The sequence below is a fragment of the Chitinophaga niabensis genome (genome assembly GCF_900129465.1).
GTDB lineage: Bacteria > Bacteroidota > Bacteroidia > Chitinophagales > Chitinophagaceae > Chitinophaga > Chitinophaga niabensis.
On the sequence record NZ_FSRA01000001.1, the window covers coordinates 1,499,460 to 1,557,130 of the forward strand.

The 57,671-nt window shown below is 47.2% G+C and carries 40 protein-coding genes and 1 riboswitch (2 of these 41 cut by a window edge); of the genes, 29 read left to right on the forward strand and 11 right to left on the reverse strand.

The window, feature by feature from the left end; all coding sequences use genetic code 11:
• Positions 1–648, forward strand: the 3' portion of a protein-coding gene (locus tag BUR42_RS05595) for a family 16 glycosylhydrolase (protein WP_074238284.1). 564 nt of this gene lie to the left of the window's left edge; the window shows 648 of its 1,212 coding nt (coding positions 565–1,212); its start codon lies beyond the left edge, outside the window; it ends in the stop codon at positions 646–648.
• A gap of 38 nt (positions 649–686) precedes the next feature.
• Positions 687–1,550 carry a polysaccharide lyase gene (locus BUR42_RS05600; RefSeq protein ID WP_074238285.1) on the forward strand — a complete coding sequence of 288 codons (864 nt, stop codon included), beginning with the start codon at positions 687–689 and terminating at the stop codon, positions 1,548–1,550.
• Positions 1,551–1,913: 363 nt separating this feature from the next.
• On the opposite strand, the gene BUR42_RS05605 is transcribed toward BUR42_RS05600, so the two are convergent.
• Positions 1,914–3,161 (reverse strand): glutamate-5-semialdehyde dehydrogenase, encoded by a 1,248-nt coding sequence (locus BUR42_RS05605; RefSeq protein ID WP_074238286.1) that lies wholly within the window; start codon positions 3,159–3,161, stop codon positions 1,914–1,916.
• A 14-nt stretch (positions 3,162–3,175) separates the two neighbouring features.
• The gene (gene proB / locus BUR42_RS05610) at positions 3,176–4,213 is read right to left on the reverse strand and encodes a glutamate 5-kinase (protein WP_074238287.1); all 1,038 of its coding nucleotides are present in this window, start codon (positions 4,211–4,213) and stop codon (positions 3,176–3,178) included.
• 184 nt (positions 4,214–4,397) lie between these two features.
• On the opposite strand from proB, the gene BUR42_RS05615 reads away from it, so the two are divergent.
• Both BUR42_RS05615 and BUR42_RS05620 read left to right on the forward strand, forming a co-directional pair.
• Complete coding sequence (locus BUR42_RS05615) at positions 4,398–6,329, forward strand: sensor histidine kinase (RefSeq protein ID WP_143197347.1); 1,932 nt, start codon at positions 4,398–4,400, stop codon at positions 6,327–6,329.
• A 13-nt stretch (positions 6,330–6,342) separates the two neighbouring features.
• Positions 6,343–6,576 carry a VF530 family protein gene (locus tag BUR42_RS05620; RefSeq protein WP_074238289.1) on the forward strand — a complete coding sequence of 78 codons (234 nt, stop codon included), beginning with the start codon at positions 6,343–6,345 and terminating at the stop codon, positions 6,574–6,576.
• Here BUR42_RS05620 and BUR42_RS05625 read toward each other — a convergent pair.
• The gene (locus BUR42_RS05625; protein WP_143197348.1) at positions 6,573–7,397 is read right to left on the reverse strand and encodes an AraC family transcriptional regulator; all 825 of its coding nucleotides are present in this window, start codon (positions 7,395–7,397) and stop codon (positions 6,573–6,575) included. The genes BUR42_RS05620 and BUR42_RS05625 overlap by 4 nt on opposite strands.
• Before the next feature lie 184 nt (positions 7,398–7,581).
• Here BUR42_RS05625 and BUR42_RS05630 point away from each other — a divergent pair, with 184 nt between their 5' ends.
• Positions 7,582–8,070: a DinB family protein gene (locus tag BUR42_RS05630; protein ID WP_084185418.1), complete on the forward strand. Its 489-nt coding sequence runs from the start codon at positions 7,582–7,584 to the stop codon at positions 8,068–8,070.
• A 31-nt stretch (positions 8,071–8,101) separates the two neighbouring features.
• Here BUR42_RS05630 and BUR42_RS29350 read toward each other — a convergent pair whose 3' ends face one another.
• Positions 8,102–8,860, reverse strand: coding sequence for a response regulator transcription factor (locus BUR42_RS29350; protein WP_084185419.1), 759 nt, complete (start codon positions 8,858–8,860; stop codon positions 8,102–8,104).
• A gap of 9 nt (positions 8,861–8,869) precedes the next feature.
• Complete coding sequence (locus tag BUR42_RS05635; RefSeq protein ID WP_143197349.1) at positions 8,870–11,986, reverse strand: ligand-binding sensor domain-containing protein; 3,117 nt, start codon at positions 11,984–11,986, stop codon at positions 8,870–8,872.
• A 339-nt stretch (positions 11,987–12,325) separates the two neighbouring features.
• Between BUR42_RS05635 and BUR42_RS05640 the strand changes: the two genes are divergently transcribed.
• From BUR42_RS05640 to BUR42_RS05680, 9 genes are all read left to right on the forward strand, one after another.
• Positions 12,326–15,493, forward strand: a complete 3,168-nt coding sequence (locus BUR42_RS05640) for a SusC/RagA family TonB-linked outer membrane protein (protein WP_074238291.1) — start codon at positions 12,326–12,328, stop codon at positions 15,491–15,493.
• A 21-nt stretch (positions 15,494–15,514) separates the two neighbouring features.
• Positions 15,515–17,413, forward strand: coding sequence for a RagB/SusD family nutrient uptake outer membrane protein (locus tag BUR42_RS05645; RefSeq protein WP_074238292.1), 1,899 nt, complete (start codon positions 15,515–15,517; stop codon positions 17,411–17,413).
• An 18-nt stretch (positions 17,414–17,431) separates the two neighbouring features.
• Positions 17,432–18,133, forward strand: a complete 702-nt coding sequence (locus BUR42_RS05650; RefSeq protein ID WP_074238293.1) for a DUF3823 domain-containing protein — start codon at positions 17,432–17,434, stop codon at positions 18,131–18,133.
• 72 nt (positions 18,134–18,205) lie between these two features.
• Complete coding sequence (locus BUR42_RS05655; protein WP_074238294.1) at positions 18,206–19,243, forward strand: glycoside hydrolase 5 family protein; 1,038 nt, start codon at positions 18,206–18,208, stop codon at positions 19,241–19,243.
• Positions 19,240–20,742: an MFS transporter gene (locus BUR42_RS05660; protein ID WP_074238295.1), complete on the forward strand. Its 1,503-nt coding sequence runs from the start codon at positions 19,240–19,242 to the stop codon at positions 20,740–20,742. Before BUR42_RS05655 ends, BUR42_RS05660 begins: the two co-directional genes overlap by 4 nt.
• A gap of 10 nt (positions 20,743–20,752) precedes the next feature.
• Positions 20,753–23,902, forward strand: coding sequence for a PVC-type heme-binding CxxCH protein (locus BUR42_RS05665; RefSeq protein ID WP_074238296.1), 3,150 nt, complete (start codon positions 20,753–20,755; stop codon positions 23,900–23,902).
• Between the two features lie 13 nt (positions 23,903–23,915).
• Positions 23,916–24,611 (forward strand): ThuA domain-containing protein, encoded by a 696-nt coding sequence (locus BUR42_RS05670; protein WP_074238297.1) that lies wholly within the window; start codon positions 23,916–23,918, stop codon positions 24,609–24,611.
• 25 nt (positions 24,612–24,636) lie between these two features.
• Positions 24,637–25,749 (forward strand): Gfo/Idh/MocA family protein, encoded by a 1,113-nt coding sequence (locus tag BUR42_RS05675; RefSeq protein ID WP_074238298.1) that lies wholly within the window; start codon positions 24,637–24,639, stop codon positions 25,747–25,749.
• Complete coding sequence (locus BUR42_RS05680) at positions 25,739–26,602, forward strand: sugar phosphate isomerase/epimerase family protein (protein ID WP_200798221.1); 864 nt, start codon at positions 25,739–25,741, stop codon at positions 26,600–26,602. Before BUR42_RS05675 ends, BUR42_RS05680 begins: the two co-directional genes overlap by 11 nt.
• Positions 26,603–26,677: 75 nt before the next feature.
• Here the strand turns inward: BUR42_RS05680 and BUR42_RS05685 are convergent, their stop codons facing one another.
• Together BUR42_RS05685 and BUR42_RS05690 are read right to left on the reverse strand one after the other, a co-directional pair.
• Positions 26,678–28,570 (reverse strand): DUF2207 domain-containing protein, encoded by a 1,893-nt coding sequence (locus BUR42_RS05685; RefSeq protein WP_074238300.1) that lies wholly within the window; start codon positions 28,568–28,570, stop codon positions 26,678–26,680.
• Between the two features lie 7 nt (positions 28,571–28,577).
• The gene (locus BUR42_RS05690; RefSeq protein ID WP_074238301.1) at positions 28,578–29,138 is read right to left on the reverse strand and encodes a LemA family protein; all 561 of its coding nucleotides are present in this window, start codon (positions 29,136–29,138) and stop codon (positions 28,578–28,580) included.
• 78 nt (positions 29,139–29,216) lie between these two features.
• On the opposite strand from BUR42_RS05690, the gene BUR42_RS05695 reads away from it, so the two are divergent.
• Both BUR42_RS05695 and BUR42_RS05700 read left to right on the forward strand, forming a co-directional pair.
• Entirely contained in the window at positions 29,217–30,137 is a 921-nt protein-coding gene (locus BUR42_RS05695; protein ID WP_084185422.1) for an MBL fold metallo-hydrolase, read from the forward strand.
• A gap of 7 nt (positions 30,138–30,144) precedes the next feature.
• Positions 30,145–30,211, forward strand: a riboswitch (Fluoride riboswitch).
• Between the two features lie 37 nt (positions 30,212–30,248).
• Positions 30,249–31,514: a voltage-gated chloride channel family protein gene (locus tag BUR42_RS05700; protein WP_074238302.1), complete on the forward strand. Its 1,266-nt coding sequence runs from the start codon at positions 30,249–30,251 to the stop codon at positions 31,512–31,514.
• On the opposite strand, the gene BUR42_RS05705 is transcribed toward BUR42_RS05700, so the two are convergent.
• The gene (locus BUR42_RS05705) at positions 31,508–32,053 is read right to left on the reverse strand and encodes a hypothetical protein (RefSeq protein WP_074238303.1); all 546 of its coding nucleotides are present in this window, start codon (positions 32,051–32,053) and stop codon (positions 31,508–31,510) included. The genes BUR42_RS05700 and BUR42_RS05705 overlap by 7 nt on opposite strands.
• Before the next feature lie 61 nt (positions 32,054–32,114).
• Between BUR42_RS05705 and BUR42_RS05710 the strand changes: the two genes are divergently transcribed.
• The 4 genes from BUR42_RS05710 (at position 32,115) to BUR42_RS05725 (ending at position 37,336) form a co-directional block, all read left to right on the forward strand.
• The gene (locus BUR42_RS05710) at positions 32,115–34,664 is read left to right on the forward strand and encodes a glycoside hydrolase family 2 TIM barrel-domain containing protein (protein ID WP_234979615.1); all 2,550 of its coding nucleotides are present in this window, start codon (positions 32,115–32,117) and stop codon (positions 34,662–34,664) included.
• 77 nt (positions 34,665–34,741) lie between these two features.
• Positions 34,742–35,206, forward strand: coding sequence for a LexA family protein (locus tag BUR42_RS05715; protein WP_074238305.1), 465 nt, complete (start codon positions 34,742–34,744; stop codon positions 35,204–35,206).
• A gap of 43 nt (positions 35,207–35,249) precedes the next feature.
• On the forward strand, positions 35,250–36,260 hold the full coding sequence (locus BUR42_RS05720) for a DNA/RNA non-specific endonuclease (protein ID WP_074238306.1): 1,011 nt from the start codon (positions 35,250–35,252) through the stop codon (positions 36,258–36,260).
• An 89-nt stretch (positions 36,261–36,349) separates the two neighbouring features.
• A complete protein-coding gene (locus BUR42_RS05725) occupies positions 36,350–37,336 on the forward strand; it encodes an outer membrane beta-barrel protein (protein ID WP_159442220.1) in 987 nt (328 codons plus the stop codon).
• A 5-nt stretch (positions 37,337–37,341) separates the two neighbouring features.
• Here the strand turns inward: BUR42_RS05725 and BUR42_RS05730 are convergent, their stop codons facing one another.
• The gene (locus BUR42_RS05730; protein ID WP_074238308.1) at positions 37,342–38,226 is read right to left on the reverse strand and encodes an AraC family transcriptional regulator; all 885 of its coding nucleotides are present in this window, start codon (positions 38,224–38,226) and stop codon (positions 37,342–37,344) included.
• 191 nt (positions 38,227–38,417) lie between these two features.
• Here BUR42_RS05730 and BUR42_RS05735 point away from each other — a divergent pair, with 191 nt between their 5' ends.
• From BUR42_RS05735 to BUR42_RS05770, 8 genes are all read left to right on the forward strand, one after another.
• The gene (locus BUR42_RS05735; RefSeq protein WP_074238309.1) at positions 38,418–41,537 is read left to right on the forward strand and encodes a SusC/RagA family TonB-linked outer membrane protein; all 3,120 of its coding nucleotides are present in this window, start codon (positions 38,418–38,420) and stop codon (positions 41,535–41,537) included.
• Positions 41,538–41,559: 22 nt separating this feature from the next.
• Positions 41,560–43,134: a RagB/SusD family nutrient uptake outer membrane protein gene (locus BUR42_RS05740; RefSeq protein ID WP_074240465.1), complete on the forward strand. Its 1,575-nt coding sequence runs from the start codon at positions 41,560–41,562 to the stop codon at positions 43,132–43,134.
• Between the two features lie 11 nt (positions 43,135–43,145).
• Entirely contained in the window at positions 43,146–44,756 is a 1,611-nt protein-coding gene (locus tag BUR42_RS05745) for a glycoside hydrolase (protein ID WP_200798222.1), read from the forward strand.
• Positions 44,756–46,066: a sugar porter family MFS transporter gene (locus BUR42_RS05750; RefSeq protein WP_084185426.1), complete on the forward strand. Its 1,311-nt coding sequence runs from the start codon at positions 44,756–44,758 to the stop codon at positions 46,064–46,066. Before BUR42_RS05745 ends, BUR42_RS05750 begins: the two co-directional genes overlap by 1 nt.
• A gap of 9 nt (positions 46,067–46,075) precedes the next feature.
• Entirely contained in the window at positions 46,076–49,339 is a 3,264-nt protein-coding gene (locus tag BUR42_RS05755) for a DUF5107 domain-containing protein (RefSeq protein WP_074238311.1), read from the forward strand.
• Positions 49,329–52,034 carry a glycoside hydrolase family 2 gene (locus BUR42_RS05760; RefSeq protein WP_074238312.1) on the forward strand — a complete coding sequence of 902 codons (2,706 nt, stop codon included), beginning with the start codon at positions 49,329–49,331 and terminating at the stop codon, positions 52,032–52,034. The genes BUR42_RS05755 and BUR42_RS05760 overlap by 11 nt, the downstream gene beginning before the upstream one ends.
• 138 nt (positions 52,035–52,172) lie before the next feature.
• On the forward strand, positions 52,173–52,850 hold the full coding sequence (locus BUR42_RS05765) for a hypothetical protein (protein ID WP_074238313.1): 678 nt from the start codon (positions 52,173–52,175) through the stop codon (positions 52,848–52,850).
• A 31-nt stretch (positions 52,851–52,881) separates the two neighbouring features.
• A complete protein-coding gene (locus BUR42_RS05770) occupies positions 52,882–54,180 on the forward strand; it encodes a T9SS type A sorting domain-containing protein (protein WP_159442221.1) in 1,299 nt (432 codons plus the stop codon).
• Positions 54,181–54,264: 84 nt separating this feature from the next.
• Here BUR42_RS05770 and BUR42_RS05775 read toward each other — a convergent pair whose 3' ends face one another.
• Positions 54,265–55,521, reverse strand: coding sequence for a serine hydrolase domain-containing protein (locus BUR42_RS05775; protein WP_074238315.1), 1,257 nt, complete (start codon positions 55,519–55,521; stop codon positions 54,265–54,267).
• A gap of 123 nt (positions 55,522–55,644) precedes the next feature.
• Between BUR42_RS05775 and BUR42_RS05780 the strand changes: the two genes are divergently transcribed.
• Positions 55,645–55,956, forward strand: a complete 312-nt coding sequence (locus BUR42_RS05780) for a winged helix-turn-helix transcriptional regulator (protein ID WP_074240467.1) — start codon at positions 55,645–55,647, stop codon at positions 55,954–55,956.
• Positions 55,957–56,295: 339 nt separating this feature from the next.
• On the opposite strand, the gene BUR42_RS05785 is transcribed toward BUR42_RS05780, so the two are convergent.
• Positions 56,296–57,671: the 3' portion of a T9SS type B sorting domain-containing protein gene (locus tag BUR42_RS05785; RefSeq protein WP_074238316.1), read on the reverse strand. 913 nt of this gene lie beyond the right edge of the window; the window shows 1,376 of its 2,289 coding nt (coding positions 914–2,289); its start codon lies beyond the right edge, outside the window; its stop codon occupies positions 56,296–56,298.

A 57,671-nucleotide genomic window follows, 5' to 3' on the forward strand; every position in this document is an offset into this window, starting at 1 on the left:
AATACCACTACTTCTCCCACTAATTATCATTTGTATGCGGTAGAATGGGACGCCAGTTCTATCCGATGGTATGTGGATGGTGTGCAATTTCACACGGCGAACATCCTGAATAACATCAACGGCACAGATGAATTTCACAAGAACTTCTTCATTATCCTGAACGTAGCGGTAGGTGGTAACCTGCCAGGGCAGAATATTAACGACAATGCATTGCCTGCTTCCATGCTGGTGGATTATGTGCGGGTGTACAACATCACCAGTACACCTAACACTGCACCTATTGGAGCTACCATTGCTATCAGGGGAAATAATAACCTTTTTGCCAGCGGAGAGAACGGTACACAGGCCATGCGATGTACCCGCGCTACAGCACAGGCCTGGGAACAGTTTACAGTAGTGGATGCCGGCGGTGGCAAGGTGGCTTTAAGGAGCATGAACAAATATGTATCCTCAGAGAACGGTGTAAGTGCTATAACCTGTAGCAGGGCTACTATTGGCGACTGGGAGAAATTCGACTGGATATCCAACACGGATGGTACCTTTTCTTTAAGAGGAAATAACGGACTTTATATATCCAGCGAAAACGGCGCGCAGGCTATGACCTGTACCCGCCCCACCATTGGCGGCTGGGAGAAATTTACTTATTGATCGCTTTTCTTTTTTAATCACGTTAATGAAAACAAACTATGAAAAAAATGCGCATTACGGGTACATGCATCGTATCCATCTGTCTTTTGATGACAGCCTGTTCCAAACCAGCAGCGGAAGAAGGAACCACTCCTGTACAACTGGATGATAAGGTTTCTGCCGCGGCAGGTATCGCCGCTATCAACAGTTCTTTCTCTGAGAACTGGAACAGTTACACACACGGTAACCAATACACGCAGGCACAGGCGGCTGCGGATTTTGGCAACGTAAGCGGGTGGAATGCTTCCCGCACCATGATCTCTAACGGTAATCTTCGTGTAACGCTGTTGCCTAATGCGCTTTCCGGTGCTGGTGGCCTGATCAGCAACACGGATATTTCCGATGGATCTGAATACCAGTTATCTTTCACCATCCGTTTCCACAGTGCGTTCGACTGGAGCCGGGGCGGTAAGGTAGGTTTCGGTTTCCTGATAGGAGAAGGTAATACCGGTGGTGATCCCGGAACGGATGGCAATGGTGGCAGCTTAAGGTTGATGTGGTATAACAACAACGGCCGGATCTACTTCCACCCTTATGTGTACCACCGCGATCAGGCTGGCCAGTATGGCGATAATTTCGGGGTATCTTATCCTTCTTCCGGCAGCCTGAGCAAAGGCACTACCTACAGCGTAACCATGTATGCCAAGAGTAATACCGGCTCCAGCACCAATGGCCGCGCAAGGATCATCATCAACGGCACTACTGTGCTTGACAGGGCAATGCGCTGGACCACGAACGATGCGCAACGGCTGATCAGGAACATGTCTTTCCATACTTTCCGCGGTGGCAGCCAGAGTTACTGGATGTCTCCCACGGAAGGTTATATTTATTATGATGATCTGGTAGTAACGAAACTGCAATAAAAAAGGGGCCGATAGAAAACGGCCCCCGATTGTTAACCTACAACTGTCACTAAATATCTTTTGATTGGAGAATGATGTAAAAGTAGTGCAGTAACAATCGGTGAGCAATGGACAATTACAGGAATAAGTTGTACTTTTTGATCTTGCATAACGCAAATCAATCATATATAGTTTAACAAAGCTTTTGAATTAATTCCCGTAAATTTAATGTTCATCAAATAAAAAGGAGGTATTCATGCAATCTACAGGATATTCGTGGAAACCTTCGGTTGGTATCGCCTAACCGGGTTGCTCCACAAAAGAAAACTGTGACGCGAGGCGTCGAATAAAACCTCCCTGGTAAACCCGGGGAGGTTTTTGTTTTTATCTTACCTGGCCATCACCATAAACTACCCATTTCTCTGTTACAAGTTTCTCTAAGGCAAAAGGCCCGCGTGCATGTAATTTTTGTGTGGAAATACCGATCTCTGCACCCAGCCCGAATACACCACCATCTGTGAACCGCGTAGAGGCGTTCACGTATACTGCAGCTGCATCCACTTCCCGCAGGAACCTGTCGCTCAAAGCGGTATTGTTGGAGATGATCGCTTCGGAGTGTTTGGAGGAATACCGGCGGATATGTTCTAAAGCTTCTTCTGCGTCTTTTACCACTTTCACCGAACATTTAAAGTCCAGGAACTCGCGCCCGAAATCTTCCGGCTGCGCAGCCACCAGTTGGGGATATCCACCGGCTTTTAAAATGCCGTAAGCGGTTTCATCCGCAAAGATCTCTACATGATAGGCTTCCAGGGAAGGGGCCAGTAAGGAGAGGAAAGGTGCCGCTACAGCTGCATCTACCAATACTGTATCCAATGCGTTACATACAGAAGGCCGGGATACTTTGGCATTGGTAACGATCCTGCTGGCTTTATCCAGGTCTGCCGTGCTTTCCACATAAGTATGGCAAACCCCGGCGCCGGTTTCTATTACGGGAACACGGGAGTTCTCCCTTACAAAGTCTATCAGTTGCTGGGAACCGCGGGGGATCAGGATGTCTATATATTTCACAGCCGTTAGCATCTCATTGATGAGGTCACGGTCCGTTGGCATCAATTGTACTGCGTTTGGATCTGTGCCGGATTCCTGCAGGGTTTCCTTAATAAGGGCAACCAGGCATTGGTTGGTATGAAAAGCATCGGTACCACCTCTTAACACACAGGCATTTCCGGAGCGGAGGCATAAAGCAGCCACGTCTACCGTTACATTGGGGCGGGATTCATAGATAACACCCACCACACCCAGGGGAACTGTGAGTTTGCGCACCAGTAATCCATTCTCCAGTTTCTTTTCGGAAAGCACCTGGTTGGCAGGGTCGGGCAGGAGGGCAATATCCTCCAGGCTCGCGGCGAGGCTTGCAATACGTTCTTTATTGAGTAATAAACGGTCCTTCTTGGGGTCTGCGTCCGGCATCTTATCCAGGTCTTTCCTGTTTTCGCGGATGATGTCGTCTGCATGTAACAATAACCTGGCCGCCAGGTTACGCAGCAATTGCTGTTTTCCTTCGTCCGCCAGGGCTTTGATGGAACGGGTGGCATTCTGTGCCTGTTCCAGTAATGGTAAGATCGATCCCATGTCTTTCAATTCTTTTATAACAAAACGATGTCGTCTGCATGCGCCACTTCTATATTCTGCGCTTTATTCCCGGAGGCCAGTACCTCTGAGGATACCTTGGCCCTGGCTACGGCTATTACCTGCTCATTTTCATCCACAATTTCAAACACTTCACCGCATTCAAACTTCTCCAATACGCCGATCACGCCAACAGCCAACAGGCTGCGCCGTTTCTTCAGCGCCTGTTCTGCCCCGGCATCCACCTGCAGGCGGCCTGTAACCAGGCTGCCGCTGGCCAGCCATTTCTTCCGGGCCGGCATATTACTGCGGGTCTGTGCCAGGCAACGGGTACCTGTTTTCCCTTCTATGGCCAGGGAAATACCATGAGGTGTGCTGATGCCAAAGATCACCACGCCAATACCCATCCGGGTGGCCAGGCGTGCAAATGTGAGTTTGGATACCATGCCGCCCAGGCCCAGGGAAGACTTCTTCCTGTCTGCCAGCGCAAAGGCAGCTTCGTCTATTTCATCGATCTGCGGCACTATTTTCCCTTCCTTGTCCAGCACACCCGCTACAGACGTGCTGAAAAGCAGGAGGGAAGCCCCAAAGCCTACAGCAATAAGGGTGGCCAGCTCATCATTGTCTGAGAATTTCAGCTCTACATCACTCACCACATCGTTTTCATTCGCAATGGGGATAATGCCGCTGGCCCACAACTCTTCGTAGGTTTTCTTTAATTGCAGGAACTGGTTCCTGTTAGAGAAATGCTGCCGTTCACAGAGACTTTGGGCAATGGCAATACCATAAGCCGAGAAGTAATGGGAATACCGGTTCAATAATACCGGGTTACCAATGGCTGCCGCAGCTTTCCGTTCACTGATGGTGCCATTGTAAGCCTTCAGGTGCTTTTTGCCGGCTGCCACTGCCCCGGAGGACACCAGCACTACATTGTAATCCGCATGCACAGCAGCCACCTGCTCTGCAATGGCGGCTATTACGCTTTCATCCAGCTCTCCGTTCTCATGGGTAATGGATGCCGTTCCAAATTTTATAACAAGTATCGGTTTGGTCAATTTCCAGTCTTTTATGGGCTAAAATTATTAAAATAGCATCGCATTTCTTAGTGGTTGGGGAATTAGGGGTATTGCACACAAACAAAATTGTGTCACATCAACCTGCTTGTTATTTACTGGTAAGGCTTTCAGGACAAATATTAATTGTATATTCATCCTACGCTTTTATATTTATATCCCCGGTTTGAGAATCATACTGTCATATGTAATTTTTACAGTCCTATTCGCAGTTCAGTCTTCTGCTGCATCTGTAGTAAAGCTGTCAACCCAACATTCCTACCAAAGGATAGGCAGGCTGTGTGGCTGGTACATGGATAAGGATGCCCGGCTTACGCTGAACGACGTGATACAGCCTGCATTCCAGCCCAATTTTCAACCATATGAGCATGATATGCGCAGCTATGGCATTACCAATGCTGCCATTTGGATCCATGCCACTTACAGTAGTAAAGAAAGGACTTACCTGGTTGCGGAGTTCGCGAATATAGACAGCATTTTCCTGTATTACTTTGATAGCGGGCGGCTTAAAACGATCGTTTCCGGCAGCCATTTACCGCTTAAGAATAAACGCTTCCGGGTACCCGGTTTTAGCTTTGAATTGCCGGCTTCCAACGGCCAGCCAAAAGAGTTTTGGGTACGCGTCCGTTCCGGTAACGCGGTGATCATCCCTTTGGCCTTAACAACCCCGGAGGGCTTACAGCGTTCCTTTATGGGTTTGTTTGTGATAGAACTGGTATATGCGGGAGTTGTACTGGCTTTATTCGCGTACAATCTTTTCCTGTTTATCAGCCTGGGCACCCGCAATTACCTGTATTATCTCTGCTACCTGATCTGTTTTGTAGGCTTTGTATTGTTTTACCTGCGCGGGTTTCACGTATTCCTGGGGCAAAAATTATCCTATTTCATCAACATGAACGGGATCAGTTTTGTAGCGGTAACCTATATGTTCGCCATCCTGTTTTCCGTTTCTTTCCTGGACGGGAAAAAGCATGCGCCCAGGTTAAGGAAAGCTTTATTCGTACTCATCGGGCTGTTGTGGATACCGGTTATTTTCAACCTGGCCGGATACAGGCCGGGGGCCATCAAGATCCTGGAGCTTTGTAGTTTTCTGCTGCCTTTTGCTTTTATCTATATGGCAATTAAAGCCCTGAAGCAGCGTTACAGGCCTGCCCGGTATTTTTTAGCTGCCTGGAGCGTATTGCTGGTGAGTATGATGTTGTTTGCTACTGCCAATACAGGATTACTGCCTTTCCTGCCATTCAGTTTCTGGACCTTTTACATCCTGCCCATTGCCTCTGCTGTTGAAATGAGCCTGCTCTCCTTAGCACTTGGCAGCCATTATACAGAAATGAAGAGAGAAAAGATCGCGATGCAGGAGGCCATGCTTGCAGAGGTGGAAAAAGAAGTAACGGAAAGGACCAAACAACTGAAAGAGAGCAATCATGTAAAAGATAAAATGCTGGGTATTATTTCGCATGACCTGAGAAAACCGCTCAACAACCTGTCTGGCCTGCTGGACCTGGTGGAGCTGAAAGCCTTGTCTGCCGGGGAGATACAGGATTTTTCCCTCACAGTAAGGCAGAACATCAAACACATTACGGGCACCATGAACAATATGCTCAACTGGTCCCTTTCCCAGATGAACCGCATAGAAACGCGGCCACAGAAGATCATATTATATCCCTTCATATTGCAGATCATAGAAACCTACTGGTATTCTACGGATCAAAAGAACATTCACCTGAAAGCAGATATTCCCGAAGGCATAGTGGTATTGGCTGATTTCAACCAGCTGAACCTGATCGTCCGCAACCTGCTGGATAATGCTATCAAGTTCACACCCAAAGGAGGGATGATCCTGGTTGGATGCAGAACTGCTGCTAAAACAGTGGAGCTGTATGTACAGGATAATGGCATTGGCATGCATCCGCAGGAAGTGGAAAGGCTCCTCTCAGAGAACAGCTTCTATTCTACAGAGGGTACGGAAGAAGAAAAGGGAACCGGTTTGGGATTGCAGCTCTGCAAGGAATTTATTGTGCGTAATGGCGGGATATTAGAGGTGAAAACTGCACCCGGAGAAGGTGCTGAGTTTTCTTTCTGTGTTCCAAGAGTATAATTAACTTTGCGGCATGCAAACGTCCAAAGACCCTCTACACGGGATCACGCTCGAAATGATCGTTACACAACTTGCGGAGAGCTATGGATGGGCAGAACTGGGGTATCAGGTCCGTATCAACTGCTTTATCAGCAATCCTTCAGTTCAATCCAGCCTGAAATTCTTACGTAAAACGCCCTGGGCGCGTACTAAAGTAGAGGAATTCTATAAGTTTTCCCTGCGGGAAGGGAAACTGAAACAGCATTAATGTACGGCCTGGCTCTGCAATGCCTCGTGCCTGAGCCTGCTCTTTATAAACTCCCCGGGCGTTTTTCCGGTGATACTTTTAACACAGGTGTTCAGGTAAGCAGGGTGTACTGCCAGCTGATCTGCCAGCTGCTTTACTGTTTTCATGCGTAGTACCTGCCCCTGCATCACTTTAGCCACCTCTTCTTCCAGTAATTGCTGAAAACGTTCTGCCATTCGGGCGGCCTCCGAAGATGCTTTTAATTGTGCTGCCTGGTGATCATAGGCCCTGCCAGCTTCTATCAGCATAATGTGCAGGTATAACCGCAGCATCTCTGTGTTATATTGAAGGATATTATTGAATTCCTGGTGCAGTTTAATAAAAAGATCACGGAAGATAGCTGCCTGTGCCGGACCCAGGCGGAGTACCGGATCATTGAACAGCATATTATCCTGTAAGGTTTTGAGGTGCATTGCATTAAAAGCAAAGAAGGAAGGATTGAAGATGCAGTAATAACCTTCCTGTTCTGCCGTAGTATTCTTCCATGAAGTGATCTCCACCGGTTTCAGGAAAAGGAGGCAATCCGCAACAGCATGGAAGGGCTGCTCATGATAGTGAAACTGGCTGCGCCCTTTGGTGAGCAGCATTATCTTGTACAGATCGCTCCTGTTTGCCTCATACGCCTGGTTGCCGGGATATTCATCGAGCCGGAACACACTGAAATGTGCCGGTTCCGCAATTCTGATCTGCTCTGTATAAGAAAGCGGCAGGTTGTGGGAAGGCGGTAAATAGGTATTGCCTGATTCAGCTAATTGGTATAAAGCCACCATTTGGGATTTCATAATGACTAAAGATAATTAAATATACTTTGAATTTATATTATCTTGCAGGTGTACCCGAAAGAAAAGGAAGTGTAATATGACCAGCTGCAAACACATCCGGCAGGCTTTTTAAAAGCCTATCCTGCAAAGCGTCCCGGCGCTTTATATCATAACTTATTTATTGTAGTATCTAATTATTTTCCGCATGGATCTTAATTCAGCAAAGCTATGCCGTTACAACAACTGGGCTAACGGCAGGATGTTCATGCACCTGAAAGGTCTGCCGGACGGGCTGATCTTTCAACCGGTGCAGAGTGTATTCCCATCTGTCTTCGATACGCTGGTGCATATGTATATCGTTGATACAGGATGGTTTGAAGTGTTGGCCACACCGGATTACCAGCCTTCAAAAGAACGTATAGATAAACTGGTGGAAGCCACGAAAGGATGCAGCCTCGAAGAAATAGAGGCGCTGCTCGCAGGGGTGCAGGCTAAATACCTGGCCTTTGTGGAAACGCAGGACATGAACAGCACTGTCTTCTATTGGGGAATGGATTTCCGCTATGGAGATATTGTGCAGAATGTAGTGAACCATGGCACGTACCACCGCGGCAATATCACCGCCATGTTACGGCAATTGGGCCATACGGGTATTCAGCAGGATTACTCGCTGTACCTGTATACGTTTAAATGATAAAAGGCCCCCATTGTACCGGGGGCCTTTTTTATTTCTTTTGCAGGATGTACTGGCTGGGGCTTACGCCAAATTGTTTTATGAAGTTCTTCCCAAAGTGCGTTTGTGATTTGTAGCCCGTCATCATCGCCACTTCGTAGATCTTGTATTGCTGGGTGGATAATAGTTCCGCTGCTTTCTTCAGCCTTGTGATATTGATCAGTTCATGCGGGGTAAGATCGGATATTGCTTTGATCTTCCTGTATAAACTGATCCTGCTCATGTTCACGTATTTGCAGAGATGCTCCACATCCAGTTCTGTATTTTCTATCTCTTCCAGGATGCAGTTGTAGATCTTTTCCAGGAAAGCCTCATCCTCGCGGGTATGTGCAATGGTATTAATATGCACAAGCGGCGTATTGGCAAAATATTGCCGCACTTTATGCCGGTTGCTGAGCAGGTTAGCGATCTGTACCTTCAGGTAAGCAGGGGAGAAAGGTTTTTCAATATAGGCGTCTGCCCCGATCTCCAATCCCTCTATTTTTGATTGTAAGGTGTTTTTAGCCGTCAAAAGGATCACGGGTATATGACTGATCTCAAAGGCCGTCTTAATGCGTTTACAAAGCTCAAAACCATCCATTACGGGCATCATCACATCACTGATCACAAGGTCCACCATTTCTCCATGCAGTTTAGCTATAGCCTCTTCTCCGTTTTCTGCAGAAAGGATCGTGTATTCTGCCTGCAGGATCGAAGAAACGAATTCTATGATCTCTTCATTATCATCAACTAATAAAATAACAGGTTGCATAGCGTTTCTTTAGTGGTTTTCGGTAATGCCCGGGATAGTAAGTACAAATGTGTTCAGGCCATCGTTCCGGTCAGCCACATATAATTCTCCTTTATGCAGCGTAGTGAGGGAACGGCAAATGGATAACCCGATGCCCGTACCTTTCTGTTTCTCATTATTTTTCAGCCGTACAAAGGGTGCAAATATCTTTTCTTTCATTTCATCAGGGATCAGGTTACCGTCGTTGGAAACTTCCAGTGTGATCATGCCGTTTTCAACACCCCATAGCTGGATCTTTATGAGCTTATCGGCATATTTAACGGCATTGCTGAAAAGGTTACTGAAGATCTTGTTGAGGCCTTCTTCATCCGCAAAGGCAAACACCGCCTGGTCTGGTACGGTGAGCTGGTATTGCAGTTTCTTCTGTGCGGCGGGGATCTTAAAGTTCTCATAAGTATCCTCCAGTACCTCCGTGATATTCAGCCTGGAGAAATACAGGCTGAAGCCGGTGGATTCTGTCTGCCGGAAGTCCAGCAGCTGATTGGTGAGCTGCACCAGCCGGTTGGTGTTCCGTTCCATTACCTGCAGATGGTTCCTGTTGGCGATGATCTCCTCCGGGTTTTCAATCACCTGTTCCAATGGCCCTTTGATCAGTGTTAAAGGGGTATTGATCTCATGCGCTACATTCGTAAGGAAATCAACTTTAGCCTGGTAAAGCTCTTTCTCTTTTTTATGCTGCAGTTCTTCCAGCTTTCGCTTATGCTTCAGGGTCTGGCGGATATGGTAACGGTTGATGAAATAATAACAACCGGATACCAGGAGCAAGGCATAGAGGAGGTAAGCCCAGGAAGTTGCCCAGAAAGGCGGCTGGATCTCTATTTCAAGTTCGGCAGGATGCTCTCCCCGTTTATTGTTGTTGTCTGTGGTGGTGACCAGGAACTTGTACCTGCCCGGCTTCAGGTCTGTAAAATAAACAACCCTGTTAGTTTCCAGGTGGGTCCATTCTTTATCCAGCCCCTCCATCTTATAGGCGTAGGAGATGGTTTCCGGTGCCGTAAAGCTAAGCGCTGCAAAGTCTATACTAAAGGAAGCTTCATCATGGGGCAGTATCACCCGCTTTGCCAGCATGATCGCCTTTTTATCTTCCAGTGTAATGGCCTTGTTCTTTACATTAAACCCGGTGATATAAACAGGTGCAACGAAAGTATCTTTAATAAAGGTATCCGGGTTAAAACTGATCATCCCTTTTACACTGCCTATATACATCTTCCCGTTCTTATCCTTGTAACCGGAATTATAATTAAACTGGTCGTTCAGGATGCCGTTGATGCTCGTGAACACCTTTACCTCTTTAGTGGCAGGGTTCATGCACACCAGGCCTCTTGACGTGGTGATCCACATATTGCCACTATTATCCTGCAATACCCTGAAGATATAATCACTGGGTAATCCGTTGCGGGTGGTGTAACGGGAGAAGGTTTTTTTATCCGGGTTGAGCTTGCAAACACCCTGGCCTTCTGTGCTGGCCCAGATGTTCTGGTCCGCATCCACCATTACGCTATTCACACTATTACCGGCAAGGGAAGTAGAATCTTTTTCATCATACTGGTAATTCCCTTTTTGGCCGGTACGCGGATTATAATAAAATAAACCCCTGTCTGAAGTGGCTATCCATATAGTGCCTTCCTTGTCTTCCGCAATACTGCGTTTATTACTGAAGGGCACTTCATCTATGTTTGAGAAGTTATTGGCGGCCCTGTTGTATTTCACGAGATCACGGCCTGTGCCTACCAGTATATCACCTGTGCTTGTTTTAAAAAATGCTACAATGAAATTATTGGAGAAAGTGTTGGGCCCTGACTCAAAGTGATTGATCAGTTTGCCGCTGGGAATATCTATCACATCCACGCCTTTATCCCAGGTGCCTACCCATAGTTCATTGTCAATGGCCAGCAGTCCGTGCACATTGGTATGGGATATTTTGCCGGGTTTAAGATGGGTGATCTTACCGGTGGCCAGTTCTATTTTGCTCACCCCGTTATCTTCGGTACCCACCCAAAGGTTGCCGTACCTATCTTCGCAGATCTCCCTTACGGCATTACCGCCGATCGTATTATTACTATTGTCCGGGAAGTATTTCTGGAAGTAGGTGTATTGTTTGGGATAATAGTTCATACCACCAAAATAGGTGCCTGCCCATATGCCGCCTTCCTGGTCCCTGCGAAGGCAATACACGGCATTGTCCGTAATGGAATAAGGGTTGTTATATTCTTTGCGCAGGTTAGTGATCCGCTTTGTAAGCAGGTTGTAGATATAAATGCCGGATTCGGAAGCGATCCAGTATTCATCGCCGGTATTATGGATAATGTCCCGCACATAAAGACTAACATTATTAGGATTGCTGGTTACAACATCTTCATAGGTGTCCGTTTGCTCATCCAGTATTTTCAGCCCCTGTGCGGATGTGCCTATGAGGATCCTGCCATCATGAGCGGCGTACAGGGCATTGATGTCTCTTGTGCCTGCTTTGGGGGAATGCTTATAAACGTCATATTTCTTCAGTGCCCCTGTGGCAGGATCGAACCTGAACAGGTCTCCATTATATAAAGCGATCCAGAGGATATTACTGTTGGTGACATGGAACACGTCTACACTGTTCACATCTATCGGAGGGGTGTAATTCCGGGTGATATCCCGTGCATGATCATAGCGGTATAGTTTTCTCCCGCTGATATACCATAATATACCCCGGGCATCTGCGGTAAGCCTGGAAGCGGTGGGAGGGATGGCTGCCGTATCGTATTCAAAGCTTACGGTGGAGGCATTGTATTTCTGATAACCTCTGCCGGTACCCACCCACATCTGTCCTTTATTATCTTCCCGCAGGGTATACACGAAATTGCTGGCTATGCTGCTGGGATCAGTTTCCACATGGCGGAACACTTTCCATACATGCCCGTCAAAACGGTTCAGGCCGTCTTTTGTTCCCATCCATATAAAACCACGATGGTCCTGCAACACATTGAACACAGTGTTGTGAGAGAGACCATTCTCTACCTGGTAATGCCGGAAGTAATATTGCTGGGCCTTACTGTATTCGCTTGTCAGAAGAACGGCCAATAAGAATAACAGGTGCTTGAATTTCAACGTGGCTGATTTATTTGCGCTGCTCAAATATAATCTGTTGCGAACAATAATGTTACGTTTTGGCTAAAAAATGAAATAAATCGGCTAATGCTTCTGAAATGATTTTTATTTCTTTGAATAACGTTAATGAACTGATATATACACAAACCAGAATCCATGATAGAGAAAGGATTGGCTGGGTACTATCCTTTTGTATCATGCTAAGAAAAATCGATATCCACGTAATGAGGGATTAACAATGATTCCTGAAGTTTTAATCTGACTATTTGATGAGCGTTTCCACGAACGGCTTAACCGGAGGGCTATTGCTTCCGCTAATCACCAAAATCAGTTTCACTTATGAACAACACTACACACAAGGTTTTCCTCAACCCGCTTCGTAGCAGTATACTCTTGCTGTTACTGGTATTCTCTTCACCTGTTCTTGCACAGACCGGCCCGGTCAGGGTTTCGGGTACTGTAAAAGACAGCACAGGCAGTGCGCTGCCCAACGTAACCGTGTATGAAAAAGGGACACGGAACGGTACTTTATCTACGCCGGAAGGCAATTATACTTTGAATGTGAAAGCCGGGGCAGTACTGGTATTCACTATGGTTGGATTTAAGACACAGGAAATAGCAATAGGAGACAGAACAAATATCCAGGTTACATTAAACACATCCGCTACAGACCTTACGGATGTGGTGATAGTGGGATATGGCGCTACCAAGCGTAAATCCCTCACCAATGCCATCGCTACCATCTCTGCCGCAGACATTGGTAATGTGCGCGGTGGTTCAACTACCAGCTCCACATTGGCAGGTAAGGTCCCCGGTGTATCCTTCCGGATGCCGGATGGCCGCCCCGGCGCATCTGCCAATATACAGATCCGTAACCTGGGTAACCCTTTATATGTTATTGATGGCGTACAGCAGGATGCCGGTCAGTTCAACAATATCGCCGCTAACGATATTGAAAGCATTTCTTTCCTGAAAGACGCAGCCGCCGCGATCTACGGAGTACGTGCAGCAAACGGGGTAGTAGTGGTGCAAACAAAGAGAGGACGTGCCGGAACACGCAGTTCCATTAACCTGGATGCCAGTACCGGTATGCAGAACTGGACGCGCTTTATCAATCCACTGACTAATTCATATGATTACATGAGCCTTAAGGCAGAAGCGGAAATGAACAAGGTACTGCCCGTAGGCGCTAATCCCATTACCACCAATATTACTCCCGCAGAGCTGGAGAAATACAAGACCGGAACGGATTATGGCTATCAGAGCTTTAACTGGAGGGATTTTATCGTAAAAGGCAATGCGCCACTGAATGTATATAACCTCAACTTCACAGGAGGAACGGAAAACGTAACCTATTATGTTTCTGCTACGCGTACTTTCCAGAATTCCGTATTGGGAAGAGAATATAAATTTACCAGGACTAACATTCAATCCAATGTTTCCGCTAAAGTGGCCAACGGATTAAAGGTAGGCGCCAACGTGAATGGCAGGATAGAAACAAGGGAGAACCCCGGCGTACCAACAGGAGATGACTACTGGCAGGCGCGTTTTGCCATTATCCGGAACACTCCCCTGGAAAGACCTTATGCCAATGATAACCCCAACTACCTGAATGATATCAAACATAATGAAACCAACTGGGGATACCTCAATTATAAATATGCAGGCAGGTATAAAGAAGACTGGCGTGTAATGCAGATCAACCTGGATGGAGAATGGGATATACCGGGCATAAAAGGGCTTAAGCTTACAGGTTTGTATTCCTATTACCTGGCTGATCAGCTGCTTAATAACCACGAATACACCTATGACACGTATACTTATAATCCTGTTGATGAAAAGTATACAAGAACAGGGGGAAGTATTAATCCCTGGAGAGAGCGGAGGCAACGTAAAGTGATCAATCAGACTTCACAGATAAGACTGTCTTACGACCGCGATTTTGGAAAACACAGTATATCTGCCATGATCGTATCTGAACGTTTGCAGAGCCAGAACCTGGAAAACTGGATCCATGCAGTACCTACTTCCAACCTGTTGCCACTGATCTATTTTGCCACATCGGATACTTATACTGATATTGACACAAGGCAGGCCAGAACTGGTATTGCCGCCAGGATAAACTATAATTACGGGAACAAATATTTCCTGGAAGGTATCATGCGCAGAGATGCTTCCTATCTCTTTGCACCTGGTTACCGGATCGGTTATTTCCCCAGTGTGTCTGCTGGTTGGAGGATCACAGAAGAGCCTTTCGCGAAAAACCTGCTCGGCAATAGTAAAGTGCTTTCAGACCTGAAGTTCCGTGGTTCTTACGGAATATTGGGGGATGATGGCGATGCACTTGGCCTGGCTGCCTTTTCATATGTAGGAGGGTATAACTACAACGTAGGTATGTCCATATTAGACGGTGTACCTGTGATCGGGGCTGAGGACAGGGGAGTGCCCTTTACCAATATTACCTGGCTGAAAAGCTCCATGTTTGACGTGGGGTTTGATTTCAGCTTGTTTAATGGTAAGCTTTCCGGTACCTATGATTACTTCTACAGGAAACGCACCGGGTTACGTGATACAAAAATAGACCGGCTGATACCATCAGAGCTTGGTTATAGCCTGCCAAATGAAAACCTCAACAGCGATGCCCGTTTTGGACATGAATTTTCTCTCGGGTATAACGGAAATGCAGGCGAAGTGAAATACAGGTTAGGCGGTAACATTTCTTATTCCCGCGAAAGGTTCCTCACCGCTTACAGGCGTGTTTTCTTTAACTCCGTAGATCAATATTACACTTCTGACCTGAACCGGTTACGGGGTTTTGTATTTGGATTTGAAAACATCGGGCAGTTCACTTCCCAGGAGCAGATCAATAGTTATCCTGTGAATATCGACGGGCAGGGCAACAGAACATTACTGCCCGGAGACCTGATCTTTAAAGATATAGATGGCGATGGCAGGATCACAGACAATGACCGGCGCCCGATAGGATGGGCTACCGGCTCACAACCGAATGTCAGCATTGGCCTTCAGTTTGGGGCCAGCTGGAAAGGATTTGATTTCACAGCTGATTTCTCCGGCGCTACACAATACACCTGGTTCCAGGAAAATGAGCTGAAGAACCCGTTTCAGAATGATGGCAACGTGAGCAAGATATTTTTAGACCGCTGGCACCGTGCAGATCCGTTTGACCGGAACAGCGCCTGGATACCGGGTAAATATCCCGCCATCCGTTACAACGAAGGCGGTCACAGCAATACCCGCCCATCTTCTTTCTGGGCGCATAATATCACTTATATAAGGGCAAGGACAATAGAGCTGGGGTACACGATCCCTGTTTCGCTGGTGAGCCGTGCAAAGATGCAAAGAGCACGTTTCTATGTGAACACCTTCAACCTGTTCTCAATAGACAATGTTAAGGAATACGATATTGATCCGGAGGTGAATGATACGAACGGGCTGCAATACCCGCAGAATAAAGTGATCAACTTCGGCGTGAACCTGTCCTTTTAACGAAAACTTATTACTATCATCATGAGAAAGATATTATCCGTTACGATACTCACCGCCACCCTGCTGGGTTCAGGCGGCTGCAAAAAGGAAAGCGAATTCCTGAATGTACTGCCAACATCTATCCTCAGTAATGAGCAGGCTTTTTCTGATCCGGCAATTGTATTGTCTATCCTGGCTAACCTGTATAACCGCCAGCTGGATATTGCCACCATTAAAAATTGGGTAACAATGGCTGATTTCGGGGAAGCCTTCCCCTCAGCCAATGGGAATAAAAATATTGTTGAACGTACTGACTGGGGATATGGGGATTGGTCTAATTGGGATTATGGTTACATCCGCCAGCTGAACCTTTTCATTGAAAGATGTAATGCCGCAACAGCCTTGTCTGAAGCAAACAAAAAACGTTTCCTGGCAGAGGCCCGTTTCCTGCGTGCATATCATTATTTTGAAATGACAAAGAGAATGGGTGGTGTTCCGCTGATCCTGGAATCCATGCAATATGACTATAAGGGTGATGCTACCTATTTGCAACATCCGCGCGCCAAAGAATCAGAGATGTACGATTTTGTGATCAGTGAAGCGGAGGCTATCAAAGCAGACCTGCCTGCAGATGTAAATGTAAAATCAAGGGCCTCAAGAGGAGCCGCACTTGCCATGCTTACACGTGCTGCATTATATGCCGGCTCTATCGCCAGGTATAATGTAAATACGCCGCAACTGAGCTTGCCTGGCGGAGAAGTAGGGATCCCTGCTGAACAGGCCAATGCCTATTATACCAAAGCATTGCAGGCCGCCCAGGAACTGATGGGAGGAACTGCAGGGGCTTATGGCCTGTATCAAAAGAAACAGGACCTCGGAGAGAATTTTGCCTCCATCTTCTTTGATAAAGGTAATAACCCCGAAACGATCTTTATGGAAGACTTCAAGCTGAAGAGCGGAAAGGTACATGGCTTTACAACTGCCAACCAGCCAAGGTTTGGCGCGGAAGAAGAGGAAGGCGGCCGTACCAATCCATCCCTGAACCTCGTGCATTCCTTCGAAAAGCTGGATAATACATTTGGCCCACTGCTGGTAACCGATGCCGGAGGTAATCCTATCTATTACACCAACCAGCAGGACATCTTTGCCGGCCGTGATGCCCGCCTGGCGGGAACTGTAATGCTGCCCGGCACCAGCTTTAAAGGCAGGGCAGTAGATATCTGGGCCGGTTATATCCTGGCAGACGGCAGTATTGTTACCGGCGATCAGCGGGGCCAGTTCAAAACCTTGCCTGGCACTACAACACCTGTGCAGGTAATAGGGTACGACGGGCCTATCAATGGTATGGAGTTTACCGCACAATCCGGTTTCTATATCCGCAAATATATTGATCCGGCCATCGGTTCCGGTTCCAGGGGAACGGGCAGTGAAGTGCCATTTGTGCGTTACCGTTATGCAGAAGTATTGCTGAACGCTGCAGAAGCAGCTTTTGAGCTGGGGCAAACAGGTATTGCTGCCGGTTATATGAACCAGGTGCGCGCACGTGCAGGCCTCATTATTCCCCTGGCAGCAGGAGATATCACGCTGGCACGGATCATGCATGAACGCCGCGCAGAGCTGGCTTTTGAAGGGCATATACTATTCGATAATAAACGCTGGAGAAAGGCACACATTATCTGGGACGGCCAGGCAATGTCCCAGGCAGATCTGCTCAATAATATTGGTACCGCCATGCAAAGAAATACGCAGCCCTGGTCTTTATGGTCCTATAAGCTGCACAATCCGGGCAATCCCAATCATGGCAAATGGGTATACAGGATGCAAAGATCGCCGGTGGTGACCGGTGCAAACCGCTTCCGCTTTGGTAATTACTATTCTAACATTAACAACGACATCCTGTCCAACAATCCCAAGATTGCCAGGCAGCCGAACCAGGACTAAACCGTAAAAAGCAACATCATGAAAATCATCATAGCCATACTCAGTTTTTCTCTTTTTCTATGCGCCTGCGACAAGGATAATTACGATCCTCCAACCGCCCTGTTAAGCGGAAAGCTTGTATACCAGGGAGAGGCGATTAACGTGGAATTTAACCAGGTACCTTACCAGCTCTACCAGTTCGGTTTTGGTAAAACAGGCGCTGTAAGTAATACCTCCTTTACACAGGAAGGTACTTACTCCGTGCTGTTGTTCAATGGTACTTACAAGCTCCTGATCCCTAACGGGCAGGGGCCCTTCCTCTGGAAAAAATTACCTAACGGCGCACCCGATTCCATTACGGTGACGATGAATGGCAGTCAGCAGCTGGACCTGGAAGTAATGCCGTATTACATGATCAGAACACCACAGATCACGGCGGCGGGTAACAATGTTACAGCTACTTTCAAAATAGAAAAGGTGATTACAGACGCTAATGCAAGGAACATAGAACGCGTGAACCTTTATCTCAACAAAACAACTTTTGTATCCGGTAACGGTAACTACAATGTGGCGAATGTGAGCAGAACAGGCGCGAACATTACTGATCCCAACAATGTGTCTTTAACTGTTGCCATTCCGGCAATTGTACCTGCACAGAATTATATTTTCGCCCGCATCGGTCTGAAGGTGGCCGGTGTGGAAGACATGATCTTTTCACCCGTTGTTAAGCTAACACTGTAATACAACAAGCGCATTATCTCCCCGGAGGTAATGCGCTATATTTTAATTGACTATAAATTAAAGACGGAACGAATGAAAAAACAGTTTATGTTATTGTTGGTACTGGTGGCAAGCTTAAAAGCCTCAGCTCAAAAATGGACAAAAGAAAAAGCAAACGCATGGTACAGTAAAGTAGCCTGGGGCGCAGGTGCAGACTTCCTGCCCGCCACTGCTATCAATCAGCTGGAGATGTGGCAGAAAGAATCATTTGACCCTGCTACCATTAACCGTGACCTTGGTTATGCAGCAGGGATAGGTATGACCTATATGCGGGTATACCTGCATCACCTTGCCTGGGAAACAGACAAGGAAGGATTTAAAGACCGCATGAAGCAATACCTCGCTATTGCGGACAAACACAAGATCAAAACCATCTTTGTATTCTTTGATGATTGCTGGAATGATACCTACAAAGCAGGTACACAGCCAGCTCCAAAACCGGGGATCCACAATTCAGGATGGGTACAGGACCCCGGCGTAGTACAGGTAGATCACGCTTTGCTGGAAGCATACGTGAAAGATATACTCACTACTTTCAAAAAGGATAAGCGCATTTTATTGTGGGACCTGTACAATGAACCCGGTAATTCAAAATACGGCAATAAGAGCATGCCCCTGTTGCAAAAAGTGTTCAGCTGGGGTTGGGCAGTACGGCCTGATCAACCGCTCTCTGCAGGTGTATGGAAATTTGATCTGAAAGAACTGAGCCAATACCAATTAGACAATTCAGATGTGATCACTTACCACGATTACCAGACCGATAAAAAACATTTTAAAGTGATTGATTCTATACTGGTGCCAAGAGGCCTGCCGATCATCTGTACGGAATACATGGCCAGAACAAACGACAGCCGCTTTGAGAACATCCTGCCGGAGCTGAAAAAGAGAAAGATCATTGCTATCAACTGGGGGCTTGTAGCTGGTAAATCAAATACTATTTATGCATGGAACACACCCATCAAAGATGGCAGTGAACCGCCGGTTTGGTTCCATGATATCTTCCGCCAGGACGGTACACCTTATAAGCCCGAGGAAACGGCGTTAATCAAATCACTAACCACGGGGAAATGAACGATAACAAGAAACTATTCTGGGGTTGTTTTACCGTATTAGTAGCTTCTGCATTTGGCTTTGTATTCCGCTCCTTTCTGATGGACGGGTGGGGGATACAGTTCGGGCTCAGTAAAACACAACAGGGGGAGATCTTTGGTGTGAGCTTCTGGCCTTTCGGTATCAGCATTGTATTGTTTAGCCTGATCATAGATAAGGTAGGATACAAAAGCGCCATGATCTTTGCTTTTGCCTGCCATTGTGCTTCCGTAATACTCACCATCCTGGCTGATGGTTACTGGATGTTATACATCGGTACGCTGCTTTTTGCATTAGGCAACGGCGCCGCTGAAGCTGTGGTGAACCCGGTTGTGGCCACCATGTATCCTAATGAAAAAACCAAGTGGCTCAACATCCTGCATGCCGGCTGGCCCGCAGGAATGGTACTCGCCGGTTTGTCCGGCATCTTTATGATGCATTATACTTTCCCCTGGGAAGCCATTATCGGAGTTATCCTCCTGCCTGTATTGGTATATGGTTTCCTCATCTTCAAACGGCAGTTCCCTGTAAGTGAACGGGTGGAAGCAGGGGTAAGCTATCTTGACATGGTGAAGGAAGTAGGCATTGCGGGGATCTTTATTATCGTATCGCTCTGCACCTTCCAGGCAGGCAGCCTGCTGGAATGGTCGCTTACAGGTAAGATTGTGATCACACTGGCCATCACGGGCATACTGGCCTTTTTCGTAAGATCATTGGGGCGCCCGATGTTCATTCTCCTGTTACTGATCATGATCCTGCTGGCCACCACAGAACTGGGAACAGACAGCTGGATCACAGACCTGATGACGCCTGAAATGGCGAAGGTGGGTTTGAAAGGAGGATGGGTGCTGATCTATACTTCCCTGATCATGGCCATACTAAGGTTTTATTCAGGGCCCTTTGTACATCGTTTTTCTCCATTGGGTTTGCTGGCCGTTAGTGCATGCATCGCATGCATTGGCTTACAGTTCCTTTCTTATTCAACAGGTATGCTCATCATTGTTGCCGCTACGGTATATGCGCTGGGCAAAACATTCCTCTGGGGTACCATGCTGGGCGTGGTAGCAGAACAATTCCCCAAAGGCGGCGTACTCACCCTGAATTTTACAGGAGCTGTAGGGCAGGTAGGCGTTGGTGTGATCGGCGCGGTGATCCTGGGATTTGTGCAGGATAAACAACTGGATGCCAACCTGGCCATGTACGATCAAAAGAACAGCACCGCTTTGCACAGCACCTACGTTACAGAGCAAAAGACCAGTTTATTCGGTATCTATAAAGTGATAGATCCTGTGAGGATCCTGGATGCTTCTCCTGAAACACTGCGAACCATTAAGGACGTAAAGGAAGAGGCAAAGAAGGACGCACTGAGAACAGTGTCCCTGTTCCCGGTGATCATGCTGGCCGGATATGTTTTTATGATCCTTTGGTTCAGATCAAAGGGCGGATATAAGGCGGTGCTATTGCGACCGGTAAATAAGTAAAATAAACGACATGAAGAAAGTAATTGTTTTATTGATCACAGGATTGTTATGCGCTTTTTCCAGGGACGAAGGAAGGAGAGCGGAGGTGTTATTCTTTGGAAAGGAGAATAAAACCCAGCATGCATCCTGGCTGGCCACCAAGTTATTCAGGAGCGGGATCAATCTCACTTATGCTGAAAAACTGGATAACCTGGAGCAGTACGACGGGCTGATCATTAATGCACCCTTAACACCTGTGCAGGAACAGAAAGTGAAGGCTTTTGTAGAAAGCGGCAAAGGACTGGTACTACTGGACGTTGCAGGTAAAAGTTACAAAGGCCGCGTATTCCGCAAGGGCAAAACAGCAGAAAGTGACTGGAAAACCAACGCTTTCCTCAACACCATGCGCGACAGCATCCTCTGGACGCTGGGAGACGGCGTAAAGCAAAAGATCCTTGCTGCAAATATTCCGGACGTGGATATCTATAACTCCGATACTATTTCGGATTATACCCAAAGATACCTCGTTCCCAAAATGCAGGAAGCCCTGCAGCCCGCACAATCCAATAAGCTCACACAAGTGCCCGCCGGTTTTGAGATACAGCTGTTTGCACAGGAACCGGATATCACCAAACCCATTGCCATGGCATGGGATGAAAGAGGCCGCCTGTGGATCGTTGAAACAGTTGACTATCCGAATGCATTTACGGAAGTAGACAGTGTGGCAAATGACCGCATCAAGATCTGTGAAGATACGGATGGAGACGGCAAAGCAGATAAGTTCACCATCTTTGCGGACAGCCTGAACATCCCCACCAGCATCACTTTTGCAAATGGTGGTGTGATCCTCGCCATGGCTCCTGATTTCTTATTCCTGAAAGATACCGATGGAGATGATAAAGCAGATGTGCGTACAATCATGTTCACCGGCTGGGCCAAACAGGATACGCATTCCGGCCCGTCCAACCTCCAGTACGGTTTTGATAACAAGATCTGGGGCGTGGTAGGCTACTCCGGTTTCAATGGTATCATTGATGGTAAACCGCAACGTTTTCCGCAAGGTGTGTATCATTTTAAATCAGACGGAACAGACTTTGAGTTCCTGGGCCGCACTTCCAATAACACCTGGGGGCTGGGTATCTCTGAAGACAACAACGTATTTATTTCCACGGCGAATAACACGCACAGCGCATACTATTCACTCCCTTCCTGGCATATGCTCAGAAAGGTAGCCGGGCAACCATCCGTTGATCCTGTTCAGAAAATAGACGGGCATTATGATGTGCATGCCATGACGCCAAACCTTCGCCAGGTGGATGTGATGGGAGGTTTTACCTCTGCCACGGGACATCACCTGTATACCGCACGCAACTTTCCTAAAGAATACTGGAACCGGATTGCCTTTATCTGCGAACCAACCGTTCGCCTGGTACACCAGGCAATTATAGAGCCTGATGGAGCAGGGTTCAAAGAGAAAGATGGCTGGAACCTTTTAGCCAGTTCTGATGAATGGTTTGCGCCTGTACAGGCACAGGTAGGGCCTGATGGTGCAGTATGGATAGCAGACTGGTACAATTTCATCATTCAGCATAATGTGTTTGTAAAAGAGCAGGCTCCACGGGAAACCGTATTGCCTTTCACAGATCAGCCACATGGTAAAGGCAACGCTTTCGAGAGCAACCTGCGTGATTCTGTACACGGGAGGATCTACAGGATCGTACATAAAGATGCAAAGCCCTACAAGCCCCTGAAGCTGTCCACACAGGATGTACCCGGGCTTGTAGCTGCGCTGACCAATGATAACATGTTCTGGCGCATGCACGCACAACGCCTGCTGGTGGAATCAAAGGCCACCAGCGCCATCCCTTCCCTGTATAAGATCATCAATGATCTGAAGGTGGATGAAGCAGGGCTGAACAGTCCCGCAGTGCATGCCTTATGGACCTTACAGGGCCTGGGAGAACTGAACGCCGCTTCCCTGGCTGTAGTGAACAAAGCCCTTAAACATCCTGCCGCCGGCGTACGTAAAGCTGCGCTGGAAGTATTGCCACACAATAATAAAAGCATCGCCGCCATTTCTCAAAGCGGCGTGCTGAACGACCGGAACCTGCAAACAAGGCTTGCTGCATTCCGCGCCCTGGCAGATTACCCGGCTTCTCCGCAGATCGGTGCCCTCCTGTATAAAGCTTCGCAGCTGGCACAGAACAGGAAAGATCCCTGGCTGGCCCGCGCGCTTTTTGCAGCAGTGATCACACACGAACAGGGATTTGTTGCAGTGGCAGACCCTGCTTCGCCCTACGTTAAAGCATTGCAGCAGGCTACCTATACATTGGAGCGCAATGGCATGCCCTTAACAGTAGATGTGTCCGGGAAAGAGATCACTATTGAAGCATTGCTCAACAAAAGAGAGAGCCGCGGACTGGAAGGGCCCATCGTTGCTCATGGTGACAAACAAAATGGCTATGCTTTATTTGTTTCGCAGGATAAGCTTACCATGGTGGTGAACCAGAAAGGTGTTGCTTACATGGCAACTACTACTGAACCGCTTCCTGATAAAATGGAAATAAAAGCACAGCTGCTGAAAACAGGGCAGATCCGTATTGCCCTTAATGATACCGTTGCTGCTACCGGCAAAGCCCCCGGTTTATTTACAGCCCCTTTTACCGCAGCTGTACGCACGGGTGAAGATATGCAGGAACAGCAACGGGTGGCAGAATATGCCGGCAGGCTGAGAGGTGATCTCCGCAATGTCACCCTGTCTGTAAATAAGTCAGGTAACGAAGGTGCTGCTGCAGCCATTCCTTCTGTTGTAATAGATCTGAAAGTGGTAAAGGACATTATGCAGTATGATAAAAAACGCATTACCGTAAAAGCCGGGCAGCAGGTAACCATCCGCCTTGAAAACCCGGATGGCATGCAGCATAACCTGCTCATCATTAAACCCGGTACGCTGCCAATTGTTGGCGCTGCAGCAGATGCCATGGTGAGGGATCCCAAAGCATCCCAAATGCAATATGTGCCCAAAGTGCCGCAGGTATTGCATGCCACCAGGTTATTAAATCCCGGAGAAACCGTGAGCCTGAAGTTCACCGCACCCAATACGCCGGGAGAATATCCTTTCGTATGTACGTTCCCGGGACATTGGAGAGGTATGAATGGTATTATGATCGTAACTAAATAAACACCCTTCTTTTATGAAACTATTGAAACTCGTTACATTATTGCTGCTGCTTGGCAGCGCTTCATTTGCCCAGATCCGCGTATTGATCGTAGGGGGAGGAAGCTCTCATGATTATGATCGCTGGTATAAAGGCGCTGACGCGGCTACGCTGGAACGCGACGGACTTGCAACGGTTACTTATACTGATAAACCGGACGAGATCCTCCCACAGCTGAAGGACATCGATGTGCTTTTCCTCTGCAACAACCAGCCACTGAAAGATACCCTGCTTCGCAAAGGCATCTTTGATTTTGTGAATGCAGGAAAAGGACTGATCCTCGCACATGCCGCTATATGGTATAACTGGCAGGACTGGCCGATGTATAACTTCAAACTGGTAAGTGGCGGCAGCCGCGGACATGCCAGGTATGGAGAGTTCACGGTGAATATCAAGGATGCAAAACATCCTGTAACGAAAGGCGCGGGCAAAAAAATTACATTAAAAGATGAGCGCTACTATTATATACCGGATCCCGCAGGACCGGGCATTAAAGTATTGGCGGCTACAGAACCGGATGCGGAAGGAAAGGTATTCCCTTCTTTGTTCGTAGTAAAACACCCCAAGGCGCGCATAGTAGGTTTTGCTTTAGGGCATGATGCCGCATCACATGAATTACCGGCGTACCAGGCTATTATAAGGAACGCCGTTAAATGGACCGCTAAAAAATAATCTCTAATAATAAATCAGCATTGCAATGAAACAGATCACTGTAGTTATCGTAGGCATGGGCTTTGGAAAGGAATTTATACCTATCTATCAACGTCATCCTGCCATTAAAAGAGTAGGCATTTGTACGCGTAACCGTAAAACGCTGGATGAGCTGAAGGCTAAATTCAACCTCGATGAAGATTTGTTATTTACAAACTATGAGGATGTTCCTAAACGGGAAGATGTAGACGCCATCCACATTGTAACCCCTGTTCCGGAACATGCAAAGATGACGCTGGCTTCCCTGAATGCCGGCAAACATACCGCCTGTACCATTCCCATGGCTATGACGGTGGAAGATTGTGCCGCCATTGTAGCAGCCAAAAGAAAGGCAAACAAAGTGTATATGATGATGGAAACAGCACTGTATACCCGCGAATTCCTGTATGGGCTGCACCTCGCAGAAACCGGGCAATTAGGCCGTATCCAGTTTGTACGCGGCTCACATATCCAGGACATGAGCATGGACGGGTGGGATGAATACTGGAAAGGATTCCCGCCGATGCTGAATGGCACACACGCTATCTCTCCTTTACTGCGCATCAATAATACCAAAGCAGAGTCCGTGGTTTGCCATGGCTCCGGCAGATTGAGTGAAGATCTCGCCAAAAGGTACAATGCACCTTTTGCGGTAGAAACAGCCACTTTCACTTTAAAGAACTCAGACGTGGTGGCAGAAGCTACCCGTTCTCTTTTTGATGTGGTGCGCCAGTACCGGGAGAGCTATGATGTATATGGTACTAAAATGTCCTTCGAATGGGAACAGCTGCAGGATGAAGAACATGTAATTTTTGATGGCGGAGAGAACGCCCGCCGGATCAATGTACCCGATACAGATGCTATGCTGATACCGGAAATAGCACACTTCACCAAACGGGAAAAGATAGATGATCCCAATCACGTATCCTTCTTACAGGGTGCCGGCCATGGCGGATCGCATCCGCACCTGGTACAGGAGTTCCTGGCGGCTATAGTGGAAGGAAGGGATTCTGCCGTTGATGCCCATATCGCAGCAAATTATACCTGTGCTGGTATCTGCGCACATGAGTCTGCTATGAATAACGGTAAACGCATCAATATTCCTGATTTTGAAAAATAAGCCTATGCAGTTTGGTGCAAGCACATTTATATGGGTTTCCCCGTTTTCTACTGCTTCTTTTTACCTGTTGCCAAAGATCAAAGATGCCGGTTATGATATCATTGAGGTAGCGGTAGAAGATGCAGGGATCATAGACTGGGATGAATTGATCATAAGGGCAAAGGACCTTGGCCTGAAGATCACTGTTAGTGGTGCTTTTGGAGAGGACAGGGACATCTCCGGTACAGATTCCCGCGTCCGCTACCAGGGCCTCCGGTATATTTCAGATTGTATTGCCATAGCAGCCAAAGTAGGCAGCCCCGTGTTTAGCGGGCCTGTTTATTCAGCTGTGGGCAAAACAAGGATCGTTTCCCCGGAGCAAAAAAAGCAGGAAAGGGAATGGTGCATCGAGGGCTTAAAAGCGTCCGCCAAAGTAGCCGCAGATCATGGTGTGGTGATTGGCCTGGAACCACTCAACCGCTTTGAAACGGATATGATCAATACCGTGGACCAGGCGCTGGAACTGGTGAAAGAAGTGAATGATCCGCACCTGCAGATCTCGCTGGATACTTTTCATGCAAACATTGAAGAAAAGAATATACCCGCCGCTATCAGAAGGATAGGCAAAGACCTGCTTTGCCATATCCAGGGAAATGAAAGCGACCGGGGTACGCCGGGTACCGGTCATCTTGACTGGGCCGGCATCAAAGAAGCGCTGGTGGAAATAGGGTATGATGGTGCTATGGTGCTGGAAACATTCGGCGCCCCCTCCGCTGCCCTTGCAAAAGCAGCCTGCATCTGGCGGCCTCTGGCCAATAGTGCAGACGAGCTGGCGATTGAAGGCGCGAAGTTTTACAGAGCAATGTATTCGTGAATCAATAGTCAATTAGAATGAAAAAAGCCTCCGGTTCCCCGGAGGCTTTTCTAATAAGTTATCGGCGTCAACACATTACCAGCCACCGCCGCCACCGCCTCCGCCACCACCACCGGATGATCCGCCGCCGCTGCTGCCGGAACTCCAGCTGGAGCTTCCGCTGCTGCTGCCTGAACTGCCGGAAGAAGGAGGAGTGGGGTCTATCTGCGCAACTGCTACAGAAGAAACAAATGCGCTGGAGAACCTGTTGTAATTGTGGATCTCGCTACCGGCATACCATTCCGGGGTATAGTTCGCCTGTGCCAGTACATCTTTGAATTTTTCTCCCCATTCATTATCCAGTCCCAATGCAATGGCATAAGGCAATAATCTTTCAAACAGTTCCGGTGTTTTTTTCGGAGGTGTAAGCATATCCAGCCTGTTTTCCTCAGCTGTTTCCATATACATCTTAAACCCTTCGATAGCAGCTGATTTTTCCGCACCCAAAGGAGTAGGGGCTTTGATGAGGTAGATGTAAACAATGTATCCCGCTACTATAAGCCCTAAGAACACAAGCGAGAAGATAGAAAATCCCTTCAGGAACTGTGCCAGGAAGATCAGGGGAACTACCAGGAATAAACTGCCGCCTAACAAAAAAGCATAGGCACTGCAACCTTCCTTTATCGTTCTCACACCTGTAAAGAACAGTATACTGCCAACAGCAAGGAAAGGCACCAGGAAAAGCACGGGAAATGCATCTTCTCCATTGGTGAGGAACAGGTACAATACCAGGATGGCCAGCAGCATCAGCCCGCCGTATACCACGAATTTGATGTTAGGCCGGTAGTAGGATTTAATGTCGAACTGCCCGGTAAGGGATTTGGAAAATTCAGCCCGTGCTGCAGAAAACTTCGTATGGTTCTTATCGTCTACTTTAATATTCTCTTTATCACGCAACAGCGCCTTATAGATCTTTTGCTCTTCTACCGGTAATATGCCAGGCGCTGTTTTTCCTTTTTCGATCACATAATCCTCTTTGCCTTCATCTTTGATGCGGATCGCTTTTTTTACAGCCATATCTACCAGGGCTGCCGTAAATCCCCTGTTACCGTTCTGCCGGGTATAGAGGTAAGCGATCGCCGCAGGAGAGAGACCGTCTGGCGGTTCGAATGTTGGTACTACCACAGGTTTACGCGGGTCTATACCATATCTGCGCCAGGTGTAAAAGAAGAAACCGAACAGGATGGCCAGTAAGGGTATTTCTTTGTAGTTATTGAGAAAGCCCAGGATCCGCTCACCGGTAGTGGGTGGAGGAGGTCTTTTTACAAATCCTGTGGGGAAAGCTACCGCAATGGTGAAACCCTCTCCCGGATTGAGTTCCTGGTTGCAGATGAAGGTAGGCCTTTCGTGTTTGTCGTATTGTACGGAACAGTTTGCTGCTTTAGAACCAAAAGGGCCGGTATAACAGGCCGTGCGTTTGACACTGCTGCCATAAGGCAATTCTACAATTGCCGAAGCTTTGAGAATGGGCAGGCTCCAGTCGTTCCCCGTTACATTCCAATAGAGTTCATCATAATCCTCAAAGAACCCGATGTGCCCCATCGTTTCATAACGGATAGTATATTCATATACACCGGGTTGCAGGTCCACATCTTTATCACCGATCCTGATCTTTGTATTTTCGCCTTCATCTAAAGTAACATAAGGCTCCTGCTCACCATTTTTGGTGACCTCATTCACGGTAATGTCTACCCGTTTTTTATGACCATACACATCTTTCCGGTAAACGGGGATGGTTCTGAAAATGCCTTTCCTGATCTGGTCTCCGGCAGCATATACTTTGATGTATTCGGTGATCGTAATGAGACCGGACCCGTCGATAACAATTCTGGCATCGAAAGAAAGGATGCCCTCTGCATGATATTCCTCCTGTGTCTGCGCAAAAACAGTGGCAACAAGCATTGCCAGGAATAAAAACAATTTCTTCATAAGCAGGTTATTGGAAAGAAATATTGGGTCTTTCCCGGTGGGCGTTATCTTCTATCTCAAAGAATTCACTTTTCTCAAATTTGAACATGCCGGCAACGATGTTAGAAGGAAAACTTTCTACTAAGATGTTATTCTCCCTTACCGTGCCATTGTAATAGCGGCGTGCAGACTCCAGGTTATTTTCTATGGCAGATAGCTCCACCTGTAATTGCCGGAAGTTCTCATTGGCTTTCAGGTCTGGGTAATTCTCTGCTACAGCAAACAAGGAACCCAGTGCCCGGGTAAGCCCGCTTTCTGCCTGTGCTTTTTCAGCGGTGGAACCTGCGTTCATGGAAGCGGTACGGTAACGTGTTACTTCTTCCAGGGTACTCTTTTCATGTGCAGCATATCCTTTTACGGTTTCCACCAGGTTGGGCAGCAGGTCGTACCTTTTTTTCAGGCTCACGTCAATGCCGCTCCAGGCTTCCTTTACAAGCGTTCTTTTACTAACCAGCTTATTGTACAGGGATACCGCCCATAACCCGATAATAACGACGACGGCCAGTATAACAATAGATGAAGTACCCATAATGATAATTTACCGGGAAATTAATCGAAATATTTGATTCGTGGTACCCGAATTCATTTCCCTACATTTGTGCATCGTATGTCATTATTCATCACATCACTTAATTCAGGCAGTAACGGAAACTGTTATTATGTCGGCAACGACAAGGAGGCCGTGCTGATCGATGCAGGTATATCCTGCCGCGAAACGGAAAGGCGCATGCAGCGGCTGGGGCTTTCCATGGAAAAGGTGAAGGCGGTATTTATTTCACACGAACATATAGACCACATCCGCGGTGTGACCGTGCTTTCCAATAAGTACCAGCTGCCGGTTTACATCACTTCTGATACCTTGAAACATGGCGGCCTGCAATTAAAGGACCACCTGGTTTTACCTTTTAGTATACAGGAGCCCGTTAATATAGGAAAACTCAGTGTGAAGGCATTTGCCAAAGAACATGATGCCGCAGAACCACATAGCTTTACCATCACACAGGAAGCCGTTACTGTAGGTGTATTCACAGATATCGGCATACCCTGTAATAATCTTGTACATCATTTCCAGCAATGCCATGCTGCTTTCCTGGAAGCAAATTATGATGAGACCATGTTGGAGAAAGGCAGGTATCCTGTTTTTCTGAAGAACCGGATCCGCGGGGGCAAAGGCCACTTGTCCAACACACAGGCCCTGACGCTTTTTACCAACTGCCGCCCTGCATTTATGAGCCACCTGTTATTGTCCCATCTTTCCAGGGACAATAATGATCCGCAGCTGGTGCAGTCTTTGTTTGATCAGCATGCAGATGGTACACAGATCATCGTGGCTTCCCGCTACCAGGAAACGGCGGTATACCATGTTACGGGGGCTCCGGTGGAAAGGTCGGTGCCTGTTGCCAGTAGTGTACCTGTTGCCAACAGGGTAGAAAGCCTGAAAAAGGCCCTTCCTGAATCCGGTACTAACCGCAGCCGCCGATCCGCATCCAGGAATGGTGGTATTTCACAATTAGAATTATTTCACTAATTTAGTCCCTCAAACAGGAAATGGTGTCTTCCTGACCCAACCGCTTCTCCGAAGCTAATGGCGCCTACAAATTAACACTGGCCCCCAGCTGGTTTAAATTTATTTGTAGGTATGAAAAGATCCTTTGAACATTTCTTCATCGCACGTCATCTGCTGTACTGGACCGTACTGGCTATTCCCGTATCCATCGTGGCCGGCTCGCTGGTAGCTTTATTCCTCTGGCTGCTGGACCTTGTTACCCGGTTCCGCTGGGAGCATGAGTGGCTGCTTTATCTATTACCACCCGCAGGGGTCGTTATTCATTTCCTCTATAAGTTATGGGGGAAAAATGCGGAAGCAGGGAATAACCTGATTATGGAAGAGATCCATGAACCAGGTGGTGGCGTACCTGCCCGGATGGCACCCTTAGTACTTATCACCACATTGATCACGCATTTATTCGGAGGTTCTGCAGGAAGGGAAGGAACTGCGGTACAGATCGGTGGCAGCATGGCGCAGTTATTAGGCAAATGGTTCCGTCTTTCCAAAGAAGATATCCGCATCATACTGATGATGGGTATTGCCGCAGGCTTCGGAGCTGTATTTGGTACACCGCTTACCGGTGCCATCTTTGCGCTGGAAGTGATCGCTATCGGAAGGATCAAATACAATGCACTGGTTCCCTGCCTCATAGCCAGTTTGTTTGCAGATATTGTTTGCAGTGCCTGGGGCATTCATCATACGGCATACCATATCAATCTCACAACACTTAGTCGTTTTGATTATTTATTGATAGCAAAAGTGATCCTGGCAGGTGTAGCCTTTGGACTGGCAGGGTCCTTATTTGCAGCAGCCTCTCATGGTGTGAAAGCATTGGCGAACCGCGCCATTAAGCACTATAAATGGATGATCCCGGCCACAGGAGGACTGATCATCATAGCACTCACATTTATTACAGGTACCACTGATTATCTCGGCCTGGGCGTTACCGCTAAATCTCCGGATGGGATCTCTATTGTGAATGCTTTTCATGAAAACGGTGTTACCTCCTGGAGCTGGCTTTGGAAGCTGGTGTTTACCGCAGTTACTTTAGGAATGGGATTTAAAGGGGGAGAAGTAACACCCCTGTTCTTCATTGGTGCTGCATTGGGTAATACCCTGGCCATCTTAACCGGCGCACCGGTAGACCTCTTTGCCGGCTTAGGTTTCATTGCCGTATTCGCCGCCGCTACCAATACCCCCATCGCCTGTACCATCATGGGGGCAGAACTCTTTGGCACAGATCATATCCTGTACTTCGCGATTGCCTGCTTCACCGCATACTATTTCAGCGGGCATTCAGGGATCTATTCCGCACAGCGGGTAGCTGTTACCAAACCGGGAAGCGGGGATCAATAAAGTATATACCCGAATTTAAGCCCGATAGCAGGCGTAGCGCTGCCTTCTTCAGCCCGGCTATCATACCGGAAGGCAAGGCCCAGCAACAGCTCAAAACTGAACCGTTTGCCTATGCCCCGCTGCATACCCCAGGAAGGAGTGATAGCAACAGCCGGGTTATTGTACATATTATCGTAGGCAATGGGTGTAAAGCTATAACTCAGTTCCGCACTGAGAAAGTTCCCGGAGTTATTGGTGATGGATTTTCCCCTGCGTACCCTTTTATCCAGATTATAATAATGGCGGCCTTCCACAGAAATGGCAGGCGCCAATGTATAACCGAAACTCTCGCCCGCAAAATCGCTGTAACCATAAAAGAAGCCATAGTTCAGGCTGGCTTCAAAGTTTAAAGAGGTTCGCCGGGAGATGCTTTTTTCATAATTGGCAGAAGCGCCGATCAGGAGAAGGTTCGCTTTTACCTGGGAGGATTTCAGGCCTTCCTGGCCAATAACCTGCAGAGTGGTAAGGATAAATAGCTGCAATAAGATGATACGTTTCAAACGCTAAATTTTAATAAAGGTATAGTTGAAGGGAGTACAAGATGTCAAAATAGCGATTGAAATGCAAGAAAAGTATCCTGAAATGCGATTTCTCCATCATTTCCCTGATTGTGCGGTTGAGAACTCTTCCTTATCTTGCCCTTCTGATAAACTGATCATGCAAATTAAAAAGTACTTTTTACTGGCTGTAGCGCTGGTAGGCGCCTGCTCCACACAGGCCCAGCAAAAAACAAGACTAAACAATGGTTGGGAATTCCTGCGTTCGGATCTGGGAGGCGTCTGGGAAGCCGTACGCCCTGTGGGCAAAGGCGCGCCGGAGGCATCTCCTTTATGGGAAACAGTTTCTCTTCCGCATTGCGTTAATGCAAACGATTGCGTAGATCCTGATCTTAACTATTACCAGGGCCCCGCGTGGTACCGCACTCAGCTGAAGATCAGCAACCCTTATGCAAATGGCAGAACGCTCCTGCACTTTGAAGGTGCCGGTCAGAAAACAGAAGTATATGTATACACTACCAAAGTAGGCACCCATACCGGTGGTTACGATGAATGGACGGTAGACATCACAGAGGCAGTAGCGGCTTTCCAAAAGAACCCTGCCTATAAGCAGCAGTTCAGGGAAAATATTCCTGTATCCATCAGAACAGATAACAGTCGTGATCTGGAAATGATCCCTTCCAGTTTATCTGACTTTAATGTATATGGCGGCATCTATCGTTACCTGAACCTCGTGTATGCACCAGCCTTATCTATCCAAAGACTGAAGGTGGTAACGGAAGCAGCAGGTAATGTGGCTGTGGAAGCTTTCCTGTATAATAAGAACGGGTCCAATAAAGCAACATTTAAAACAGTACTGAAAGACCCCGCCGGCAAAGTTGTTGATCAGGCTTCCGCTGAGATCGACCGGCTGGATGGCAGGGCCTCCATCCCTGTTGCCGCATTCAAAGTAAAACAGCCCAAACTATGGAGCACCGCATCTCCTGCATTGTACACAGTGGAAACATCGGTTACCACAGGAACTGATACCTATACACAGATCGAAAAGATCGGTTTCCGTTCTTTTGAATTCAAAAAGCAGGGACCTTTCTTCCTGAACGGGCAAAGGCTTTTATTAAACGGTACGCACCGCCATGAAGATCATGCAGGTGTAGCCGCAGCGATGACGGATGATATGATGCGCAGGGAAATGATCCTCATGAAAGACATGGGCGTTAACTTCATCCGCCTGGGCCATTATCAGCAATCCCGTACCATCCTGCAGCTATGCGACAGTCTTGGTATTGTAGTATGGGAAGAGATCCCCTGGTGCCGTGGCGGACTCGGTGGCAAAACCTACCAGGAGCAGGCAAAACGTATGCTCACCAATATGATCGAACAGCATCACAATCATCCTTCCGTGATCATCTGGGGCCTCGGTAATGAGAACGACTGGCCCGGCGACTTCCCTGAATTTGATAAGGAAAAGATCCGCACGTTCATGAAAGAACTGAATGATCTTTCTCATAAACTGGATCCTTCCCGCAAGACCGCTATCCGCCGTTGTGATTTCTGTAAGGATATTGTGGATGTATATTCTCCATCTATCTGGGCAGGCTGGTACCGTGGTATCTATACAGAGTATAAACAAACTTCAGAAGACGAATTCAAAAAAGTGGACCGCTTCCTGCATGTAGAGTGGGGGGGCGACAGCCATGCCGGCCGCCATTCTGAAACACCGGATAAAGCATTGCAAAATATCAAAACAGGTAATGGTACAGATGAACGTGCAGGCGACGCTTCCCTGTATGGTGGTGCAGCACGTGTATCCAAAGACGGAGACTGGAGCGAAAGTTATATCTGCAACCTGATGGACTGGCACCTGAAAGAGCAGGAAACCATGCCATGGCTCACAGGTACAGCGCAATGGGTGTTCAAAGATTTCTCTACACCCATACGGCCTGATAACCCTGTGCCCTATATGAACCAGAAAGGCCTGGTAGAAAGAGACCTAACACCCAAGGATGCCTATTACGTGTTTCAGTCGTACTGGGCAACAAAAACCATGGCAAGGATCTATGGCCATTCCTGGCCGGTAAGATGGGGCAGTGAAGGAGAAAGCAAAATGGTGAAAGTATATTCCAATTGTGAAGAAGCAGAGTTGTTTGTAAACGGAAAGAGTGCCGGTAAAAAGAAACGCAGCAGCCAGGACTTCCCTGCAGCAGGTTTACGCTGGGATGTAGTGTTCAATAAAGGAAAGAACGAAGTGAAAGTAGTGGCACGCAAAGGAAAAGAAACCGTACAGGACCAGGTATCCTTTGAATATCAAACGGAGAAATGGAGTAAACCAGCAAAGATGACCCTGCAGCAGATAGCATTGGAGAATGGTATTGCCACACTGGAAGTAAAAGCATTTGACAGCAATAATGTGTATTGCCCGGATGCTGCCAATTGGGTAAGGTTCTCACTGGCAGGAGATGGTAAACTGATAGACAACCAGGGTACTTCCTCCGGATCAAGATTTGTGCAATTATACAGCGGTAGAGCGATCATTCGTATTGATACTAAAAATGGAAAGAATGTAGCTGCGGTGAAAAGTGAAGGCATGGAAACAGTTACATTAAGCCTGAAATAAAAAGATGATGGTGTTGGGTTAATACCCCTCATATCTACTAATTTAATTAGCTAGGTTTGCTAAATAAATTAGTAGATATGAGAATCGTTGCCCGGCAGGAGAACCTGCAATTTTACACTATCCAGGAGAGAGAAACGCTGCCTTTGCCCTATGTCAGCACACCTGTTAAAGCCGGTTTCCCCTCTCCGGCACAGGACTTCATGGAAGAAGATATAGACCTCGTTGCTTTTTTAGGTATGAACAAACCTTCCGTATACATCGTACGGGTAGATGGTAATTCCATGCAGGACGAACATATTCCGGACAATAGTTACCTGGTGGTAGACAGGTCCCTGAAGCCACAACCACATGATATTGTAGTAGCGGTGCTGAATGGAGAGTTCACCGTTAAAACCCTGGTGAAATCTACCGCCGGCTGGATGTTATATCCTGCCAATGCGGTGTACGATCCTATTATGATCAGGGAAGGAGACGAGTTCCAGGTATGGGGTGTGGTAGCCCAGGTGATCATTGACCGCAAAGAAATGAGAAAGCGGCATTGAAAAATATCGTAACTTTTAGTAGTTGCATTTAACCTCAATACTTATGAGCACTACTAAAGGATTTGATCCCTGGTTCCTTGGAAAGAAATTGCCCTTACCAAAAGTTTCCAAAAGAAATTGCGCCCCCATGCATAATAAAGGAGGGTACGAAGTGAAGTATATCCACTACAGCGCTTTCGTACACAGGACCCGCGGTTTCCCGCTTATGACCGCCGTGAACATCAAAGGGCAGGCATACAATGCAAAGAAAAGGGTAGAAGGGGAGCCATGGGCATTCTCTGACCAGTTGCCTGAATCGTTCCAGGTAGAGAATGGTTTTTATAGAAATGATCAGAACACATTTGACCGCGGGCATATGGTGAGAAGAGTAGATCCCTGCTGGGGAGATGATGCTACCTCACTCGCAGCAGAACTGGATACTTTCAAATGGGTGAACTGCACACCGCAACATAAAAAGCTGAACCAGAAAGGCGGGATCTGGTACCAGTTGGAACAGCACATTATTGAAAAGGGGGTGAAAGGTAAAACCGCAGCAGATATCAGTGTGTTTGCAGGGCCTGTATTAGCGGATAACGACAAAGTATTCAAAGTAAAATATAACAACGCTTACCTGCAGATCCCTGTAGTGTTCTGGAAAGTGATCGTTTGGAAAAAAGCAGATGGCAAATTATATGCTGTTGGTTTTATGATGAGCCAATGGCAGTTTATAAAGAAGAAACTGATCGATCCGCCGGAACGGGCACTGCAAAAGGCAGCTAAACCCAAACTGGCGGATAATTATTTTGAAAACCTGGAGTTCAGTGATCACAAAACTTACCAGGTACCTGTCTCTGCCATAGAACAGCAAACAGGCATCTCCTTTAAATGGAGCAATGTGAGCTTCCCTTATAAGACCAAACAATATAAAGCAGTAGAAGGCGTAAAACTGCCCAAAGTATACCCATTCGCATCCCGGGAGATCAAACCCCTCTCCAGACAGCAGGTAACAGAAGCTGTGAAGAATGGATTGGGCGGCATGCTGAAAAGATACGAGTTGAAGGGTATTAAGCTATAATGTTAAAATTACCCCGGGGCAAAAACATACCGGCTCATAATTTGTTAGTGTGTTATAGACCATATTTCTGTAACCAAAACAATGTTTATATGAAACGGAAGCTTTTGCTTATGACTGCCATCTTAGCTTTGGCATTTACCACTACCCATGCACAGACAGGTAAGTTTTACATAAAAGCCGCCGGGGGCTATTTCTTCAGTGTTTCCAATGGCCAGTTCCCGGATGTTGGGCCCTATCCTCCAAGAGATCAGCACGATGCCGTAAACCCCGCTACCGGCGCCATTACCACGCTTTCTGAAAAAGTACTGACCGGCTCTTACGGAGAAGGTTTCAGAGGAGGTTTAACGCTGGGATATAACTTCAATAAGTATATAGGCATAGAAGGTACTTTCAATTACTTCCAGAGTGTGAAGAACCTGATGACACGTAATGTTACCACCATCCAGGGAACTGCAACAACAGTAGGCAGTGTGGAATCAAGGGGGCATGTGAATGCCATAGATTTTGCACCCAGCCTGGTCTTCAGCCCCGGCCTTGAAAAATGGAACCCTTACGTGCGCTTTGGTTTTGTAGTACCGTTGTGGGGGCGTTTGAATATAGGAACAGAAGCTACCCGTACCAGTGCCGTTCCCGGGCAGCCGGCAACTGTAGTGGCACAAACTGCCATACACCGTGAGGAAGAAGTGAAACCAAGCCCTACCATCGGTTTCCAGGGAGCGCTGGGTGTTACCTATGCTGTAGCCAAACGTTTCGATATCTTCCTGGAAACAGAATACAGGAACGTACCGGTGAAGAGCAAAAGCAAAGAAGTAACAGCTTATAATGAAGTAACCAATATTGTAAATACCACTAATGGAACGGTGATCACCACACAACGGAGAGGGCTGAACGATCTCAGCACTGCGGAAAGGGAAACGGATTATGTGACCACGCTGGACCAGAATTCCAACACACCAACCGGCACTACCGGTTCTAAAACAAATTATAAGAATGATAACGCGCCTTCCAACGACCTGAAGTCCTATATCAATATAGGCGGTCTTGGTGCCAACCTGGGTGTACGGTTACGTTTCTGACCGGATCAAGTGCCTCTTTTAGTGCGGTAATGATTGGGAGAAACACCCATCAGTTTATTGAACATCCGCGAAAAATAATAGGGGTCTTCCATCCCCAGTTTGTACGCTATTTCTTTCACCCGGAGATCCGTGAATATCAGGTACTGGCATGCCTTCTGGATCTTCAGGTGATTGAAGTACTCCATAGGGGCAAAGCCCGTTTTCTTCCGGAAGATGCTGGAATAATGAGAGGCGGACAGGTTAACGGATTGTGCAATATTAGCCAGCGTAAGCATTTTGGATAACTGCTGTTGCATATAGTTGATAGACATTTCCACCACATCCGTACTTTGTTTTTTTTCAGACAGGTTGAACTTATCATCGTACATAAATGAAGATAAGAAATGCCATAAGCACATATTGGCATAACACAGGTTATCATTTCCATAACCCCTTTCCAGGCTGGCATAGATATCTTCAAAAAGATGTAAACGCTTTTGCTGAAAAGTGATGGTACCGCTATGCCCGTTGTGCTGCCGGATCATGGCTTCCACGATGGCATTGGCAGCAGGGCCTTTGAAATGCGCCCAATAGATGGTCCAGGAATCATTTTCATCTGCCGCATAACTATGGGCACTGCCCGCAGGTATCACTACAAAAGTATCCGGTGCCAGTGAATATTTACGTTTGCCAATTTGCGCAGTTCCCTTTCCTTCCACACAATAGATCAGGATGTTCTGATCAATGCCATGAAGCCGCTGACGAAAGTGATATTTCGCCTTAGGATAATAGCCGATATCCGTTACAAAAGCTCCTTCAATGACCGGGTTGCTGACGCAGAGATCAGTGATGATCTTCCTTGGAACAATAATGGCCCGCTGGCCTTCGAATCCTTCTTTTTTTCTTAACATGGTTCGCCCAAATTACAATAAAAAAGTCCATGATAGAAGCTTTCATGGTAAGTTTTTGCTTGTATAGCGAAATATCTCCCATAAGATAATCCATCTTTTCAATCAGAATCTCTATTGAAGCGCCGGGTTTATCTTTCAATATTTGTACCCAGTCAACCACACTCATTCCACGATGTAAAAAAACTTTACACATGAAAAAACACTTCCAGCTCTTCTGGGTTTTTTCCTTCATTTTTTGCCATGCCGCTTTTTCACAAGGCTCGGTCATTAAAGGAAAGATCACCGGCAGCAATCAATCTCCCTTGCCAAATATTTCTGTACAGGTGAAAGGAACCGGTACAGGAGCAATCACCAATCCTCAGGGTGAATTTTCACTCACAGCTCCGGCCGACGCAACACTGATCATCTCTTCCATTGGTTTCATTAAAAAGGAAGTACCGGTATCCGGCCGCCAGTTTATTGCTGTTACATTGGAAGAGGACAGTAAACAACTGACAGATGTGGTAGTGATCGGCTACCAGTCTACCGCCAGGAAGAATGTAACCACCGCTATTTCTTCCGTATCAGCCAAAGATATTGAACCGTATACCTCCGGCACTGTAGCCACAGCTATACAAGGTAAGCTCGCGGGTGTGCAGGTGATGGCTGCAGACGGTTCTGTGGGTTCACAACCCCGCATCCTGGTGCGCGGTCTTAGTAGTATCACAGGCAATACCACGCCGCTGGTGATCGTAGATGGAATGGAAATAGGCTACAATTTCATGAATACCATTAACCCCCTGGATATCGCGAATATCGATATCCTGAAAGATGCTTCCGCTGCTTCCATCTATGGTGCCCGTTCTGGTCAGGGCGTGATCCTGATCACCACAAAACGTGGTAAAGGTACCCCGCAGATCAACTTCCAGGCTACCTATGGTATTGCCACACCACCTAAAATTAAGATCGCAGGTGCGCAGGAATATGCCGCCACCATGAACAAGATCGCAGTGAACAGCGGAACCGCGCTTCCTTTCCCGGATGTAAGCACACTGAAGGATAACAATTACTGGGACCAGACCTTCGGGCAGGGTACCAAGCAGAGTTATAACATGAGTGTTACAGGAGGGAAAGAAGGTCTTTCTGTTTTTGGCAGCATGGGTTATTACTCAGAGAGTTCATATGCAGGGGACAGAGGCGGCCAGTGGAAGAAAGCCACCGCCCGCCTGAATGTAGATTGGGACCTCAATAAAGTAGTGAAACTGGGTTTCGGTTTAGCTCCCCGTTATGAGAATTATCCTTTTGCACCCCTCAATCTCACCTGGCCTGCTTTTGCCATGGACCCTACGGTTGCACCCTACAGAACAGAAGCAGAAGTACGAGCTTCCCTGCCTGCATTAACAGGTACTTTCGCGGATTTTCTGACGGCCTTTAATCCTTACTACAGCATGCCCGGCCGTTCTTCCTTTAATGGTATCATAAGTCCCGAATTTAACCTCCGCACTAATTTCGATAAACGGGAATACTTCGGAGGGCAGTTCAATACCTACCTGGAGCTGAAGCCACTGAAAGGCCTGGTGCTTAAAACAGCACTGGATGCAACGGCTAATTTCTCTCAGCAGAACACTTATGCACCTAAATATTATTTCGCTACCAACAGTTACAATGCCAAAACAACGGTTGGTACCAATACCTCGTATAACAGCCGGTTGAAGATCACGAATACCGCAGATTATACTTTGCCGCTGCCTGCAGATCATGCCGTGAATGTATTGCTGGGGCATAGCTATGATAACTATACCACCAAAGGTTCCAATGCATCGCGCGAGAACATTCCTTTTGATACGGAGCCATTCCGCTTTATCAATGGAGGTAATCTTGTAACAGGCGGTGGTGGCGGATATCAACCCGGCGCTGCGCCATTTGGTAAAATGCTTTCCTTCTTTGGTTCGCTCCGTTATAACTATAAAGAAAAATATTACCTCAGTGGTGCTATGCGGGCAGATGCTTCTTCGCTCGTAAATCCATTGTACCGCTGGGGATATTTCCCTTCCGTATCCGGTGCCTGGGTAGTTTCGCAGGAACCTTTCTTTGAAAGTATCAGCCAAACACTCAGTTACTTTAAATTAAGGGCCGGCTGGGGACGGTCTGGTGGTAACCTGCCCGGCAGTGTAGGGGAATACATGTCCTATGTAACACCTGTCAATTATGTGGATGCCAATGGCGGCCCTATCTATGGATATACGCCCGGCACCATCAGCAACCCTGAGCTGCGTTGGGAGATCCAGGAAGATTATACCGTAGGTTTTGATGCAACGCTCTTTCACGACAAGCTGAACGTAACCGTAGAACGTTACGTTAAAACGCCCAACAACCTTTCCTTAACGGTAAGAGTAGATCCTGTGCTGGGATATCCACAGGGATATATTTCAACACAGAATGTGAACATCGGTAAGATGACCACCAAAGGCTGGGATATTGCGGTTGGTTATAAAGACAATATCACCCGCAAGCTGAGCTTTGGCGTAAACCTTACCCTCAGCCAGTTTAAAAGCACCATTAATTACCTTTCCACCTCAGATCCCATCATAGGCGGAGAAGCGAATGAAGTGATCTCTACTTTCCGTTCCCGTACCACCGTTGGCCATGCACCAGGCGTATGGTGGGGTTATATTGTGGATGGCGTGTTCCAGACCAATGAAGAAGCTGCGGCTTATGTGAACAAAAATGGTGTGCGCCTCCAGCCACAAGCTACCGCGGGAGATCTGAAGTTCAGGGATTATAACGGAGATGGCAAGCTGGATAACAGCGACCTGTCTGATATCGGCTCACCTTATCCTAAATTCTCGGGCGGTTTAACACTCACGCTCAATTACAGCAACTTTGATTTCAGAACAGAATTGTACGGCGTGTTCGGTCAGCAGAACTTCAATAACTACAGGAGGAATATGGTGCCAGGCCCTAACTACAACTTCCTGTCTGGCTTCCAGGACCAGTTCTGGAGCGGTCCGGGTTCCACCAACAGTTTCCCTGTCCTGCGGAAAACAGACCTCAACGGAAACTTTACGAAGATGTCTACCTTCTTCCTGGAGAAAGGAAATTTTGTGCGCTGTAATGTGATGCAGCTGGGCTATACCGTTCCACCAAAATTGATCAAAGGGATCAAAAATATAAGGGTGTACGTATCAGCACAGAACTTATTTACCATTACCAATTATTCAGGCCTGAATCCGGATGTGCCCTGGTATTCTTCCATCTCCTACAACGGGTTGGATAACTACCAGATGCTGGTTCCAAGAACTTATTTATTCGGATTGAACATTGGATTGTAAAGAAAATTTCAAAAGCATTGTTATGAAAAAATTCATATTACTCTTTGCAGGGTTTGTTATAGGGGGAAGTTCCTGTTCTCTGGATCAGGACCCTTATGGCTCTGCTATCGTAGAATCACAATATTATACCACACTCGCACAATGTAATACTTCCACACTGGTTGCTTATCGTTTTATAGATTACGCTACCTGGTGGGAGATCCTCAACTTCCGCTTCCTGTCCGGAGAAGCTTCCAGTGATAATGCATGGATAGGCAATACTTATCAGTCTACACACCCTACTTACGATGCCGTAGCGCATTATACGCTTGATGCTGCGAACGACAGGAATGAAGCGCAATGGATAGACCTTTATAAAAGTATCGGCCGTTTTAACAGTACCATTGCAGGTATCCAGCGTGCACCCATTGATGAGAACAGCAAGAAGCAATTCATTGCGGAACTGAGGTTCCTGCGTGCCTGGTGTTACTTTGACCTGGTGCGGAACTGGGGAGGTGTACCCATTGTGTTAACGATCCTTTCTCCTGATAATCACCCCGCGCGTAACACGGTAAAAGAAGTGTACGACCAGGTGGTAGCTGATCTGCAGGAAGGCGTGGCGGTACTGCCTAAAAAATCGCAGTACCCTGCAACAGAAAAGTTCAGGGCATCCAAAGGAGCGGCTTTAACGCTGCTGGCCAAAACCTACCTGTATATGGAAGACTGGCCAAAGGCAGAGATTGCGGCCAAAGAGGTGATAGACATGGGTGAATATAATCTTGAACCCAGTTTTGCTACGCTATGGGCTTATACTTACAGGAATGGGGCAGAATCGATCTTTGAACATCAGAACGGTTCCTCACAGGTGCCTTCGCTGCCAGCGAACGATTTTGCTAAAATGCTGAACTCTGTTGCTGATGCCGGCTGGGGATATTATTCCGCCACCAGCGACCTGGAGAATGCCTATAAATCGGAAGGAGACAGCATTCGTTTGCAATGGACCATTAACCGCCACGGTTTACCGGTGGCTGGTGATCCTAATACGCCATCGTTTGATGGCCGCCCTTATCCTGCGTTAAACAGTCATTCTAAATCAGCACGTTTCAGCCGTAAACATTACATACCAAAAGCACAAAGGCCGGCGAACGGATTACCTGCTTTGAACGACAAGATCCTGCGGTTTTCAGAAGCATTGCTGATCCATGCAGAAGCCTGTGCCATGCAGAATAAAACAGCAGAGGCACTCGGTTCTCTGAAAAGAGTGCGCGACAGGGTGAACCTCAGCACGAATATGGCATTAACCGGCTGGAACCTCATCAATGCCGTACGTAAAGAGAGAAGGCTTGAATTCGCTTTTGAAGGAGATCGTTTGTATGATCTCCGCAGATGGAAAGACCAGGCCGGCAAACCGGTGATCAACAGCATTATGGGGCCAAACGGAAGTTTTGTGTTGTACAATACGCAAACCAGTACGGATGTATGGGAAAAGACGAACCCTGTAGAGTTGCAGAACAAAGGTTTCAGCTTCAACCCTGAGATCCATTCCCTGTGGCCTATTCCATCCAACCAGATCATTATTTCTGAAGGTGCTGTGAAACAGAACCCCGGATATTTTTAAGGAATTTAAGTATGAGAACGATCATGAAATTGTTTTGCCTTGCGCTCCTGGCTATTCATTGCGGGAAAAGTTCAACACCTCCGGGTCAGGAACCCAACACCTGTTTCTTCCTGGGTGTGGATACCTGCCTGCAAAAACCTAAAACGGTTGTTACGATCAATATGGGCAGCACAAAGCAAACCATTCACAGCTTTGGCGCTTCCGATTGCTGGACCACCAAGTTCATTGGAAAATGGACGAATGTGCAGAAAAAGGATCAGGTAGCCGATCTGTTATTCAGCATGGACACTACGGCAAACGGAACGCCAAAGGGGATCGGTTTATCACTCTGGCGTTTTAACATCGGCGGCGGTAGTTATGAACAGGGCGTTAATAGTAATATTGCGGATGAATGGAGAAGGGAGGAATGTTTTATGAACCCGGATAATACCTACGACTGGTCCAGGCAGCAGGGCCAGCAATGGTTCCTGCAGGCGGCCAGGCAACGTGGCGTGAAATATACGCTGGGCTTTTCCCTGACCCCTCCCGTGTTCATGTCTAAGAACGGAAAAGCATATAATAGTTCCGGCGGCACCTCCCTAAACATACAGGATGGCAAATTAGACGCATACGCGGGTTTTATGGCAGAAGTAACCAAACACTTCGGGTTTGATTACCTGAGCCCCGTAAACGAACCGCAATGGGCCTGGGGCCAGGCTACCTCTGCCGGCCAGGAAGGTACGCAATGCACGAATGACGAAATAGCCGCACTCTGCAAAGCCATTGCGCCTAAACTGGCAGGCACCGGTTCCCAGATAGTAGTAGGGGAAGCAGGTACACTGGCTTACCTCTATGGCACCAATACGGATAACCGCGGAGATCAGATCACGCAGTTCTTTAACACGGCTTCTGCCAACTACATCGGCAACCTGCCCAATATGGCGCATACTATTTCAGGGCACAGTTACTTTACAACCTGCCCGGATAACACGCTGATCAGCACAAGGCAGCAACTGGTGAATAAGATCAACCAGGTGGATGCCACACTGAACACCTGGCAAACGGAGTTCGGAATACTTGGAGATATCTGCGGCCAGTACAATGGCTCGCCAAGGAATACCGGCATCGAATACGGATTGTATGTAGCCAAAACCATCCATCACGATCTTGTGATCGCCAATATGAATTCCTGGCAGTGGTGGCTGGCTGTGAGCCCTTATAACTACAGTGATGCACTGGTGTATATAAACGATCCCGCCGGCCAGATGAATGTAGCGAACTGTAAAACAGACGGCATTGTGCTGGATTCAAAACAACTCTGGGCATTCGGTAACTATGCACGTTTCATCCGGCCCGGTATGAAACGTGTGGAAACTTCCATCCCCGGTAATAACGATCCTGCTATAGCTGCCGGAACATTGATGATCTCTGCCTGGAAACAGGAAGCAGACAAGAAAGTGGTGGTAGTGCTGGTAAACCCGGAAGCAAAGGAAAAAACGATACAACTGAACGGATTGACGGTTGGTGTGTTAGATCAGTATACAACAGATGCTACTAATAACCTGAAAAGAACACAATCAACTGCCGGTGAAATTAGGGTACCCGCTAAATCTGTTGTAACATTAACAGGAAAATATCAATAATGAGCAAACAATTCAACCATACTTACATCATCGGCATTTCGTTTATTTCGGCGCTGGGCGGATACCTCTTTGGTTTTGATTTTGCAGTGATCTCCGGTGCACTGCCTTTCCTGCGCGAAGCCTTTGGCCTCAATGCATGGTGGGAAGGTTTTTTAACCGGCTCGCTGGCATTAGGTTGTATGGTAGGTTGCCTGGCTGCCGGAAAACTGGCAGACCGTTATGGCAGAAAGCCCGGGCTGATCCTGGCTGCGCTGATCTTCACACTTTCATCCTTAGGCATGGCATGGTCCAACAGCCTGACGGTGTTCGTTTGCATGCGTTTTGCCGCGGGTATCGGTGTGGGCATGGCTTCTATCCTGAGCCCTTTGTATATCGCGGAAGTTTCTCCTGCACATGTACGGGGCAGGAATGTTTCCATCAACCAGTTAACGATAGTAATAGGGATATTGATCACCAACCTGGTGAATTATACGCTGGCCGATAAAGGTGCAGAAGCATGGCGCTGGATGTTTGGCTTGGGTGCAGTACCCTCCGCCATCTTTTTGCTGGGTGTGTTATGGTTGCCGGAAAGCCCGCGCTGGCTGATCGGCAAAGGCAAAACAGCGGAAGCAAAAAAGATCCTGGCAAAGATCGGCAATGAGGATGTGATCATTGAAAGACCATCTGAAAAACCATCGTACAAAGCTGTATTTGAAAAAGCAGTAAGGCCGGCAGTAGTGATCGGTATCACCCTGGCAGTGTTCCAGCAGTTATGCGGTATCAATATCGTATTCAATTATACTTCTACCATTTTTGCCTCCGTAGGGGCAGACCTCAATAGCCAGCTATTTGAAACCATCACCATTGGTGTAGTAAATCTCGTATTCACCTTAGTGGCCATGTGGCAGGTGGATAAGCTGGGACGCAGACCCTTGATGCTGATCGGTTCGGCAGGCCTTTCCGTAGTATATATCATCCTGGCATCACTACTGCAGAACCAGCTGGATGTGCGGCTCGTTTCTTTTTTTGTGATGCTGGCCATTGCCTTGTATGCTACCTCACTGGCCCCGGTGACCTGGGTATTGATATCAGAAATATTTCCTAACCACATCAGGGGGCTGGCTTCATCTATTGCAGTCGTTTCCCTGTGGGGTGCCTATTTCATCCTTGTGTTTACTTTCCCCATCCTGGCAGAGCAACTGGGCACTTATGGACCATTCTACCTGTATGCCGGCATCTGCGCGCTGGGTTTCCTGTTCATCAGAAGTAAGGTAAAGGAAACAAAAGGGCAATCCCTTGAGCAATTAGAACAACATTTAACAGGACATTAAAACACAGACATGAGTAGCGATTCTTTGGTGCAGGTTTGGGAAGAAAAGATCAATATCCCAACGTACAGCATTGGTAAACCCGACAAAAACCCGATGTTCTTTGAAAAGCGTGTGTATCAGGGCAGCAGCGGCGTTGTTTATCCTAACCCGGTGATAGAAAAGATCTTTGATGAAAAGAAGGACGAGATCTACACAGCGGTATTCCTGGAGAACCGCTACCTGAAGATCATGGTACTGCCGCAATTAGGCGGCCGCATACAGATGGCTTATGATAAAGTAGGGCAAAGACATTTCATTTATTACAACCAGGTGATCAAACCCGCGCTGGTTGGTTTATGCGGGCCATGGATCTCCGGCGGCATAGAATTCAACTGGCCCCAGCATCACCGCCCCAGTACTTTTGAACCTGTTGATCATACCATAGAAGAAAACAGGGATGGCAGTAAAACCGTGTGGGTGAATGAAGTGGAAAAGATGTTCCATACCAAGGGAATGGCTGGTTTTACCTTACATCCTGATAAAGCTTACCTGGAAATAAAAGGGAAGCTCTACAACCGTACTGCGCTGCCACAGACCTTCCTGTGGTGGGCCAACCCGGCCGTGAAAGTGAACGACGATTACCAGTCTGTATTTCCGCCGGACGTGAATGCCGTATTCGATCATGGCAAACGCGATGTATCCACTTTCCCGGTTGCTACCGGTACTTATTACAAAGTAGACTATGCACCCGGCACGGATATTTCCCGCTATAAGAATATCCCGGTGCCCACTTCGTATATGGCTATCCGTTCCGATTATGATTTTGTAGGAGGATATGAGAACGACTCACAGGCAGGATTACTGCATGTGGCCAATCACCACCTCTCTCCCGGCAAAAAGCAATGGACCTGGGGACATAGCGACTTCGGCAAAGCATGGGACAAGAACCTCACGGATGAAGATGGCCCGTATATAGAACTGATGACAGGTGTTTTTACAGACAATCAACCGGATTTCAGCTGGCTGATGCCTTACGAGGAAAAATCCTTCACCCAGTATTTCATGCCTTACCGGGAACTGGGTATCGTAAAGAATGCCAATAAAGACCTGCTGATCTATGCCAGCGATACCGCTGTTAAAGTGTTTGCCACCGGCATTCAAACCGGTATCACGCTGGAATTGTATGTGAACAATTCCTTGCTTTTCACAGATAAGATCAATGTGTCCCCCGAAGTTATTTACCAGAAAGCCATACAGGTAAAAGAAGAAACGCTGCTGGTGATATTGAAGGACCAGCTTGGGAAAGAACTGTTGCGTTATGAGCCTGCTGCCAACCGGAAGAATGAAATTCCCCAACCTGCCATGGCCGCACCGGAACCTAAAGATGTAGAGAACAACGAACAACTTTTCCTTACAGGTTTGCACCTGGAGCAATACCGCCACGCAACCTATAACCCCGTAGATTATTACGAAGAAGCATTACGCCGTGATCCTAAAGACCTGCGATGCAATAATGCGCTGGGCGTATGGTATCTGAGAAGGGGAAGCATAGAAAAAAGCGAAGCCTATTTCCGTAAAGCGATTGAAACACTTACACAGCGGAACCCTAATCCTTATTACGGTGAGCCGCTGTACAACCTCGGCCTCTGTTTGCAATTACAGGGCAAGACTGAAGAAGCGTATGAAATGTTCTATAAAGCTACCTGGAACAGTGCCTGGCAGGATAGCAGTTACTTTTCCCTAGCCCAGATCAGTACAGCCAAAGGTAATTATGCAGAAGCCCTGGAGCAGATAGAATGGTCGCTGGACAGGAATGCCCGGAACAGTAAAGCCTGGGCACTGAAAGCCATGATCCTCCGTAAACTTAACAAACAGGACGAAGCAAGGGAAGTATGTAAGGAAGCATTACGCCGTGATATCTTCAACCTCACCTTGTATGCCGAACTGAAAGAGCAGGACACCTTATTGAAACTGGGCCGTGAGAACGAACATAATTTCATTGAATATGCCATCGACTATGCGTCGGCTGGTTTGTATGAAGAAGCCATTGCGCTCATCAGCCTTGTAAAAGGCGGGCCTATGCAGGCATATTATCTCGGATGGTTCCATTACAAAGCAGGTAATACAGAGCAGGCACTTGTTTACTTTAAACAGGCAGCCAAAGCAGATCCTGCATTATGTTTCCCGAACAGGATAGAAGATGTTGCCGTATTGAAACTGGCCATTGCCCTGAACAGCGAAGATGCCAAAGCACCTTATTACCTGGGCTGCCTCTGGTATGATAAAAGGCAGTATGCGGAAGCAATAGACATGTGGGAGTTGTCTGCCGTAAGGGATAATACCTTCCCGACAGTATTCAGGAACCTGGGCATAGCCTGGTTCAATAAAAGGAAGAACAAAACCAAAGCCCTTTATTATTTTGAAAAGGCTTTTGCACTGGACCCAACAGATGCACGGGTATTGATGGAGCTGGACCAGTTGTACAAAAGATTACATAAAGATCCTTCCAGCCGCCTGTTGTTGCTGGAAAATAACCTGGAACTGGTGAACTGGCGGGATGATGTTTACCTGGAGAGGGCCGCCATCTACAATTTCATGGGTCAGTTCGAAAAAGCTTTTGAACTGATCATGCAAAGGAAATTCCATCCATGGGAAGGAGGGGAAGGAAAGGTCTCCGGGCAATACCTCTACAGCCTTACCGGTATGGCGCGGCAACACATGCAGAACAAAGATTATGAAGCGGCTATCAGGAAGCTGAAAATGGCACAGGAATACCCGGATAGCCTGGGAGAAGGCAAACTGTTCGGCGCACAGGAAAATGATATCTTTTACTGGTTGGGCATGGCATACAATGGCGAGTTGTCAAAACAATACCTGCTTAAAGCTACAGAAGGACTATCAGAGCCATCCGCCGCTATGTTCTATAATGATCAGCCGCCAGACAAGATCTTCTACCAGGGCCTTGCATGGGCAGCATTGGGAGAGCAGGAGAAAGCCAATACCATTTTCCGTCAACTGCTGAAGTATGGTGAAACACATTTGCAGGATGAAGTGAAGATCGATTACTTTGCGGTGTCCCTGCCAGACCTGCTCATCTTTGAAGATGATGCCAACGTGCGGAACACCCTGCATTGCAGCTATATGATGGGGCTGGGATGGCTGGGCTTACAGGAGTATGATAAAGCAACGGAAGCCTTTACACGGGTACTTGAACAGGATATGCACTTTGGTGCGCAAACACATTTATCAATGATCCGGCAATTGCAGGAACAACCACTTTTACATGCGCGTTAGTTTAATTTTATTGGCATTGTGCTGTATGCTGAAGGTACAGGCACAAACGATCTCACTGGAAGGAGAATGGCGGTACCGGTTAGATGCACAGGATAAAGGCATCAAAGAACAATGGTTTAACCAGTCGTTCGAAAATAAACTGAAATTGCCTGGCACGCTGGACGACGCCGGGGTAGGTGATCCTGCCACCTTAACGGCCGATTCGCTCAATAAGGAAACATTGCTGATGCTTACCCGCAAACATTCCTATATAGGCCCGGCCTGGTACAGCAGGGAGATCATGGTCCCGGCCAGCTGGAAAGGAAAACGCATGGATCTGTTCCTGGAGCGGGTGATCTGGAAATCACAGGTATGGGTAGACGGAAAAGAAGCGTCCTTTACAGGGGAAAGCCTGAGTGCGCCACATATTTTTCCCTTACACAGGTTGCTGACGCCCGGTAAAAAACATAAGCTGGTGATCAGGATAGATAACAGGAAGTTGTATGATATGAGCACACGCGATATGGCGCATGCTTATACCAATGGCACGCAGATCATGTGGAACGGGATCATCGGGCAAATAAAACTGATCGCAAAGAACCAGGCCTATATCCATGATGTGAAGGCATTTCCGGATGTGCAAAAGAAAACAGCCAGGATCGTTGTTTCCCTGCTGAACGAAATGAGTACCGCCGCCAGCACCCGTTTGAAAGTAAAAGTGAGCGGCAAACAATTTGCTTTTGATAAAGAGATGGATGTGACCATTCCTCCCGGTGGTGGGTTGAAAGAACTCGAAGTTCCCATGGGAAACAATGTATCCCTCTGGGATGAGTTTTCTCCTGATCTTTATAAGGTATCTGTACAGTTCAATGGAGGAACAGCCAGCACTGCCTTTGGTATGCGGCAGCTTTCCAATGAAAATGGTTTATTGCAGATCAATGGCCGGCGTATCTTTTTAAGGGGCACGCTCGAATGTAATATCTTTCCTTTAACAGGTTACCCACCAATGACCAAACCCGGATGGATAAAGGTGTTCAGCGCAGCAAAAGCGTATGGCCTCAATCATCTGCGCTTCCATTCCTGGTGCCCGCCCGAAGCAGCTTTTGAAGTAGCAGATTCCATGGGTTTCTATTTGCAGGTGGAATTACCTTTCTGGAACAAGAACGCCGGAAAGGATGATCCGATGGATAAGTGGCTGGCAGCAGAAGGACAAAACATCATTGTAAACTATGGTAACCATCCTTCTTTTTGTTTCTGGTCCATGGGCAATGAACTGGAAGGAGATTTCAATTGGCTTGCGCAGCTGCTCACCACGCTGAAGAAAAATGATCCCCGCCATTTATACACCAGTACTACCTTTTCTTTCCAGAAAGATCATGGCCGCTTCCCTGAACCCGTAGATGAATTTTTCATCACACAGTATACAAAGAAAGGATGGGTGAGGGGACAGGGCATCTTCAATACCTATGCCCCCAACTTCTCCACTGATTATACCAAAGCAATAGACAGCATCCCCGTTCCAATTATCACACATGAGATAGGGCAATATTCTGTGTATCCGAACATGCAGGAAATAAAGAAGTATACCGGCGTGCTGGACCCGTTGAACTTTAAAGCTATTCAAAAGGACTTACAGCAAAAAGGGCTACTGCCCTTATCACAGCAATTCCTGCTGGCCAGTGGTAAGTTCGCAGCCAACCTCTACAAAGAAGAGATAGAACGCGCCCTGAAAACAAAAGGTTTGAGCGGGTTCCAGTTGCTGGACCTCCACGATTTTCCGGGACAGGGCACAGCGCTGATAGGGATCCTGGATGCTTTCTGGGATAGTAAAGGACTGGTAACAGCAGAAACACACCGTACCTATTGTGGCCCGGTTGTACCCTTACTTCGTTTTGACAAAGCTATTTACACCAGCAATGAACAATTCAAAGGAGAAGTAGAAGTAGCGAATTTCAGCCGTGCTGTATTAAAGAACAGTGCTATTAACTGGATGGCGAAAGATGCATCCGGTAAAGAACTCGCAGCGGGCCTGATCCCTGCGCAGGATATAGAAATGGGTACCGGCCAATCCCTTGGCAGCTTTACGTTTGATCTGCAAAAAATAAAGGAAGCCACCGCAGTGACCATTCATCTGAACGGTGCCGGTTACAGGAACCAATGGACGATCTGGGTATATCCTGAAAAACTGGAAACCGGCGTGATCGTAAAAACTTTGAACGAAGCATTGCCTTTGCTGGAAGCAGGCAGGAACGTATTGCTGAACCCGGATACGGCCGCGCTCAAAGGCGTAGAGGGCCGTTTTGCACCTGTATTCTGGAGCCCTGTACACTTCCCTGACCAGCCTGGCACCATGGGCATTTTATGTGATCCGCAACATCCTGCTTTTAAAGATTTCCCAACGGAGTTTTACAGTAACTGGCAGTGGTGGGACCTTATCACTTCTTCCAAAACCATGGTCATTGATCCTTTACCGGAACTTACACCACTTGTGCGCGTGATCGATAATTTCTTCAGGAACAGGAAGATGGCCAATGTGATAGAAGCAAAAGTAGGAAAGGGAAAACTGATCCTCACTTCGCTGGACCTTACGAACAAACTGGAAGAAAGGCCCGCTGCAAGGCAACTGCGTTATAGCCTGGAGCAATACATGGCTTCAAAAGCATTTGCCCCGAAAGTAGAATTGTCCGTAGCACAATTACAGGCACTGATGAAATAAAGGATTAAGCTGATAATCAGCCCAAAAAGCCTCCCGGTATTACATCGGGAGGCTTTTATTTTGATAATTATCAGGATAAGATTAAATTACTATTGTTATACCCGATCCCGAAATCCCTTAACGCTAAACCCTTCTCCAATGAAAAAGATTCCCCTCACACTATGTTTATTCCTGTTACCCGTATGGGTATTAGCCCAGCAAAGATTTGACTACCCGATCAAACCCGGCACAGATAACTGGAAAGCACTAAAAAGCCACAAAGAAAGAGTAGATGCAAGCCAGATCCCACCGGACATTGCAGGTAAACTCTCCACAGCAGCACTGCTGGAAGCCGTGCTGGATTACCCGCTCAGCATGGACCTTTTTTTCTTCAATACCCTGCAGGATGGGGTGGATATGCTGAAGACCAATTTTGCGGCCTTCCCCGAACTCTTATCCCGTAAAGACCTGGTAGCGGTATCGGTAGAAAGGTATGCACAATTACGGATGGACTCCGTAACCTCCCTGGAAGGAAAATACAACAGAGCTATCTTCTCATTTAAGGTCAGTTTCCTGGAAATGATCCTTGCACAACCGGAAGTGACCAATAAGATCGATGCAGCACGCAAGAGATCTGTATTACAGGCCCTGGTAACCAAATATGAGCAGAAGGAACGGCTGACTGATTTTTTTGGAGAACTGAACCTCGGTTCTTCCGCCTGGGCCGCATATCGCATTAGTAGAAGGAGTGACGACAGTGCCCTGAACAAAGGAGCTTTTATACCACCTTCGGTTTCAAAGAATGTGATCCTGCAAACCCGGAAACAGATCAACTAAATCTATCCCTCACCCTGAAATGAATCCTTCTATGAAAAAGATTTACTGGTTATATATATGCCTGTTACCCACGCTTGCTTTTGCACAAACACAAAGCAATATCACCACACCCAAAGGCAGCACCGTAAATGCATTTATTATATCTGAAGCAAGTCCGGCCGCGAGAGCTAACGCGGATATTGCTGTTGCCACACAATACCCTAACGCAGTGCAAAGTTCATATTTTAATGATGGTTTTAGTTCCTCAGCCAGGTTTAATTGCCATAGCTATGCCTGGAACATGATAGAGGGCGGGCCGGTAAGGTGGATAGGTGTGGGCACTACCACCCACGAAGATATTTACATGACAGATGGAAGTTATGTGCAGGTATGCACAGAAACATACCCTGGCAAGGTTTCCCTGGGTATTGGAGATCACTCGGCCATCACAACATCCACACCCGGTATCTGGAAATCTAAATGGGGAGCGCAGGCTTTGGTGGAACATAGCAGTAATGATCATCCCTATTATAAGTTTGATTATACTTATTATGTATCCACAGCTATCTCAGGCCCCGCAGAAGTTTGCAGCCCTTCTGTATTTTCTGTACAGAACATTTCCGGCGCAACGTATAGCTGGACGAGCAGCAGCAATTTGATCGTTAGTGGTTCCGGCCATTCAGTTACAGTGAGTGGTACTGGTTCCAACGGCCCGGGATGGGTGGAAGTTTATATCTCTACCGGATGCGGTATTGCCACACGGAGGTTGAATGTGTTTAAAGGCACACCCGGCTTGCTTACACATACCATCGAAACGCTCTTTGATCCTACACAGCTCTGTTACCTGGCCGGTAATACATATACCTGGGTATTAAGCCCCCATGGCCCTACACCCGGTGTAACGGATATTTACTTCATGGTGTTTGAATCAGCGAATGGCCCGGGCTCACCCATACAGGGAGGTTATATGCAAAGTATGGATGTTTCTTTTGGCTGGTACCCCACTAATTATACATTTATGGCCTGGGGTGTAAATGGTTGCGGTGCAGGATTGATCACCCAGAAAGATGTAACTACGTATTATAATTGCGACGGGCCTATGTTCCGGATGGAAGTTTCACCTAACCCCACTTCCGGCCAGCTTATTGTAACGTTAGATAAAGAATTGTCTGAGGAAAAAGTAACCTTTGAATTGTTCGATTTCAATACGAATGAACGTAAAAGGATCTGGACTCAGCAGAATGGCTATGGCAGGCATAATCTTAGCCTGCATGGCCTGAAGAAAGGATTATACATCCTCACCGTTACAAAAGGAAAATCGAAGTCATCGAAAAAAGTGATCATTCAGTAATGAATGGTTCAGGGTATAATAAAAAAACGGGGATGTTTCGAAAAACATCCCCGTTTTATTTTTCGGCTGCTAAGCATTATCTACCTATTCCTGAGCTATAGCCTGGTAAACCATATTCCTGAACTTTTCCCCATTAGACCAGTATGGAGAGAAATACTGCTGCGTAAAAATGATCCCGATCAAATGCTCCTTAGGGTCTGCAAAATAATGCGTCTGAAAAGCCCCATCCCAACTGAAGCTTCCCACAGTCAACGGCAGCACATAATCATTCTTTTCTGTTTCCAGTGCAAAACCTAAACCGAATGCAAAACCGGCCGTCATCTGCGGAACAGGGGAAGCAGTAGTACCCTCGGGCAATTGATTGCTCAGCATGAGGTCTACGGTTTTAGAACTGAGTAACCGCTTCCCTTTATACGTGCCTTTGTTTAAGAACAAGGTCAGGAATTTTGCATAATCCCCGATAGTACCACTCAGCCCTGCACCACCGGAAAAGAAAGTACTGGGCTGATTAGGATAGGATGGATCCGCTTTATCATAAATGGGATAGTCAACCTTTACAATACTGCCATCTGCCATTGGCTGATGGATACTCACCAGGCGGCTTTGTTTCGCAGCAGGGATCGTAAAATAAGTATCCTGCATCTCCAAAGGCAGGAAGATCCGCTGCTGGTAAAACGCCGGCAGAGATTGTCCGCTCCAGGTCTCTACAAGGTATCCCAGCAGGTCACTGCTTAATCCATAGGTGAAGTGTTCGCCCGGTTGATGCTGTAAAGGCACTTTTGCCAGTGCTTCCATGGCTTGTTTGTTAGTGATCGCCGTAGTGCCCATTCCAAGCCTTATACCGGCCTTTGAATAAATTGCCACCATTCTATCCTCGCTGAGATAAGGAACGGGATAGGCGAGCCCGGAAGTGTGCCGCAGCAGATCACGGATGGTGATCTCCCTGTTGGCAGGTTTAGTAGTATAGCTGCTGTCCTTCGGATTAAAAGTATCCACCACCTGCATGTTCTTAAAGGCCGGCAGGTATTTGGAAACCGGTTCATCCAGCAGGAACTTGCCTTCTTCCCAAAGCATCATGGCTGCAAGCGCCGTTACTGCTTTGGTGAAAGAAGCGATCCTGAAAATATCATCACTTTTTAAAAGTCGTTTTGATGGTAGGTCTGCATAACCGAAGGACTTGTTATACACTACATTGCCATTCCGGATGATCAGGGCATTGGCACCTGCAATATGATTTGCTTTTATTTCGCCGTTAATGAACTGGTCTATCCTGGCCAGCCTGTTTTGAGCCTGCGCAATGCTAACCGCGAAGAGAAAGAATACGCATAATGAACGTTTCATGTTGTTCCGTTTAATTTTGCCAAAGCTGCGTCAATTCTTTACATTTGACAAGTACTTACCCGCTGGTAGGGTGCTTACCTGTAGGTTAGAATTGTTGATAATCAAAACAATAAAATTATGCTGATGCATTTAATTCATAGTGAGAAGTGTGGTGTGAGAAGGGCAATGATGCTGATCGGGAGCAAATGGAAAATGGTTTTGATCGGTTGCCTGAAAGATGGTATGCAACGGTATGGTGAATTAAAACGCTCCATTCCGGATATCAGTGAAAAGATGCTCATTCAGGAACTGAAAGACCTGGTGGAAGCAGGGCTGGTAGAAAAAACATCTTACCCGGAAGTACCTCCCAGGGTGGAATACCGTTTAACGGAAAAAGGACAGAAAGCTATACCTGTATGGGAGATGGTGGAAAGGTTCGGGTGCGATTACCTGTAAAAAAACTGCCGGCACATTGTACCGGCAGTTTTTTTTACTAAGATCAGGAGTTTATCAGTTCATTACCAGACCAATCCGTTTCGGTGATCTGGGAGCGGTCAGATGTAATTTAGTCATCACATTCCTTTTGAAGTAGACGGCCTTAGTGTCTACGGTTATCCAGCTGTCATCTGATTTTTTCCATACGGCTCAGTGCCATTCAACCAGCTAATGCGAATAGCATATAAAGTATTTTCATAGCCCCTTGCACCGGATAAAACATCCTCATTAGCTCTTCTTCCCAAGGGACTTTCGCTGGTTAAGATATCTCCCGTAAGCTTATTTTTAAATGCATTCAAGCTAGTTGATCAACACCACACTACCCGTATTATGCTTTATTTCTTTTGTGGTAAGAGAACGGTATTGCAGATGCCAAATATAACTGCCCTGGGGCAACAGCGTTCCATTCTGGCGTCCGTCCCATCCCTGGTGCGGATTGTTGGATTGGTATAACAGGTTGCCCCAGCGGGAATAAACCTGCAGCAGATAGTCAGTAATATTTCCACGGAACACTGGTCTTAAAAGATCATTCACGCCATCCTTGTTAGGAGAAAATGCAGTAGGAAAAACAAATTCCGGTTCACAATCCTTTTGCATAACGATCAGTGTATCGCTGTAAGTACCACAGCGGTTAGCCGTTTCAAGATAGTATTTGCCACCCTGCCTCACCGTGATAGATGCAGCATGAGAACCATCCTGCCAGGTATACCGCGGGTAATTGTATTGCGATTGGTCCAGCACTAATTTATCATTGTAGCAGATCTGCACAGGCGGCCCGAGTTCAAAACGCGGCAGTGCATCCTGCACTACATTAAAACTGGTAGCAGTATCACAACCATTCAGCGAGATCCGCACATGCCAGGTGCCTGGTTGGGTGATGCTGATAGCAGGTCCCTGCTGTACCTGTTGCCAGTAATACAATGCCCCGGGTTGTTGTATATCCACATCTAGCTGCACGGGAATATTATCACAGATAAATGTATCGCGCAATGCCTTTAGTTCGGGATAAGGCCTGAAGTCAACATAAATTTCATCCTGTGTTTTGCAGTTATTTACACCATAGGTTACTTCCACTGAGTAAGTGCCGGATTGTGTAACATTTATTTCAGGCGTTGTATTCCCCGTATTCCAGGCGTAAGCAGTTCCGGCAAGATCACTTTTCAACGTAAGCGGTTTACCGATACACACTGCTGTATCGTTGCCCAGGTTTACAACAGGGATTCGCATATCAAGGTCCTGCCAGATGGTATCAGTATGGCAGGGATAATAGAGGATGAGGCTGATGTTGTAATTGCCTTCTGCTGCAAAATCGTGGATGCCATTGGGTATACGTGTGGTATCCGTACCATCTCCAAAATGCCAGTGAACGGAATCCGGAGGGTTCACACTGTTAAAACTGTAGATCGTTCTCAGTTCATTACAAACATAATCTGTGTTGATAACCGCATCATTTTCATCGTTCCCCCCGGCTATAATATTGGGAAGTCCCAGCGTTGTATTACCGGACCTGAAATTATAAACACTGTAACCCGGCCGGTCGCGGTTATCCGGGTCTGTTAATACGCTGGTATAAGTGCTGGTTATTTTTTCAGCCATATAGATCCTTTTATCCGGCCCCAGGGCTAGGCTGAATACTTCCCTGAAATCATCCCATGGCAACACCTGTCTGACAGAAG

Coding starts and splice junctions, on each gene's coding strand:
- BUR42_RS05650 (WP_074238293.1), top strand. CDS start 17,432: ATGAAAATCATCATAGCCATACTCAGTTTTTCTCTTTTTCTATGCGCC.
- BUR42_RS05620 (WP_074238289.1), top strand. CDS start 6,343: ATGCAAACGTCCAAAGACCCTCTACACGGGATCACGCTCGAAATGATC.
- BUR42_RS05765 (WP_074238313.1), top strand. CDS start 52,173: ATGAAAAAGATTCCCCTCACACTATGTTTATTCCTGTTACCCGTATGG.
- BUR42_RS05775 (WP_074238315.1), bottom strand. CDS start 55,521: ATGAAACGTTCATTATGCGTATTCTTTCTCTTCGCGGTTAGCATTGCG.
- BUR42_RS05770 (WP_159442221.1), top strand. CDS start 52,882: ATGAAAAAGATTTACTGGTTATATATATGCCTGTTACCCACGCTTGCT.
- BUR42_RS05600 (WP_074238285.1), top strand. CDS start 687: ATGAAAAAAATGCGCATTACGGGTACATGCATCGTATCCATCTGTCTT.
- BUR42_RS05640 (WP_074238291.1), top strand. CDS start 12,326: ATGAACAACACTACACACAAGGTTTTCCTCAACCCGCTTCGTAGCAGT.
- BUR42_RS05780 (WP_074240467.1), top strand. CDS start 55,645: ATGCATTTAATTCATAGTGAGAAGTGTGGTGTGAGAAGGGCAATGATG.
- BUR42_RS05665 (WP_074238296.1), top strand. CDS start 20,753: ATGAAGAAAGTAATTGTTTTATTGATCACAGGATTGTTATGCGCTTTT.
- BUR42_RS05655 (WP_074238294.1), top strand. CDS start 18,206: ATGAAAAAACAGTTTATGTTATTGTTGGTACTGGTGGCAAGCTTAAAA.
- BUR42_RS05720 (WP_074238306.1), top strand. CDS start 35,250: ATGAGCACTACTAAAGGATTTGATCCCTGGTTCCTTGGAAAGAAATTG.
- BUR42_RS05700 (WP_074238302.1), top strand. CDS start 30,249: ATGAAAAGATCCTTTGAACATTTCTTCATCGCACGTCATCTGCTGTAC.
- BUR42_RS05670 (WP_074238297.1), top strand. CDS start 23,916: ATGAAACTATTGAAACTCGTTACATTATTGCTGCTGCTTGGCAGCGCT.
- BUR42_RS05725 (WP_159442220.1), top strand. CDS start 36,350: ATGAAACGGAAGCTTTTGCTTATGACTGCCATCTTAGCTTTGGCATTT.
- BUR42_RS05695 (WP_084185422.1), top strand. CDS start 29,217: ATGTCATTATTCATCACATCACTTAATTCAGGCAGTAACGGAAACTGT.
- BUR42_RS05710 (WP_234979615.1), top strand. CDS start 32,115: ATGCAAGAAAAGTATCCTGAAATGCGATTTCTCCATCATTTCCCTGAT.
- BUR42_RS05730 (WP_074238308.1), bottom strand. CDS start 38,226: ATGTTAAGAAAAAAAGAAGGATTCGAAGGCCAGCGGGCCATTATTGTT.
- BUR42_RS05630 (WP_084185418.1), top strand. CDS start 7,582: ATGGATCTTAATTCAGCAAAGCTATGCCGTTACAACAACTGGGCTAAC.
- BUR42_RS05760 (WP_074238312.1), top strand. CDS start 49,329: ATGCGCGTTAGTTTAATTTTATTGGCATTGTGCTGTATGCTGAAGGTA.
- BUR42_RS05685 (WP_074238300.1), bottom strand. CDS start 28,570: ATGAAGAAATTGTTTTTATTCCTGGCAATGCTTGTTGCCACTGTTTTT.
- BUR42_RS05660 (WP_074238295.1), top strand. CDS start 19,240: ATGAACGATAACAAGAAACTATTCTGGGGTTGTTTTACCGTATTAGTA.
- BUR42_RS05625 (WP_143197348.1), bottom strand. CDS start 7,397: ATGAAATCCCAAATGGTGGCTTTATACCAATTAGCTGAATCAGGCAAT.
- BUR42_RS29350 (WP_084185419.1), bottom strand. CDS start 8,860: ATGCAACCTGTTATTTTATTAGTTGATGATAATGAAGAGATCATAGAA.
- BUR42_RS05735 (WP_074238309.1), top strand. CDS start 38,418: ATGAAAAAACACTTCCAGCTCTTCTGGGTTTTTTCCTTCATTTTTTGC.
- BUR42_RS05690 (WP_074238301.1), bottom strand. CDS start 29,138: ATGGGTACTTCATCTATTGTTATACTGGCCGTCGTCGTTATTATCGGG.
- BUR42_RS05645 (WP_074238292.1), top strand. CDS start 15,515: ATGAGAAAGATATTATCCGTTACGATACTCACCGCCACCCTGCTGGGT.
- BUR42_RS05605 (WP_074238286.1), bottom strand. CDS start 3,161: ATGGGATCGATCTTACCATTACTGGAACAGGCACAGAATGCCACCCGT.
- BUR42_RS05745 (WP_200798222.1), top strand. CDS start 43,146: ATGAGAACGATCATGAAATTGTTTTGCCTTGCGCTCCTGGCTATTCAT.
- BUR42_RS05715 (WP_074238305.1), top strand. CDS start 34,742: ATGAGAATCGTTGCCCGGCAGGAGAACCTGCAATTTTACACTATCCAG.
- BUR42_RS05675 (WP_074238298.1), top strand. CDS start 24,637: ATGAAACAGATCACTGTAGTTATCGTAGGCATGGGCTTTGGAAAGGAA.
- BUR42_RS05750 (WP_084185426.1), top strand. CDS start 44,756: ATGAGCAAACAATTCAACCATACTTACATCATCGGCATTTCGTTTATT.
- BUR42_RS05755 (WP_074238311.1), top strand. CDS start 46,076: ATGAGTAGCGATTCTTTGGTGCAGGTTTGGGAAGAAAAGATCAATATC.
- BUR42_RS05740 (WP_074240465.1), top strand. CDS start 41,560: ATGAAAAAATTCATATTACTCTTTGCAGGGTTTGTTATAGGGGGAAGT.